Below are 48670 nucleotides of genomic sequence, written 5' to 3'. Positions count from 1 at the left end.
CCCCCCCCCCCCCCCCCCCCCCCCCCCCCCCCCCCCCCCCCCCCCCCCCCCCCCCCCCCCCCCCCCCCGGCCCCTCAGGGGCCGCGCTCGAGCGCGCCAGCGCTCCAAAAACACAGCCCAATACCCCCGTAGTGCACAAAACACCGCAGTGGTTCCGCACGGGCGAGAGTGCGGCAGGTACACCTACCAACACCGCCCGAAACAACGACCACTCCCCCAACCCAACCTCACGGCACCCAATCCAAAACCTTTCCCAGCGAACGAAACTGAGCACTGGCCGGAGTCATCCGCAAAGCCGCGTCACGAACCGCGACCAACGGCCGCGCGGACAATTGAGCGACAACCCCGATCGCTCCCGACCGCCGAGCGATCATCTGCGTACGAGGCCGACGCTCGAAGTCATAGCGACTCAACCCATCAGTCGTACCGGCCAACCGCGAAAGAACAACCGCATCCTCGAGCGCCTGACACCCACCCTGCCCGAGGTTCGGCGTCATAGCGTGAGCGGCATCGCCGAGCAGCGCGAGACGACCTGCGGTGAAGGTCGTCAGCGCAGGCAGTTCATAGATATCGTTGTGCAGCACCGTGCTCGGATCGGCAGCCGCGAGCAACGCCGGGATGGGATGATGCCAGCCGGCGAAGCGAGCACGTACCTCAGCGAAACTGCCGCCGACACCTTCCTCCGCGTCGTAGACCGCGAAGCAGTAGATGCGCCCATCGGGCAACGGCGCCATGCCGAAACGCGCACCCCGCCCCCACGTTTCGCCGAATTCGGTCAGTGGCTCGGCAATACCGACCACCGCACGCCACACCGTATACCCGGCATAACGCGGCGCGACCTCCCCGCAGACGGCCCGCCGCACGACGCTGCGAATACCGTCGGCGCCGACAACCAGATCTGCAGTGACCTCGCTCATGTCTCGCCCCGAGCCGGCCGAATGCACGACCGTCCCGTCCAGATCGGCCCGCTCCACCGAAATCCCCGTCTCCACAACCCCTTCCGGCAGAGCCGCCCGGAGAATATCCAGCAACGCAGCCCGATGGATCATCACCGGCGCCCCGAATCGACGCCGCATAGTCGCCACATCGGTCCGCGACAGCCATCTCCCACGCTCGTCCCGAATCCCCGCCGACACATCGTCCAACCCCTGCGCCCGCACCGCCTCGCCGACACCGAGCACGTCCAGCGCCCGCAGAGCATTGGGCCACAGCGAGATTCCCGCCCCGACCTCGGTGTACCGCGTTGCTCGTTCGAGCACCCGCACCGACCAGCCACGTTCGATCAACCCGAGGGCGACCGCCGTCCCCCCGATTCCGCCGCCGACAACAATCGCTGTAGCCATTCCGAACCCTTCGTATCGAGTGACGATCCCTGTCCGGGTACCACTTGCGGACCGGGAGGGGTTTCCACACGACGCCCTTCCCGGTGCGATGCCACCGTACTACAGCTGTAGTGCCTGACACTACGGGTGTAGTGTCCATCACTACGTCCGTAGTATCGAGGTGTGGCAACCAAACGCGAACAGATCCTCGACGCGGCCATCGAGGTATTGGGCACGCGCGGCTCACGTGGCCTTACCCATCGCGCCGTAGACCAAGCCGCCGACCTGCCCACCGGCTCCACGTCGAACTACTTCCGCACCAGGGAAGCGCTGCTGTGCGGAGTGGCCGAACGTCTCGAGCAGCGCGATCACGCCGATTGGAGCACCCTGCACCGCGTTCTCGGGCCGCCCACCGTCGACCACCTCGTCGACGCATTGGCCCGGTTCATCACCCACGCGACGACCGCCGACCGCATCCGCACCCAGGCCCGCCTCGCCCTCTTCGGCGAATCCCAAGCGATGCCGACCGTTGCCGAATCGCTGCGACGCGGGCACGGCCGACTACGCGAGCAGGCGGTCGAGCTCGCCGCTCAGGCGGGCATCGGCCCGGTCGATGCCGGAATCCTCGTCGACTACATGGACGGCGCGGTCATCCATCGCCTCACCGGCGCGGAGCACGGCAAAGACCCCCGCGAGGCGCTCGAACGGCTGACTCGAACCCTCTCGTCGCCTGCCCGAAAGGCGCGCTGACGCACCTCGCGGCCGACGCACCCGGCTACCCGAACAACGCGCCGATGCGTTTCGCCGCATCCTCGCGACTGAACCCGACGCACTCCGGACATTCATCGACGATCGGGTGTGTACAGCGCAGGACGTGGGCGAGGAATTCGATGGTGCGCGTGAGATCACGCACGCGCGCACCGAGTTCGGCCTGCTTGCCCGCGAAGAGTTCGACCCGCTCCGCACGCGACCGAGCCGCGAACAGGTCCTTGATCTCGGCCAGCGAAAGCCCGGCGCGCTGACAGAGCAGCACCAGACGAGCCCGCACCACCAGGTCATCGCTGTAGACCCGCTGACCACCCGGCGCCCGGGGCGGAACGAGCACCCCGACGTCCTCCCAATGACGGAGCACATGGGTGGCGACACCCAGTTCGACGGCGACATCACCGATTCGGCGCGGTCCGGCGGTATCGGTCACGTTCGCCTCTTTACTTCAGGTCCACCTGAAGTTTTAGCGTAGCTCCATGACAACCGAACACAGGGGCGAGCGAGTAGCGACGCCGGATATGTGGCAATGCTGCCGCGCCGCGACGACGGCGATCACCGGGGCTGTACTGCCGCGGCGACCCGATCGCCGATTCCTTTCCGCACTGCGCGACAACGGATTACCGCGTGGCTCGACAACGGTCGAACTGGTCGCCTTGGCGCAGAACGCCCGCAGCGTGCCGACCGCCGCCGTCGTCGAAGGTGTGTTCACTCCGCGCCGGATCGAATCCGCGATGACGGCCTTCGTTGTGCGGCACCCCCGGGCGACCTTCCTCGTCGACCCGGGCATCTGCGTCGACGTGCGGCGCCGGGCGATAGCCGAACTACCGCGGGTGCTGCGGCTCGCGGTGAACCCACCGAGCGATGTGCTCGACATCCGAGAGTCTTTGCAGCGCAACGGAATCGATGCCTACGACATCGACTTCGCGCTGCCCACCCACCTGCACTGGGACCATGTCGCCGGACTGCTCGATCTGCCGGACCTGCCGTTGCGGCTACATCGGCCCGAACACCGGTGGGCGATGACCGGCCCGGTCGCCCCCGTCGGCGGCGTGCGGCAAGCCGTCCGCGATCGCCCGCTCGATTGCTACGAACTCGACGGCCCGCCCGTCCTCACCTTCGCCGCGAGCCACGATCTGTTCGGCGACGGCGCGGTGGTGCTGGTCGATCTGGCCGGGCACACACCGGGCAGCATCGGAATTCTGCTCCGCACCGCACGCGGACCCGTCCTGCTGGCGGGCGACGCGGTCTGGCACAACCTCCAGACCACCGAGCTGCGGCAGAAGTCGGGCTACCCCGGTGCGCTGGCCGACGACGACCGCACCGGGGCCTGGCGAACGATCCATCGCCTGCACGCTGTTCGCGATGCGGTCCGCATCGTCCCCAGCCACGACCACCGGGCCGCCTGCGCATGGACCGAAGGCAGCGCGACCGGGCTGCCCACGCAGGACAGCCCGGTTTCGGCCGAACCGCTACACGATCGAGAACAGCAGCGCCGCGACCGCGAAACTCACCACTGACAACACGGTTTCGAGCACCGTCCACGTCTGCAGTGTCTGTTTCACCGTCATGTTGAAGTACTTCGCGATGATCCAGAAACCGCCGTCGTTCACGTGGCTGAGGATGATCGAGCCCGCGGCGATCGCCATGGCGATCAGGGCGATCGACATCTGCGAGTAGTTCTGCTCGGCGACCAGCGGGGCGACGATGCCGCCGGTGGTGACGATGGCGACCGTGGCCGAACCCTGGGCGATACGCAGGCCGCAGCTGATGAGGTAGGCGAGCACGATGACGGGCAGGCCGGCCGCCGACATCGTGTCGGCCAGGGCGGTGCCGATACCGGTGGCCGAGATGACCTTGCCGAAGAACGCGCCCGCACCGACGACCAGCAGCACCATGCCGACCGGTTTGAGCGATTCGGCCGTGATGACGCTGAGTTCCTGCACGGTGGAGCCACGCCGGATACCGAGCAGGTAGAACGCCACGAGCACGGTGATGAGCAGTGCCACGGCGGGCGTGCCGAAGAAGGTGAGCACCTGCAGCAGGGACGAATCCTTGTCCAGCAGTTGGTATCCGAAGGTGGCGCCGAGGATCAGTACCAGCGGGATGGCGATGATGGCGCCGATCAACGCCACCGAGGGTGGCGCCTTGGTGACCACGCCGGTGGCGACGATGCCGCCTTCCTCGTCGTCGGTGTCGGGTTCGAGCGGAACGAATTCCTCGGGAACCGGTACGAAGACGCGCTTGCCGATATAGGTGCCCCACAGGATGCCCGCCGCGATGAAACCCGGTATGCCGCAGACGAATCCCATCACGATCAACCAGCCGAGACTCACCCCGAGCAGCCCACCGAGCGCGACCGGGCCAGGATGCGGCGGCAGGAACGCGTGCGTCATGGACAGACCGGCCAGCATGGGCATGGCGTAGAGCACCAGCGATCGCCCACCGCGCTTGGCCGCGACGTAGATCAGGGGTGCCAGGACGAAGATACCGATGTCGAAGAACACCGGGATGCCGAAGATGAGACCGAGGATGCCCATCGCGACGGGCGCGCCCTTCTCACCGAACACCCGCAGCAGCTTGTCGGTGAGAACATCGGCACCACCGGATCTTTCGAGGATCGCACCGAGCACGGTGCCGAGCCCGATGATCACCGCGATGTGTCCGAGAATATTGCCGAAGCCGGTCTCGAGCAGCGACTCACCCGCCTTGAGCGGGGTGCCGACGATCTCGGAGACCGGTAGCCCGGCGGCCAGCGCCAATAACAGACCGGTGAGCAGCAGCGCGACGAACGGCTCCAGTTTGATCTTGATAATGGCGATGAGCAGTACGGCGATCGCGAGACCGCACAGCACCAGCAACCCGGGGGTGGTGGTGCGCAACCAGTCGACTGTGGCGCCCATGGACAAACCTCTCAATCCAGCGAATGAACGAAACGTGCGGCCCGCGAGCCGATCTCGGACCAGCGCGAGCTCGCGACGTCCAGGGGCGCGACCACCTCGGTGCCCGCGGTGACGGCGATGGCGCCCGCCTGCAGGTATTCCCGCGCGTTGTGCGCGTTGACGCCGCCGGAGGGAATCAGGAACACGTGCGGGAACGGGCCGAGCAGGTCTTTGAGGTAGGCGGGGCCGAGCGAGCGGGCGGGGAAGATCTTCACCGCTGCCGCACCCAGGTCGACCGCCGCCAGCACCTCCGTGGGTGTGAAAGCCCCCATGATGACCGGAATCTGGTTCGTCACAGCGACTTCGGCGACCTCCGGGCGCACCGCGGGGGTGACGAGGAACTGTGCGCCGACGTCGACGGCCGCCGCCGCCTGGTCGCGGGTGGTGACGGTACCCACGCCGATCACCGCGTCGGCGGCACTGCGCGCCTTCGCGATCGCGTCGAGCACACCGAGGGTGGTGAAGGTGAATTCGACCGCACGCAACCCCGCGCCGGCCAGTGCCTCGGCCAGTGCGACGGGATCGGGGACGGCGGGTGCGCGGACGACGGTGAGCGCCCGGTCGGCCCGGATCACCTCCATCGCCCGTGACGACGAGCTCAGCAGCGGATTCATCGGGTCTCCTCTCGCGTGGCGTCCATCCGCAGGGCACGACCGGCGCGGACCCCGGTCGCGGTGCCGTTCTCCACGGCGAATTCGCCGTTGACCAGCACATGCTGGATACCACGCGCCTGCTGACGTGGCTGCTCGAACGTGGCCGTGTCGTGGATCGTCGCCGGATCGAACACCACCAGGTCGGCGGCGAAACCGGGCCGGATCAGCCCGCGCTCGGCCAGCCGCAACCGGGCGGCGGGACGGCCGGTGAGGTGATGCACGCAGTCCTCGAGACCGAGGACGCCGAGCTCACGGACATAGCGCGACAGGTAGCGCGGGAAGGTGCCCCACGCGCGCGGGTGCGGGCGGGCGCCGACGAGCAAACCGTCGCTGCCGCCCATGTGCCCGGCGTCGACCATGATCGCGCGCACGTTCTCCTCGTGGCCCACGTGCTGCAGGATGGTGGTGGCCAGCTGGTCGCGGACCAGCAGCTCGAAGAACACCTCGACGGGCGCGGTGCCGCGCTCGGCGGCGATCTCGGCGACGGTGCGGCCGACGTGCTCGGCGAGTTCGTCGTTGCCGACACCGCTGATCTGGATGGTCTCCCACTCGACCGTGACACCGTGACACCCGTCGGACCCGTGCACGTCCACATCGGTGGCGATGCGGCTGCGCGCGGCCGGGTCGCCGAGCCGGTCCAGCGCGGCGTCGGGACCGCCCGACATCGCCCAGCTGGGCAGCAATGCCGACAGCGTCGTCGAGCCGGGCAGGTACGGATAGGTGTCGAGGGTGATGTCGCAGCCGTCGGCGCGGGCCTGGGCGATCGTGGCGAGCAATTCCGGTGCGCGACCGCGATTCACGCCGAAGTTCATGGTGGCGTGGGTCAGGTGCAGGGCGCAGCCGGTGGCCTTCGCCAGACCGATCATCTCGGCGTAGGCCTCCAGCGCGCCCGCGCCGTAGGAGCGGGTGTGCGGAGCGTAGAAGCCACCGTAGGAGGCGACGACGGCACACAGGGCGGCGAGTTCACCAGTGTCGGCATACATTCCGGGCGTATAGGTGAGCCCGCTCGACATGCCGACCGCGCCCTCGTCGAGCCCCTGTGCGAGCAGTGCGCACATCCGGTCGATTTCGGCGGTGGTGGCCGCACGCTGGTCGGCGCCCACGACGAGCAGGCGCAGCGTGCCCTGCGGCACCAGGTAGGCCGCGTTGGGCGTGATGCCCTGGTCGAGCCGGTCCAGGTACTGCCCGACGGTGCGCCAGGAGAAGTCGAAATCGGCGGGATTGCCGTTCCAGCCGGCGATCTGCTTGCGCACCAGCGCGAGTGCGGCGTCGTCGATCGGCGCGTAGGACAGCCCGTCCTGCCCGATCACCTCGGTGGTGACGCCCTGGGTGATCTTCGGGATGTGCTCGGGGTGGGTGAGCAGGTACAGATCCGAATGGGCGTGCATATCGATGAAGCCCGGCGCGAGGACCGAGCCCGGCCGCACACCGACCACGCGGGCGTCGGTGTGGATCGAGTCGGCGATCTCGGCGATGCGGCCGTCGTTGACGAGGACGTCACCGTGGGTACGTGGTCCGCCGGTGCCGTCGACGATATCGATGTCACGAAAGAGCAAGGAGGTCATGGTCGTCCGTCAGAAGTAGGTGCGGATGAGGTCGACCACGCGCGGGTGCGCCGTCTCGGCGGTGTCGATCACGGGAATGAGCCGCCATTTGTCGAAGGCGGTACAGGGATGCGAAAGACCCAACCGAACAACACTTCCCACGGGAAGATCCGCGAACGTGGCACCGGGCAGACGCAGGAAGGTGTGCTGGTCGTTGAGCGCGCTCACATGCGCGCCCGACGGGAGTGCCGACCCCCCGACCACGAGTTGCGGTGTCGGCAGGCCCTCGTCGAAGGGGAAATCGCGTTTGCCGCCGTCGAGCAGGGCGAGTTCCGGCTCCGGACGCGAGACGACCCGAGCCCAGCCGTGCATCGCCGAACGCAAGCCGGGGTCGGCGGCGGGGGCGCTCAGCGGGGAGATGCCCGCGTAGAAGCCGTCGTCGTGGACGAGGTACGCCCCGCTACGCAACACCACGGTGGTTGATCCCGGCGCGGTCGGCAGCTGATCCGATCCGAGGCTGGCCAGTTCCTCGACGACCAGTTCGGGATAGGCACTGCCACCCGCCGAGACGACAGCGGGCCCGGAATACAGCTCGCCGAGTTCGATGTGCAGGGAGGCGAGTTCGCGCAGATAGCCACGAACCGCGGTCAGCGCCGCGGGGGTGCGATCGTGGGCGAGCGCGCCTTCGTATCCACCCACGCCCGCCAGCACGAGACGTTCACTGCCCACCAGGGCGTGCGCGACCGCGAGCGCCTCGGCACGGGTCCGCGCACCGGTACGGCCATGCGCGCCACCCAGTTCGACGAGCACGCGGACCGGCGGACCGGGCGCGGTGTCGCGCAGGATCTTGTCCATCAGTTCGACGGTGGCGACGCTGTCGGCCCAGCAGTAGAACTCGAAATTCTCGTCGCGCGCCGACTCCTCGGCCACCCAGGCCAGCCCGATCGGGTCGACCAGCGCGTTGGCGAGCAGGATCCGGCCGACCCCGAAGGAGCGGGCGAGCTGTGCCTGCCAGGCGGTGGCCAGGGTGATCCCCCAGGCGCCTGCCCGCAGCTGTTCGCGCCACAGCTGCGGCGCCATGGTGGTCTTGCCGTGCGGGGCGAGCGCGACACCACCGGCACTGCTCCAGTCGGCCATCAGCGCCCGGTTGGCGTCGAGGGCGGCGCGGTCGAGGGTGAGCAGCGGCGTCTGCCAGTGCGTGAGTTGCGGTGTGCCCGTGAGGTATTCGCGGACCGTGTGTCCCCACGCTGCGGGTGGGCCGCTCTTGATGTGCGGACCGAGCAGCTCGGCGGCCAGCGCGTCGACGACATCGTTGTCGATGGTCACAGCATCCCTTTCCCGGCGGGTACACAGCCGGATCGGACATACCCGGCAGCTATTGCACTATGCGCAACGCAAGTTGCACTGAATGTTTCTGCTCGTTATTGTGCATGCAGACAGCAGTGACCGCAACCATGAAAGGTCCGACGAGGTGACCCACGCAACAAAGGCACAGCCCAGGGCGGTCACCGTCGGCGAGGGATTGGCGGTGCTCGTCGCCGAGCCCGGCCCGCTCGAACGCTCCGGGATGTTCGAACGTTGCGCCGGTGGCGCCGAGGCGAACGTGGCCTCGGTGCTGGCCCAGCTCGGGATATCGGCGGCGTGGCTGTCGCGGGTCGGTGACGACGGGTTCGGGCGCTACCTGACGGCCGAGCTGGCCAGTGCGGGGGTGGACGTGGCAGCGGTCGCGGTCGACCCGATGCGGCCGACCGGCATCTACATCAAGGAACGCGGCGGCGGCTCGCACGCGGCACACGACCTACCCCGGGGCGAGAGCCGTATGCACTACTACCGGTCGGGGTCGGCCGCCAGCGCGCTCTCGCCCGCCGACCTCGACGCACCGCCACTGGCACGAGCCGACCTCGTGCACTTCACCGGCATCACCCCCGCACTGTCCGAGTCGGCGTGCGCGCTCACCCGTGGCCTGCTCGACCGCCCACGACACGGTTCACTGGTCAGCTTCGACCTGAATTACCGTCCGGCCGTGTGGGGTTCACGAATCGGCGAAGCAGCCGACGAACTCGCCGCGCACGTGCGTGGCGCCGATGTCGTGTTCCTCGGCGCCGACGAGGCCACCGAGATCTTCGGTACCGGTGATCCGGCGGCCCTGCGTGGCCTGTTCCCCGAACCCGGGCAGCTGATCGTCAAGAACGACAAGCACACCGCGATCGGTTTCGACGGTGATCACGTGGTGGAAGTTCGCGCACTGAACCTCACCGTCACCGAACGTATCGGCGCCGGTGACGCTTTCGCCGGCGGCTACCTCGCGGCGCTGTTGCACGGCGCCGACCTGCGCACCCGCCTGCGCTACGGGCACCTGTGCGCGGCCGCGACCCTCACCGCCTCGGGCGATTCGGCGAAACTTCCACCGTCCCAGGAACTCCGGCGACTGGCCGCGCTTCCCGACGACGCCTGGACGGGGCTCACCTATCCACCGCGAGCAGATGGGACGATCGGGCCATGAGTCAAAGCGTGTCGCGAGCCCTGTCCATTCTGATCGCGCTCGGCGAGGACTCCCAGTCCCTCGACGAACTGGCGGGTCGGCTCGGGGTGCACAAGTCGACCGTGCTGCGGCTGCTGCAGACCATGCAGGCCGAACGATTCGTGGTCCGCGACGCAGTACACCGTTACTCACTGGGCAGCCGCATGTTCGAATTGGCAAGCCACGCACTGGAAAACCGGGATGTGCGCACGGTCGCCAGGCCGCATCTGAGCGCCCTCGGCACGACCACCGGCCAGACGGTGCACCTGGCCGCCTACGAGTCCGGCGACGCGGTCTACATCGACAAGGTCGATGCCGAACAGTCGGTGCGGATGTACTCGCGCATCGGCAGGCCCGCTCCCCTGCATTGCACGGCCGTCGGCAAGGTTCTCGTCGCCGCGCTGCCTCGACCCGAATGGGCCACGGTGGCAGCACGTTTGGACTACCACCCGTTCACCCCACGCACCCTGCGTACGCCGGAGCGATATCTCGCCGAGCTGGAAAGGGTTGCCGCCCAAGGCTTCGCCGAGGACCACGAGGAACACGAGAGTTTCGTCAACTGCATCGGGGTTCCTGTGCGCGACGGCATCGGCAATGTCGTCGCCGCCGTGTCGGTCTCGGTGCCCGATGTGCTGCTCGATCACGACCAGGTGCTCGCACTGCTGCCCCAGGTGCGTGCGTGCGCCGATGCCATCTCCACCGAACTCGGCTGGGATCCCCGCCGAGCCGTCCCCGCGAGGAAAGGCTGAACCAATGTCCGACAAGATCGCCGTCCGCACCTCCGACGCTCCCGCCCCCGCCCACACCTTCTCCCAGGGCGTGCGCAAGGGACCGTTCGTCCAGGTCTCCGGGCAGGGTCCGGTCGACCCGGAAACCAACGAGTACCTGCACCGGGGTGACGTGGCCGCCCAGACCACCCGCACCCTGATGAACGTGAAGGCCATCATCGACGCGTCCGGCGCCACCTTCGACGACGTGGTGATGTTGCGCGTGTACCTCACCAAGCGCGAGGACTTCGCGATCATGAACGAGGCGTACGGCGAGTTCGTCACCAAGCACACCACCGACGGAGTGCTGCCCTCGCGCACCACCGTGTTCACCGGTTTGCCGCGCGCCGAGATGCTCGTGGAGATCGATGCCGTGGCGATCGTGACCGATTGAGCGACTGCGTTTCCCGCGATGCGAAGGACACCGGAGCGGGGCTCGTGTTGAGATGGGGCGGGCCCCGCCTGGGGCCTGTTCGACCCGTCCTACCCGAGGATCAGCCTATGTTCGTCAAGACCGCCCGTCCGCTCGCCGTCGCCGCGCTCGCCCTGTTCGTCACCGCCACCGGTGCGGGCACCGCCTCGGCCGCCACCGCGACGCCCGTCGTCGGTTCGGTGTCGATCTGCACCGGCATCCCGGTCGGGCCGCTCACCGTCAGCGTCTGCCTGTGACCTAGGCCTGTCGAAGTAGTCGGTGGGGTGGTGCCGCACAGCGGTGCCACCCCACTTGCGTTCCGTCTCATCGTTCCGCGTCGCGAACCAACAGTGCGATCTGCACTCGATTGGCGAGGCCGAGTTTGGTGAACAGATTGCTGGTGTGCGCCTTGACGGTGGCGACGGTGACCTGTAACCGCGCGGCGATCTCCGGGTTGCCGAGCCCGTCCGCGATGGCTCGGGCGGTGTCGAGTTCGCGTTCCGACAGGGCGGCCAGCCGTTTCCGCGCGGCGTCGCGGGAGTCGCTGCGGGCCTCGGCGGAACCAGGCCCGGTCGCCGCGGCGATCACCCGCGCCGTGACCGTGGGAGACAGCACGGGGTTGCCGGCCGCGACGGTGCGCACCGCGTCGGCGATCCGGGCGGGCGGGGTGTCCTTGAGCACGAAGCCGAGTGCTCCGGCGCGGAGTGCACGGAGTACCAGTTCGTCGGAGTCGAAGGTGGTCAGCATGAGCACCGCGGGCGCGGCCGGCTCCGCGCGCAGGGACCGGGTGGTGTCGACGCCGTCGCGGCCGGGCATCCGCACATCCATCAGCACGACGTCGGGTCGATGTTCTCGCACCGCCTCGATCGCGGTGTCACCGTCGGCGGCCTCCGCGACGACGGTCAGATCCGGTTCGCCGTCGATGACGAGTCGTAGCGCCATCCGCACCAACTGGTCGTCGTCGACGATGACGACGCGCACCGGCTCCTGATCACTGTGCACTCATGCTCTTTTCTCGTGGTCGTGCTCCGGCCAGGGAAGTTGCGCGGTGAGAACGTACCCGTTGTCGGAGGTGTGGTGGTGGTCGAGTGTTCCGCCTGCGAGGGTGATGCGTTCGGCGAGGCCGAGGAGCCCGAAGCCCGAGGCCGGTGGCCGGGCGACGGCGGTGGCACCCGCCGAATTCCGGACGCTGACGTGCAGCTCGCCGCCGGGTGTCCCGTCAACCGTGATGCGGACCTCCGCGTCCGGGGCATGCTTGGCCGCATTCGTCAGCCCTTCCTGGATCACCCGGTAGCCCGTCCGCCCCACGGTCTCGGGTGGGGTGTCGGTCACCGTGCTGGCGAGCGTCACGTCCAAGCCCGACGACCGGGCGTCGGCCACGAGTTCCGGGATCCGGTCCAAGGTGGGTTGCGGTGGTTCGGGGCGGTCGGGGTCGGCACGGAGGACGCCGAGGACATCCCGAAGTTCTTCCAGCGCTTGACGGGAACCGTCGGCGATACCTCGGATCAGCATGCGCTTCTCCTCGGCCGAGAGGTCTTCACGGTGGTCGAGGACGCCGGCTTGCATGGCGACCAGCGAGATACGGTGGGCGAGCACATCGTGCATTTCGCGGGCGATCCGGTTGCGTTCGGTGGCCCGTGCCTGGGCCGCCCGGGCACCCTGTTCGCGTTCGGCGCTGTCGGCGCGTTCGCGCAGCGATCGCACTTCGACGCGGCGGGCCTCGATGGCCACGCCGGTGGCCACGGCGATCCCCGCGGTCGAGACCGTCAGTGCGAATTGCAGCCAGACCGGGGCGGGCGGGGTGTCGACCGGGTAGAGACCCTGAGCGAACTGCGCCGCCGTCACATACGCCGCAACGACCACAGCGATCTCGACCGGACGGCGACGGGTGGACAGCGAACACAGTGCAAGCAGCGCGGCACCGGTGGCGAGCGCCGACGCGGCCGAGGCGATCACGACCACCAGGGCGACGGTGAACGGGAACCGGCGCCGCCACGGCAGCACCGCCAGGCAGCCGAGTGCGATCAGCGGATCACCGGTCACCAGCCAGGAACATGTGTCGGCCGTACAACCTGCGGGCAGTACGGCGGCGACGGAGAACCAGAGGGCGGCGCCGATTGCCGCGGCCGCCGTCAGCCGCCAGGTCTGCTGCCATACCCCGAGTCGTGCCGGGCCGTCGGTGTCCACCCGGCCATTATCGCGACGACGACCAGCTTGGAGCACCCACCCAGCGGCTGAGATGTGCTCGACCCGGGGCGAATAGCCGACTCGACTTTCGTCGAACACGCTCGCCGCCGCCGGGGCGATGTGCCTGCGGCGCGGACTCGACAGACTCGGTCATGTACCAGCCGGACACGAGCCCCCGCTGACGGTCTGCTCGTGGTAGGCGCCATTTCGTCGGGGAGTAGCAACAGATGAATCGACACCGGACCCGGAGCTTGCTTGCCGTGCTCGGCCTCACCGGAGCACTGGTCGGGGCGCCCATCGTGGCCGCGCAGCCGACCGAAGACCTCTCAGCGCAGGTGCGCTGGGGCCCATGCCCGGAGGGGGTCGAAGATCCAGCGGCCGGGCCTGCCCAGTTGCAGTGCGCCACCGTGCCGGTGCCCTCGAACTACAGCGAGCCCGAGGGCGCGCACATCGAGATCACGATCTCGCGGCTGGCGAGTAAGAACCCGGACAAGCGACGCGGAGTGTTGTTGCTCAACCCCGGCGGTCCGGGTGGTGCGGGCTTGGACCAGCCCAAGTTCCTTGCTGCTCATGGACTGCCGGCCGATGTGCTGGACAGCTATGACGTGATCGGAATGGATACGCGCGGGGTAGGGCATTCGGCACCGGTGAGCTGCGGGTTCACCGATGATCAGACGTACTTCGGCAATATCCCGCCGTATGCGGTGAACGACGCGGCGGTCACCGAGCGGGCCGTAGTCGCCCAGGGTGTCGCCGAGCAGTGCGCGGCCAACGACACCGAGGGCCGGTTGCGCTACCTGTCGACGGCGAATATGGCCCGTGACCTGGACCGGATCCGGGCAGCACTGGGTGAGGACAAGGCCAGCTTCCTCGGCTACTCCTACGGCACCGCGCTGGGCGCCGCCTACGCCTCGATGTTCCCGCAGCGAGCCGACCGCATCGTGCTCGACAGCAATATCGGCGACACCCATCTCGACCACGACGGGATGCGCCTGTACGGCCGCGGCATGGAAGAGACCTTTCCCGACTTCGCGAAATGGGCCGCCGACCGCCACGACACGTACGGCCTCGGCCGCACACCGGAAGAGGTGCGGCGCACGTACTTCACCCTCGCCGAGCGACTCGACGCGAACCCGGTGGACGGGATGGACGGCAATCTCTTCCGGTTCGGCACCTTCTTCACGCTCTATGGCCCGGCGCTGTACGCGTCGGCGGCCGAGAGCTGGAAATCGCTGCTCGAAACCGGACGTCCAGGTCCGGCGGGCAGCCGCCCGCCGGGCACGGGCGCGCCTTCGCCGTACGACAACGCCTGGTCGGTCTTTCTGGCCGTGACGTGCAACGACGTCGAATGGCCCGAGGACATCGGGGCCTACCAGCGTGCCGTCGCCGAGGACCGGGAACGGCACCCGCTCTACGGCGCGGCCGCCGCGAACGTGATGCCCTGCGCCTACTGGAAGCTCGGGCCCTCCGAACCGCCGGTGCGGATCGACAGCACCGGCCCGGCCGATGTGTTGATCGTGCAGAACCAGCGCGACCCGGTCACCCCGCTACGCGGCGGCGAACTGCTCGACGAGAAGTTCGGTCAGCGGTCCCGGTTGGTCACCGTCGACGGGAGTGGGCACGGGGTCTACGTTCTCGGCGCCAACCCCTGCGCGACCGACGTCGTCACCGGCTACCTGGTGGACGGCACCATGCCCGAACACGACACGACCTGTCACGCGGGCTAGGGCCTAGCCCGAATTGCGCAGGGCGGTGGCGAGACCGTTCATGGTGAGCAGGATGCCCCGCTTCACCAGTTCGGAATCGTCACCCCCGCGCAGCCGACGCAGCAGATCGACCTGGAGCTGATTGAGCGGTTCCAGGTAGGGGAAACGATTGTGGATCGACTCCGCCAAAGACGGGTTGTCGCTGAGGAGTTCCTCGTGCCCGGTGACCGCCTTGTACATGCGGATGGTTCGCGCGTGTTCCTCGCGGATCATCCCGAAGATCGTGTCGCGCAGGTGCTCGTCGTCGACGAGGTCGGCGTAGCGGGCGGCGATGTCGAGGTCGCTCTTGGCCATCACCTGCGCCAGGTTCGACAGCACGGTGCGCAGGAATGGCCAGCGCTGGTACAGGTCGGTGAGCCCGGCCAGACGCGCCGGATCGTCACCCACCCAGTCCTCGAGCGCGGTGCCGGTGCCGTACCAGCCCGGCAGCATGACGCGGGCCTGGCTCCAGGCCATCACCCACGGGATCGCCCGCAGGTCCGACACCGAATTGGTGGGTTTGCGCGAGGCCGGGCGGCTGCCGATATTGAGGTCGCCGACCTCGGCGACCGGGGTGGACTGCCGGAAGTACTCCACGAAGCCGGGGGTGTCGTGCACGAGGTGCGCGTAGGCGGCGCGGGCCCGGGTCGCCAGGTCGTCGAGCAGTTCGTAGGCGGGTTCGGCGTCGTCGCCGAGGCCCTCCACGTCGAGCAGGGTGGATTCGAGGGTGCCCGCGATGAGTGATTCCAGATTGCGGTGTGCCGCACCGGATTCGGAGTACTTCGCGGCGATCACCTCGCCCTGTTCGGTGAGCCGCAACGACCCGCGCACGGCGCCGGCGGGCTGAGCGAGGATCGCGTCGTAGCTGCGACCACCACCACGTCCGACGGTTCCGCCGCGACCGTGGAAGAGCCGCAACCGGATTCCCGATTTGCGCGCCACCTCGACCAGGTCCAGTTCGGCGCGGTAGAGCGCCCAGTTCGCCGCCAGGTACCCGCCGTCCTTGTTGGAATCGGAGTACCCGAGCATCACTTCCTGTCGCATCCCGGCGGCGGCGACGAGGTCGCGGTACACCGGAACCTCCAGTGCGGCCGCGAGAGTCGCCGCGCCCGCACCCAGGTCCTCGATGGTCTCGAACAGCGGGACGATCCCGACCGGGCTCTGCGGTGAGCCGTCCGGCGTGCCGGGGTCGAGGATCCCCGCCTCCTTGAGTAGCAGGGCGGCCTCGAGCATGTCGCTCACCGAGGTGCACATGCTGATGATGTAGTTCGGGACGGCGGCGGCACCGAAGGTGTCGATCACGTCCTTGGCCGCGCGCAGCACACCGAGTTCCTTGGCCGCCAGCTCGCTCAGCCGCGCGTTCGGGCCGAGAAGTGGCCTGCGCGTGAGCAATTCGGACGCCAGCAGGTCTACCCGTTCGGCTTCACCCAGGCTTGCGTAGTCCGGGTGCACACCGGACCAGGCGAGCAGTTCGGCGACGACCTGTTCGTGCACCTCGGAGTTCTGGCGCATGTCGAGGCCCTGCAGGTGGAACCCGAAGGTCTCCACGGCGTGGCGCAGGGCGGCGAGGCGATCGTCGGCGAGCAGGGCGTCACCGCTGTCACGCAGGGAGGCATCGATCGCGTCCAGGTCGTCGAGCACGGCCTGCGGAGTGGGGTACGGCTCGGCGTCGATGGTGAGACCGTTGTCCGGGAGGCGGTCGAGCGCGCGTCGCGCGGTGGCACTGAGGCGTGCCCGGATCGCGTGCAGCGCACGGCGATACGGCTCGTCGGCGAACACGGCCGGGTCGTCGTAACCGGCCTCCGCGAGCGCGGTGACCGCCGGGCTCACCCGCACCAGCCGCGCCGACTGCGACAGCGACTTCTCCAGTTCCACCAGCTCGCCCAGATAGCGGCCGAAGGCGTACGCGGCGGCCTGCTCGGCGGCGGTGTGCACGACTTCGGCTGTCACATAGGGGTTTCCGTCACGGTCACCACCGATCCAGGACCCGGGGCGCAGGATCGGTCGCTCGAGCAGGTCGACATCGGGCCAGCGGGAACGCAGGGCCGCACGGACCTCGGCGTTGATCGCGGGGATCACGTCGTAGAGGGTCAGGTCGTAGTAGCGCAGACCCACCGAGATCTCGTCCTGAATCCGCAAGCGCGCCAAGCGGATCAGCGCGGTGCGCCACAGGGTGAGCACTTCACGGCGGATACGAAGTTCGGTGTCGTCCAAACCGGGATCGCCGGGCTCGAACCTGCGCCGCAACCGCATCAGGGCGGTGATCTTGGCCTGCACGTCGAAGACCGTGCGCCTGCGGGTCTCGGTGGGGTGCGCGGTGATCACCGGGGACACCAGGGCGTCGGTGAGCTGTTCGGCCACGCTCGCGCCGTCGAGGTCGGCGGCGTCGAGCTTGGCGTAGGTCGCGGCCAGCGAGGAGTCCTGCGGTGGTTCACCCGCCGCCACGTGCGCGGCGCGGCGGCGGTCACGCTGGATGTCCTCGGCCAGGTTGGCCAGCAGCACGAAGTAGCTGAACGCCCGGATCAGTGGCAGCGCCACCTCGGTGGGGGTGCCGTCGAGCATGTCGGCGACGGCACTGCGCTCCACTTCCTCGCGACGCACCCGGAACGCCTCGATGCGGACCCGCTCGATGAGGTCGAACACCTCGGGTCCTTCGTGGTCACGGATGGTTTCACCGAGGATGCCGCCGAGGAACCGGATGTCCTCGCGCAACGGCCGGGTGGCTTCCTGCTCCTGCACGACTCGCGATTGGCCCATGAACAGACAGTATTGCCGCCGACCCACCGAACGCGACCCGGCGACGCGCGGATCACACCTACAGCGCCCGGATCACCCTGGCCGGATTGCCCGCCGCGAACACGCGGTCGGGCAGGTCGCGGGTGACCACGCTGCCCGCACCGACGACCACGTCGTCGCCGATGGTGACCCCGGGACACACGATGACTCCGCCGCCGAACCACACGTTGTTCCCGATCCGGATGGGCGCCGCCGATTCCCAGCGCTGCCTGCGCTTTTCGTGATCCTGCATCGGATGAAGGGCGGTGAGCAGCTGACAGCGGGGCCCGATCGAACAGTCGTCCCCGATGATGATCGGCGCGCAATCGAGCAGGATCGCGTCGTAATTGAGGAAGCTGTTGGCGCCGATCTCGATCAGATAGCCGTAGTCGCACTGGAATCGCGGCATGATCCACGACCCCTCACCCAGTTTTCCGAGGAGATCACCAAGGAGCTCGGTCCGCCGGTCGGTTTCGTCGGGCCCGGTGCGATTGAACTCGTCACACAACCGTTGCGCCCGTTGCCGTTCGGCCACGAGTTCCGGATCGTTGTCCTTGTACAGGTCCCCCGCCAGCATGCGCTGCTTCTGTTCGCCCACCCCGCCGAGTGTAGGGGTGGGCGCACAGGAAGCTCCGCGCCTACTTCGCCGGGTCGACCCCGAAGGTCGCGGCGATGTCGTCGAGTACCGCGTGCGCGCCGGTGAGACCGACCGATGTCAGCCAGACCAGGTCGTCGACCGGGGTGATCTTGCCGCGCAGCTGGTTCCACAGCGGGTTGGCCTCGGCGGCCGCCTTACGCTGGGTGGCGGCGTCCTCGCCGCTGCTGGTGAGGAAGACGTAGTCGGCGTCGGCGTCGAGCAGACGCTCCGGGCTCAGCGTGATCGCGAAGTCGTTCTTCGGATCGGCGGACTTGTCGGGCTGGTTCAGGCCGGTGTCGGCGAAGATGTCGCCGATGAAGCTGACCCGCTGCATGAGCCGGTCCTCCTTGCCCATGAAGCGCAGCAGCGACACAGTGGGCGCGCTCCCCCCGTTCTTGGCCTTGATCGCCGCGCCGATCGCGGCCGCCCGGTCCTGGTAGGCCGTGAGTTTGGCCTTGGCGAGGTTCTCCTTGTCGACCGCCTTCGCGAGCAACAGCAGGTTCTCCTTCCAGGTGGCGCCGGTGGTCTGGCTGAACACCACCGGCACCGTGCCCGAACCGAGCTTGATGCCACGGAACTGCTCGTACTGCTTCTCGTGACGCACCTTGGCCGACACGATCAGGTCCGGGCGGGCGCCGGCCAGTTTCTCGATGTCGGGGGTCTGGACGCTGCCGATGTTGACCGCGCGGCTGCCGCAGGTCTGCGCCGACGTACCGAGGAACGCGGGCAGTTTGTCGCCCATCGACTGGTAGGTCGTGTACGCGACGAGTTCGGTGTTCAGCACCAGGGCCGCGTCGACGAACGTCTGATCGAGCGCGGCGACGCGAACCGGGCGGGTGGCGATGGTCGCCGGGTCGACGACGGTGCCGACATCCGCACCCGCCGCGTCCTTGACCGCGCCCTTCTCGATGGTGCGCGGGTAGGCGCCGCCGTCGAGATTGCTCGCGGTGTCGCAGTCGCTGCCCGCGGCGCCGGGGTTCGCGCGTTCCTGGCCGCACGCGGAAAGACTCAGTACAGCGGCGGCGACTGCCGCGGCGGCGGCGAGCCGACGGCTCAGTGGGGTATTCATCGACGTCTCCCGGGTGGTTCGGTTGTCCTCAGGGTTGCTAACGTAGCGAAGCCTTACCTAATTACCAACTACGAAGAGGAAAAGTGACCGCATCGCCGCCCGGAGCCGTGTTCGCCGACACGCGGTCTCGCCGGTTGCTACTCATCGCGGGTCTGCTGGTCGCGGTGCTCGCGGCCGTGCTGCTCAGCATGGCCGTCGGCTCGAAATTCATCGCTCCCCTCGAGGTTCTGCGAGCGCTCGGTGGCACCACCGACACCGAGACCGGTGCCATCGTCAACGGCCTTCGGCTGCCGCGCACCCTGCTGGGGATCCTGGCCGGGCTCGCGCTCGGCATCGCGGGCGCCGTGATCCAGGGCCACACCAGGAACCCGCTCGCGGATCCGGCGCTGCTCGGCATCACCCAGGGTGCGGCGCTCGGCATCGTCGCGGCGGTGATGGTCGGCGGCATCTCGAGCCTGTTCGGCTATGTGTGGTTCGGTTTCGCGGGTGCCTTGATCGCCACCGTCACGGTGTTCGTCATCGGGACGACGGGACGGGGCGGGCCGACCCCGGTGACGCTCGCGCTGGCCGGCGCCGCCGTCAGCTATCTGCTGCAGGGGCTGATCTCGGCGGTGGTGCTGTTCGACACCGACGTCACCGACATCTACCGCTTCTGGAAGGCCGGGTCGCTGGCCGGAACCAGTCTCGACTTGCTCGGTAAGGCAACACCTTTCGTCATAGCCGGGATCGTGCTCGCCCTGGCCAACACCTCCGCGCTCAACGCGCTCGGTCTGGGTGAGGACACCGCTCGCGCGCTAGGTCATCGCGTCACCCTGGCCCGCACCGTCGGCATCGGCTCGATCGTGCTGCTCACCGGCGCGGTGGTGGCGATCGCGGGGCCGCTCGGATTCGTCGGACTCGTCGTTCCGCACCTCGCGCGCGGCATCACCGGACCCGACTACCGCTGGCTGGTTCCGGTCGCCGGGCTGCTCGGTGTGATCCTGGTGCTGGTCGCCGACATCGCGGGACGAGTGGTGCTGGACAAGGGCGAACTGCCCGCGGGCATCATGCTCGCCTTCGTCGGCGTGCCGTTCTTCATCGTGCTGGTCCGTCGCCGGAAGCTGGTGACCGTATGAGTACCGTGCGGGCGGTCCGGCTGGGGCCGGTGTCCTGGCAGTTGCGGTTGCGCACCACGGCGGTCCTGGTGCTCGGCGTGGCGATGCTCGGTGTCACGAGTTGTGTCGCGCTCGCACTCGGCACCTACACGATGCCCGACGGCGGCCCGGTCACGCCGCTGGATGTGCTCGCGGTGCTCACCGGTGGCGGCGACGACGGGCTGGCATACGTGGTGTGGGATCTGCGGCTGCCGAGGATTCTCACCGGTGCGCTGGTCGGCGCGGCGCTCGCGTTGTCCGGTGCGATCACCCAGGGCATCGCGCGAAATCCGTTGTCCAGTCCCGATATTCTCGGTGTCACCGCGGGCGCGAGCGTCGCCGCGGTCGCGGTGATCGCGCTGTCGGGCAGCCGGGGGCAGGTCAGCGGGGCGGTGGCAGCGGTCGGGGTGCCGGTGGCATCCATGCTCGGCGGATTACTCGCGGCGCTGGGAGTTTTCGTGCTGGCCTGGCGCGGCGGGATCGAAGGGTATCGACTCGTGCTGGTCGGCCTCGGCGCCGGTTCGCTGCTGTCGAGTGTGACGTTCTGGCTGCTCAGTGTCGGGGAAGTCGATGTCGCGACGCGGGCGGTGACCTGGCTGACCGGCAGCCTCAACGGCAGCGGCTGGATCCAGGTGACACCGGTCGCCATCGCCCTGGCAGTGCTGGTGCCGGTGGTCCTCGCGGGCACCCACCTGCTCGGCGCCCTGCACTTCGGCGACGACACCGCCCGCTCGCTCGGCATCCGGCTCAATACCGCCCGCCTGACCCTGCTGGTGCTCGCGGTGCTGCTCGCCGGGGTCGCGACCGCCTCGGCGGGGGCCGTCATCTTCATCGCCCTCGCGGTGCCGCAGGTAGCGCTGCGGCTCACCGGCTCGGCCCAGCCACCGCTGCTCACCTCGGCGATACTCGGCGCGGCCTTCACCGTCGCCGCCGACCTGGTTGCCCGCACGCTGCTGCCCTCGGGTGAGCTGCCCGTCGGAGTGGTCACCGCCGTGCTCGGCGCCCCCTATCTGATCTATCTGTTGATGCGGCGCAATCGCGCCGGGAAAGCGGGCGTGTGATGACCGTTCGGCTCCAGGCCGACGCCTTGACCCTCGGCTACGGGACGACCACCGTCGTCGACGGGCTGGATCTCGAGGTCACCGGCGGCACGATCACCGCGGTGATCGGACCCAACGGGTGCGGAAAATCCACGCTCCTGCGCGCGATGGCCCGGCTCCTGCGGCCCACCGGTGGTCATGTGCACCTCGACGGCAAACGCATCGACCGGATGTCGACCAGGGACGTGGCACGCGTACTCGGCATCCTGCCCCAATCACCGCTGGCCCCGGACGGTCTCACCGTCGCCGACCTCGTCGCGCGGGGCAGGCACCCGCACCAGCGGTGGTACCGCCAGTGGTCCCAGGACGACGAATCCGCCGTCACCGAGGCGCTGACCTGGACCGACATGGTCGAGTTCGCCGACCGCGCGCTCGACGAACTGTCCGGCGGGCAACGCCAGCGCGCCTGGATCTCGATGGCGCTGGCCCAGAACACCGACCTGCTGCTGCTCGACGAACCGACCACCTTCCTCGACCTCGCCCACCAGATCGAGGTGCTCGACCTGGTCCGGCGGCTGCACGTCGAGGCGAACCGCACGGTGGTGATGGTGCTGCACGATCTCAATCTCGCCGCACGCTATGCCCATCGGCTGGTCGCGATGCGAGCCGGACGCGTGGTTGCCGCGGGCACGCCCGCCGAAGTGCTCACCGAGGACGTGGTGGCGCAGGTGTTCGGGCTACGCGCCAAGGTGATCGAGGACCCGGTCACCGGCACCCCGCTGGTGGTCCCGATCGGACCCGTCGAGGCCCCCACCTCGTAGGGTCGTGGGGTGACATCTGGGCGCACTCGGCACAATTACACCGGCACTTCGGTCGCCGAGCGGCAGGTCGAGCGCCGTGCGCTGTTCATCGAGGCCGGGCTGACCGTCTTCGCGGAGAAGTCGTACGCCAACAGTTCGCTCACCGATGTGTGCGCGGCGGCGGGGCTGTCGCGGCGGCAGTTCTACGAGCAGTTCGCCGGTCGCGAGGAACTGCTCGTCGCGGTGTACGACGTGGTGCAGGGCCGGGCGCGCGAGGCCGTGATCGCAGCGCTCGCGGCGGTCGGCACCGACGATCTGCGCACCCTCATCGAGGCCGCGCTGCGGGCCTACACGACCGCCATCACCGACGACATCCGGGCGGCCAAGGTGGCGTTCGTCGAGATCGTCGGTGTCAGCCCCTCGGTCGAGGAACACCGGGCGCGGGTCCGGGATCAGTGGGGCGAGGTGGTCGCCACCGTCGCAGCCGCCCGCGATGGTGTGCGCACGCCGCCAGGGGGTTGGCGGATGGCGATGGCGGCCTTCATCGGCGCTGTCAACGGCGCCGTGCACCAGTGGAGTCTCGACGATCCGCGCCCGCCCGTCGACGATCTGGTCGATGTCTTCACCACCCTGCTCAATGCCCTGACCTCGCCCGCGTAACCCGCAGCTGATTGCGATCCACACCACACTCGTGCCATAGTAGCCGCCATTGAGACGAAGGCGTCTCAATTCCTGTGAGGACTGTGCACGATGAGATCTCCCCTGATTCCGCGCTGGCTCGCCCTGGCCACCAGCGTGCTCGCGGCGGCAACGGTGGTGGCGGCCGGTCCGGTCGCGGCCGAGCCGACGGCGATCCCGCCCGCCCCGGTGATTCCGCTGCCGCCCGAGCTCGACCCGGGCTTCTACCTCCCGCCGAGCGACGTGGTCGCGGCGACCGCACCCGGTGAGATCATCGCGGTCAGGCAGGTCACCATCGCCGACTTCGGGGTGCTGCCGGTCGACGTCGACGCGTGGCAGGTGTCCTACCGCTCCAACAACAGCCGCGACGAAGCGATCCCGGCCGTGGCTACGCTGATCAAGCCACGCGGACAGGCGATCTCACCTCGCAAGCTGCTCTCGGTCCAGCTGGCCGAGGACTCGACCGCCGGCTATTGCGCGCCGTCCTATGCGCTGCAACATCTTTCGGTCGCCCCGGTTGCCGGACAGATCGTGGTGCCCGCCGAATTCCTGTTCGCGCAGGCGGCGCTGGCGCAGGGCTGGGCGGTCGTCGTGCCCGACCATCAGGGTCCGTACTCGGCCTACGCCGCCGGACCGCTGGCGGGCCGGATCACCCTCGACGGCATTCGCGCCGCGACCGGCTTCGCGCCGCTCGAGGTGGGGCCCGACGCACCGGTGGGCCTCTACGGGTACTCCGGCGGTTCGATCGCGACCGGGCACGCCGCCGAGCTGCACGCGAGTTACGCACCCGAACTGAACATCGTCGGCGCTGCCGAGGGTGGCGTCGGCGCCGATCTCGGTGCCGCACTGAGCATGGCGAACAACCAGCTCACCTCGGGTCTGGTCTTCGCCGCCGTCCTGGGCCTCACTCGCGAATACCCTGAATTCGCAACCTATCTCGATCAGCGCCTGAACCCGCTCGGCAGGGGGCTGGTGGCGGTCAAGTCGCCGCTGTGTGTGCAGTACCAGTCGGCGCTGCTGCCGTTCCTCGACCTCACCGGCATGATCGGTTCCGACGGCAATCCGCTCGACGACCCACCGGTGGCGGCCATGCTGGACGACACACGCATGGGCAAGTCCGTCCCCGATATGCCACTGTTCCTGTGGCACTCCGCGTGGGACGAGATCCTCCCCCTCGCCGCGACCGACACCCTGGTCGACACCTATTGCCGGGACCCGAAGACCTCCCTGACCTACACCCGCGACCACGCCAGCGAACACATCGTCGCCGAGGTCGTCGGCGGCCCCGCCGCCCTGCTCTGGCTGCGTGACCGGCTCGACGGCATCCCCGCCGCACAGGGCTGCACCACCTCCGACGCAGGCACTATGGCCGCCACGCCGGGTGCCCTCGCATTCCTCGGTGACTCACTGGCCGACAAGTTCGCGAGCTTCTTCGGGGCCCCACTGGGTAGCCGCTGAAGCATCGGGTGTCGTTGCGGCGCGTGCTATTCCGCGCAGCGATACGCCCTGCCCACCGATTCGCGGGCCCTGCTCAGCTGACTTCCCGGTGGCGAGGCAGGGCGCGGTGCAGGAGGACCTGCTCGAGGAGCGCCACGAGGATGTCACGCACGGAGTCGCGGTCGCGGGCGTCGCAGTCCAGGACGGGGATCCAGTCGTCGAGGCCGAGAGCTTCGCGGACTTCGGACAGGTCGAAGTGGGGTGTGTCCGGGAAGCGGTTGACCACGACGACGAAGGGAGTGTTGTGGTCTTCGAAGTAGTCGAGGACGGGATAGCAGTCTTCGACGCGGGCGGTGTCGACCACGATCACGGCACCGAGGGCGCCGTCGACGAGGTCGTCCCACAGGAAGACGAAGCGGTCCTGGCCGGGGGTGCCGAACAGGTACAGGATCAGGGAGTGGTCGAGGGTGATGCGGCCGAAGTCCAGTGCGACCGTGGTCGCGGTCTTCTCGGCGTGGCGGCCGGGGTTGTCGACGCCGATCGATACCTCGGTCATCGCGGCCTCGGTGACCAGTGGCTCGATCTCGGAGATGGCGCCGATGAAGGTGGTCTTGCCGACGCCGAAACCGCCGCTGACCACGATCTTCACCGATGACGGCGGCGACGCTGCGCCGCGGATTTCAGAGTGCGCGGACAAGGTCGGTGATCCTTTCGATGGCGGCGGTCGTCAGCTCGGGCGCGTCGCGCACGGTCACCTGACCGGCTGCGGCCAGATCGCTGACGATCACCTTGGCGATACCGGCTGGAACCCGCAGCGCGGCACCGATTTCGGCGATGGAGTGGGGCTGCTGACACAACCGGACCACGGTGTGTTCCTCGAACCGCAACGGCGCCGACAGCGCGGAAGGTGGGGCGAGAACCAGGGTTTCGAGCCGCAGGCCGTCGAGAACCGGGACAGTGCGGCCCGCGGTGACGACGAACGGGCGAACGAAACGATCGTCGTCGGCTTCGTCGGCCCGCCGGACGACCGGTTGCCCGGCGCTCCAGCTCGCCGGCCGACTCAGCGGGACCATCCGAGGATCTGGCAGGCGGTGGCGGTCGGAATCTCTCATCGGCGCAATGTCTCTCGCAGCTCACCGATCAGCATCGGGTCGAGCAGCGCGCCCGCGCGTTCGGCGAGCACGGCCATCTCGTAGCCGACCAGGCCCACATCGCAGCCACCGTCGGCGATCACGCCGAGGCAGCTCCCGTCACCCAGCGCCGAGACGAGCAGGAAGCCGCGTTTCATCTCGATCAGGATCAACTTCAGACCGTCGAATTCGTAACTGCGCGAGGCACTTCGGGCCAGGCTCGACAATCCCGACACCATGGCGGCGAGCCGGTCGGCACCGGTGCGGTCCAAGCCTTCGGACATGGCGATGAGCAGGCCGTCCGACGAAACAGCGACCGTGTCGCGCACCCCGTCGGTGTTGCGCACGAAATTGCCGAGCAGCCAGTTGAAGGTGTGCGGGTCGGCGGTCGGGAGATGGGTGGTCACCGTGGCTCCTTGCGGTCAGCGGATGGGGTCGGCTTCGCTTGTCCCGCTGCCGCTTTCGTGGCCGGTGCGGAATGCGGCGAGCATGCTGCGGGTCTGGTCGGGGGTACGTTCGGCGAGCGGCGGGCGGTCGTGACGCGCAGGTTCGCGGCGGGGCCGGTCCGGAGGTGTGGCGCGTTTGGCGCGCTTCACCAGGCCATTGCGGGTACGTTCGACCGGCGCTTGACCAGGAACGTCGAGGTCACCGCTCACCCCGTCACCCCGAGTGCCGCGCGGTTCCGGCGACAGGTCGAGTCCGCTCGGGACACGGGACGAGCCGTTGCGGGTGCGGTCGATGTCGATCGACGCTCGACCAATCGCGTCGAGTGTGCCCTCGACAGCGAAACCGGCGTCTCGGGCGAAGGGACCCGCCGATGCCGCCGCGGTGCCGACATTGCCGGTCCGAGCAGCCGGGCCACCAGCGGCACGAGTGGGCGTCGCGCTGTTCGGGCCGTCGGGGCCGGTCGTTTCATCGACATAAGACGCTGTGCCGGTGAGGAATTGAATGTAGGGCGAGGGGGCGGCAGGGGAACCCTGGTCGGCGCCGGGCGGACCGACGGGAGGAACGACGGGCTGCCGGGCCGGGTGGTGGCCGTTCAGCGGATCGACTCGTAGTTGTCGGCCATCATGCTGATCGAAGTTCGGCAGTGACGTGCCGTTCCGCGTCGGCGTCGGCGTCGGCGTCGGCGTCGGCGTCGAAATATGGGCACCCTGCTCGTCGGGGTCCGGCACGCGGGCACCGTTCCGGCCCGGGTCCGAGTGCCGGGCACCCTGCTCATCGAGATCCGGCACACCGGCACCGTTCCGGCCCGGCTCCGAGTGCCGGTCGTCGGGGCGACCGGCTTTCTGCCAGCTGGAGGCGTTATTGCCAGCGCCACCTCGAGCGGGTTTCGGTGCGCGGCCGGCTCCGCTCGCCGCCACCTCTCCCCGGCTGTGCCGCGCATCGTCGGGCGAGCCGTCGACGTCGTGGCTCCCCGTGGACGGTCGGCTCACTCGAGCACCACCGGATTCCGGTCGCCCGGAGGAACTTTCGTCGGCGATCAGGCTCGACGGCAAGAGGAGTCGGGCGACGATGCCGCTCACCGGTGAGGTGTTGAGTTCCACGTCGATGCCGAGGCGGGCGGCGAGGCGGCCGACCACGTAGTGGCCGAGGTAGCGGGTGGAGGCCACGATGAAGTCCTGCTCGCCGCGTAGGCGGGCATTGGCTTCGGCGAGCTGATCGGTGGACATGCCGACGCCGTGGTCGACGACCGCGAGCAGGTACCCACCGGCCACTTTGCGCCCGTAGATCTCCACCTCGAGGTCGGGTGGGGAGAACGCCAGACCGTTCTCGATGAGCTCGGCCAGGACGTGGGCCAGCTCGCTGACGACCGTGCCGGTGATCGCGACCTCGTCGACGCGGCGCAGCACCACCCGCCGGTAGTCGTCGACCTCCGAGAGCCCGGCGCGGATGACGTCGGTGAGCGCGATCGGTTCGGTCCAGCGGCGCGGGCTCGCCTCACCGACAAGCACGAGCAGGCTTTCGGCATTGCGCCTCATCCGGGTGGCGAGGTGGTCGAGCTCGAACAGGTTGGACAGCGTTTTCGGGTCGAGTTCCTCGCGTTCGAACTCGCTGATCAGGCCGAGTTGCCTGCGCACGAGATTCTGGTTGCGCCGGGCCAGGTTCGCCATCGACTCGGTGGTGTTGCGCCGCACCAGCGCCTGTTCGGAGGCGAGGTCGAAGGCGGTGCTCTGCACGCGGTCCAAAGCGCCTGCGACAGAACCGATCTCGGCACTCGCACCCGGTGGAGTGCGGACTGGCGCGGGCGGGTCGGGGCGGGCGTCGGCGGATCCGCGCCATGCGGCGATCACCTCGGGCAATCGGGTGGAAGCCACGTCGTCGGCCTCGGCGGCGAGCTCGGCCAGGGGTCGCACGATGGCCCGGACACTCGCGAACACCAGCGCGACCTCGGCGGCGATCGCCAGCAGCGCGGCAAGGGCGAAGGCGGCCAGCACGACGGCCGCGGTGCGGCGCAGGTCGGCGGCGCGGGCCCGCACATCGTCGCCGACGGCCTGCTGCACAGTACGCTGTGCGTCGATCACCTCGGTCATCTGCGACCACCACACCGCCGGGTCGACCGGAGTAGTCAACGGTCCGGCGGTGGACGCGATGGCGATGTTCTCCGATCCCGCTGCCCGCGTGGCGCTTTCACCGCCCATGACGGCGGCGAGGCGGTCGCGCTGTGTCGGGGTCGCCTCGCGGTCGAATTGGGTGAGCGCGGCGGTGCGGGCCGCGCGGATGTCGAGGAATTGCACGTACTCCCCCGCTACGAACTCCCCCGCCGCGAAAACACCGTTGAGGAAGCCACGTTCGCGCGCCGTGAACTCCTTCGCGTCACCCAGGGCGTAGAGGGCTTGCAGGCCGTGGCGCACGGCGGGGTCGCGAGCCTGATCCAGGCCGAGGGCGAGCCGGTTCAGCGCGTCGATGCCGTCGGAATAGAACTGGAAAGCGGCCTGTCGTGACACGGTTCTGGTGTCGATCTGCGACCGGACGCCGGGCAGCCCGCCGAGCTGACCGAGCGCCGAGCGCACCTCACCCACGCCGGGCACGTCGGCGGTCAGGGCGGCGCTCAGGGTGCGCAGCGCCGAGTCGGTGGCGGGGCGCTGGTCCCCGACCGCCTGCACCAGCCTCGTGTCACCGCCGAGCAGACCGTTGCTCAGTCCACGTTCACGCTGCACCTGGTGCACCAGATCCTGTGCGGCCAGCGCTACCGCGACCGCGTCCACCGTTTCCCCGCTGCGCCGGAACGCGGTGATCTGGGTCGACATCGTCACCCCGAGCAGCACGAGCACCAACACCAGCGACACCGCGAGAATCCGGGCGAGCTGCCCGGAAATGGTGCGCGGCCGGATCAGCCCGCCACCCGCGGCCTGCCGACGGGAATGTGAACGCACCACCTGCTCCTCTGAAACACCACACGCGGTATTTCGCGGCGGCCCACCGAAAGTCAGGTGTCAACTTGCACTGCCCCGGGTACGCGGTCAATCCGGGACGGCGTAAGAACCGAATTCGTGCATTGATCTCAACATGCCGGAAACCAACGGGGCTTTCTGTGTCGGAAAGCTCACCGCTCCCACCGTAATTCGGTGACAGATTCGTTCGCTGCCCGAATTATCGCGCACGGCCTCCAACGTGACGGCGCCCACATTTTCCGCGATAAGTTTCTCGGGAATAACGGCTGAGGAACCGGATACGAACGATAGCCGTCCAGCACGAGAATTCGGGCAATTCACCGAAACCGGCCAACTGCCTATTGCACGGCCACCAACGCCGCGGCTGTCACATCCTCGACAGCCATCTGCGCGAACCGTGGTGTGGCCCGGTGCCGATAGTGGTCTACCGAGATCAGGTCCGCACCGCGTTGGATCACCATCGACCCGGCAGCGGTGTCATCGCCCGAATCACCCGTCGCGAGGCACGCGTCGTCACCGAAACCCTCATGGGGCCGGAAGGAACCTGCCATCGCGGTGTTGCCGCAACCGAACTCGAGTGCTTCGGCCGCTCGTTCCGTGCCCGATGTCGAGCCGATATCCCCGTAACGGAGCACCCTGACCTGCAGATAGCCGTAAGCATCCGCGTGGCCGGGCTCGTCGCTGGGTGTCCGATAGGTGCACATCGCGTCCGACCCTGACGAATACGTCGAGCCGGGGTCCGGCACGCCCGCCGGAACCCACCGCTCGAATCGGGCGACACCGATCGCGGCACACAGATCGGCCGGGGCGGGCGCGGACGGGTGCGCCCTGGTCCACCGGTCGAGCGCAACGGGCAGCGCCGCCGACAAAGCGATGACCACGACGACCGCCGCCACCAGGAACAGACAGCCTCTCGGCACCTTCGACCTCGGCTCGAACTCGCTGCGCGGCGGATCGACGCTCACTCGCCGGCGAGAATGCCGAGGACCTGGTCGGAGAAGTAGAAGGGTTCGAGGCGTTCGCGCAGGAGCTCGGCGAGGACGCCGTTGCGCTTGGCCGCTTCGATGACCGCAGGCCCGTACCGCAGGATTTCGGTGCTGATGTCCTCGGCGTCGAGGCCGAGTTCGGGGAGCATCGCGGACAAGGTGTGGTCGGCATAGCGGGTGTAGAACACCTCGACGCATTCGCGGACCAGCAGGCCGAAGTATTCCTTCTCCCTGGTGGTGACCGCGATTTCGTAGCAGATCTGGACCAGTTCGTTGAGGTCCTTCTGAGTGAGGTATTCACGCAGGCCCGCCACCGGTTCGTCGGCGTGCAGGTCCCAGAATTCCATCGCCGCCGAGTGCACGGGGGCGTCGCGCAGCATGTCGCGGATGGCGTTGTTGGTGCGCTTGAGCGCGAACAGCGCACCCTTGCCCGCGAGGTCACCGACGAAGGTGCTGTCGGCGGCGACCTTCTTGGCGCGGTTGGCCGCGGACTGGCCGAGCGACATCAGCGAGGACACACCCGGAATCTTCTCGGCGCGTTCACGATTGGCCTGCATGAAATCGCCGATCAGCTTGTCGACGAACCGCGACGCGACGGTCGCCACGAGCGGGCTCTCGGTGAGCCGGTCCAGGATGCGTTCCTGGGCCTGGTGCATACCGAAGATCTTCTCCAGCAGCGCTTCCACCGGCTCACGGTCGACGACATCGCCGAGGGTGTAGTCGGTGTTGGTGGCGATGTGGTCGTAGATGGCGTCGGAGAAGACCCCGACCGTGTCGGCGATGATCGGCGAACCCCCGATGCGGTCGAAGACCCGCGCCACCGTCTCCTCGCCGTCGGCCAGGGAGACCACATCACCGAAGCGGATGGTGTCGCCGACGGCGAGTACGGCCGCCACGTCGCGGGCGATCACCTCGGCGAACCGTTCACCGGTCACCTCGCCGAGCAGGTAGTCGACCTGCGCGTCGAGCAGTCGTTCGGCGATCTGGCGCGCCTGCGTCATGTATGTCCACCCAATCACGGTTGTCGCTCGGTTGGGAGGGCACGAGGCTAGGCGCCGGAATCGTTGTCCCGCATCGCCTTCCGGATCTGATCCAGACGCTCGCGCGCGGCCTTGCCCCGCGCCTCCCATTGTTCGTCGGCGCTGCGGCCCGCCGGGGTCTGCCGGTCGAGTTCACCCATGCCCTTGGCGGTGCCGAAACGCTGCTCGACCTTATCGCGAACCGCGTCGAATGTCGGCACTCCTGAAGTGGAATATCCGCCGGTCACAGCGTTCGCGGCGGGTCCGGAACCGCCGAACGGTACCGGCGGTACCGCATGAACATCTCCGACCTGCTCCGATGCGACAGGTTCCGCGTCGACGATCTCAGCCTCGGTGTCGAGCATCACAGGCGGACCGACCTCGGCATGACCGCCCTCCACCTGAGCCAGCGCGGCGGCGACGGCGCCGAGCCCCGGCCTGCCCGCCACCGCCGCGCGCAACAGCGATACCAGCTCGGCGTCGGGCAGCGCGGCCAGCCGGCCGAGGATCTCGCTCGTTTCGCTCATACCGCCAGGCTACGCAGCCGTGCTCACCTGTCGAGGAACTCGCTCCACTGCGCGATGAGCTGTGGCCAGCGCGGTCCGAGCGTGTCGATGACATCGTTGTGCCCCGCCCCGGGAACCACGATCAGCTGCTTGGGCTCGTTCGCGGCGGCATACAGGCGTTCGGCGTGGCGCAGTGGCAGCAGTTCGTCGTGTTCGCCGTGCATCATCAGCACCGGCGCCCGCAGCGCGGCGATACGGCGCAGGTTCGGGTAGGCGTCGGGAACGAGCGGTGCGGGCAGGAACGGATAGACCGAGCGGGCGGCGTCACGCATACCGCTGAAGGTCGACATCAGGATTATGCCCGCGGGCGGGTACTCGCCCGCCAGCTCGAGCAGCACCCCACCACCGAGCGATTTGCCCAGGTAGACGACCCGTGCGGGGTCCACCTCCGGCTGTTCGAGCAGAGCGGTGCGCGCCGCACGCGCATCCAGGTAGGTGCCGTGCTCGCCGGGTGCGCCGGTGCTGTGCCCGAAACCGCGGTAGTCGAAGGCGAGCACGTCGAAACCGGCGGCGACCAGCAGCGCGATGATCGACACCCGGTCACCGATGGTGCCCGCGTTGCCGTGGGCGTAGAGGATGTGGGCGCGCGGGTCTTCGGCCCGTACGAACCAGCCGTGCAGGTCGATGCCGTCGGCGGTGCGCATGTGCAGGTCGCGGTAGTCCAGGCCGAGCGCGGCCGGGGTCTGCGCGAGGTGCCGCTCGGGGTGGTAGACCAGTGCGTTGAGCACCCTGGTCGCGGGGTGCCGCATCACTTTCCGCGCCCCGCTTGAAACCCGAAGTCCCAGTTGTAGAGTCGCGCGATCTCCATCACGCCGCCGCCCGGCTGCCCGGCGGGTGGTCGGACGAAGACGCCTTCGCGGCGAACCACGAGTTCACCGTTCACGTTCTCGAGCACCGCGAGCACGGCGTCGCGGGAGTTGTCGGTGCACCCGTCGAGCGTCATCTCGATCGGCGCCGAATTCACCGGGTGCAGGGTGACGGTGGCGTGGACATTGCGGAAATCGCTTGCCCCGTCGTAGATCGAGGCGAACACGAGGATGCGGCGGAAGAACCGGGTGTAGTCGAGATTGATCGACAGGTTCTCACCGGTGATGCTCGCGCCGGTGCGGTCGTCCTGGTCGAGGTGGATGAACGGCGGTTCGTAGAGCGCGCCGAAGCGCCGATCGAGCGCCCGGACGGACCCGATCGCGCCGTTGACCAATTCGAAGAAGCAGCACAGGTCGAGGTCGATGTTCTTGCCGCGCAGTTTGCCGAAGATGCGGCCGGTGGCGGCCATGGAGGTCCAGTTGAGATTCACCCGCATCACACCGCCGGTGGCGCCGTGCTCGGTGAGCGAGACGCTCGGGGATTCCTTGGTGAGGGAGACTTTCGTGAGGTTCACCGGCGGGCCGGATGATGTTGCGGGAGTCGGGAATTGAGCGCCCGGATGCGGTGCGGCGAACGGCTGGCCCGGCTGCGGTTGACCGGATGGCGCGGCGAACGGCTGGCCATGCGGAACCGGATTCTGCTGACCGGGCGGCGCGGCGAATGGTTGAACCGGCGACGGAACAGCGGGCTGCGCCGGCGGGACAGGTCGAGATGGGCTCTGTGGGGGAATGTGTGGCTGGGTCGGCACCACCGCTGACTGCGGATGGGCTGCGGGGCTCGGGGGCGGGGTGAAGGGCTGGTCGACCGGGGAATCATCGACTGTGATGCCGAAATCCGTTGCGAGCCCCGCTAGTCCGGTGTCGTACCCTTGGCCAACGGCGCGGAACTTCCACGCACCCTGGCGGCGGTACAACTCGCCGAGGACGAACGCGGTCTCGGTGGTGGCGCCGGTGCTGTCGAAGCGGGCGACCTCCCCACCGGTCGCCGCGTCGAGTACCCGGATGCAGAGTTCGCGGAACCGACCGAAGGTGCCGCCGTCGGCGGAGGCGGCCAGCACGATCTTCTCGATCTGCGGTTCCACCTGCGCCAACTGCACCGTCAGGGTGTCGACAACCGTCGGGCCTTGGCGTTTCCCGACGTGACGCACCGCCCCGGAGGGGTGCACGGCCTGGTTGTAGAACACGAAGTCGTCGTCGGAGCGCACCTTCGTCCCGGCGAGCAGCAGGGCGGACGCATCCGCGTCGGGCACCCCCGGCCCCGCCTGCCAACTCACTTCGACCCGGACCTCGGCGGCAGGCACCACGACATTGGCGCCTTTCATCATCGACACGCTGCCAACCTATCCCGCCCCGCCACCGGCTCACCACCGATCCGGTTACGGCTTGGCGAACTCGGTGATGAGCACCGGGTACTGCTCGGCGCCGTGACCGGCTGCGATCGCCCTTTCGGCCATCGCCTTCAATAGTCTCGGCAGCTCGGCGTTCACCCCCAGCGCTTCGCATTCCTCGACGAGGTGTGTCATCGACGCAGCGTCGGTCGACAAGGCCGCGACCTCGGCGGGATAGGCGCCGTTGTCGATCTGTTGGGCGTATCCGGGCAGCCAGGTGGCCACCCCGGTGGCGATCTGCGCGGCGAACGGCGCGAAGGTGCGTGCGTCGACACCAGCGGTCCGCAGCATCGCGGTGCCCTGCAACCAGGCGTTGAGCACGCTCCACATCATGGCCAGTCCGGCGCCGTCGTAGAGGGCGGCCAGACTGTGATCGGCGCCGAGATAGGTGACGGTGCCCAGTGCCGCGAGTACCGGTGCGGCAGTGTCGAAGTCGGCCTGGGCGCCGCTGTGCAGGAGGACGGCGTCGGCGGTCCCGATCGTCGGCGGAACGGCCATGATCGCGCCGTCGAGATACCGGCCGCCACGCTGCTCGGTCCAGCGGGCCGCCGCCCTGGCCTGGGCGGAGTCGCCGGAGGTGAGGTTGACGACGAGGGTTCCGGTCAGGTCGGCCTGCTCGAGCACCGTGTAGACCGCCTGGTAGTCGGTCAGGCAGACCACGATCACCGGGGCGGCGCGCACGGCGTCGGCGACGGTGTCGACGTGACGGGCGCCGCCTGCGACCAGCTCTTCGGCGGCGGAGGGCGTGCGGTTCCAGATGGTGGTCGGGTGCCCGGCGGTGAGGAAGGCGCGGGCCAGCGCCCGGCCCATCAGACCCAGGCCGAGCACGGTGACGGGAGTGGTTGTTTCGCTCATGGCACCATCGTCAACGTTGATACCGGTGTGAAGGTCAAGTGAGGATGTCGTGCGAATCGGCGAATTGAGCAGGCGAACCGGCGTGCACGCCCACCAACTGCGCTACTACGAAGCCCAGGGGCTGCTGGAGGCGAACCGCCGTTCGAACAGCTATCGCGACTACGACGAAAGCGCAGTGCTACGGGTGACCCAGATCAGGCACTTGCTCGCCGCGGGCCTCTCCTCGGCCGACATCGCCTACCTCCTGCCGTGCGCCCACGGAGAGGTTCCAGACCTGCCGGGCTGCCCGGAATTGATCGGGGCGATGCGGTCACGACTCGCACGCATCGAGGAACAGATGGCCGCGCTCACCCGCTCCCGCGACGCCCTCACCACCTATATCGGTGCGGCGGAGGAGATGGGCGGCGAACACTACCCACCGCTTACGGGAGCCGAGGCCCTACCGGCCTGAACGCGCCTGGACCACTCGCGTCCGGCTGGTGCCACCATTACTTCCCGCGGACGGCTGAGGCCGCCCGGGAGAACCGGGCGGCCTCAGTCTCGGCTTGGGAATCAGGCGCGCAGTTCGGCGCCGACCGCGGCGGTGGCCGACGCGACGGCGGCATCGCGGGCGGCGCTCGCCTCGTCCTCGGTGAGGGTGCGGTCGGGTGCGCGGAAGCGCAGCGCGTAGGTGAGGGACTTGCGACCCTCTCCCGCCTGGGTGCCCTCGTAGACGTCGAACAGGGCGATGTCTTCGAGCAGGTCACCACCGCCGGTGCGCAGGGCCGTCTCCACCTGGGCGGCGGGCACGGCTTTCTCCACGCTGATCGACACGTCCTGCAGCACGGCAGGGAACGCCGAAACCGTTGGGGCAGGGCGGGATTCGACCAGCGGGAGCGCGTCGAGGTCGAGTTCCAGCGCGCAGGTGCGCGGAGGAAGACCGGCGCGTTCCAGCACGGCGGGGTGCAGTTCGCCCGCGTGACCGACGACCACGCCGTCCACCAGCAGTTCGGCGCAGCGGCCGGGATGCCACGGCAGGTAGGCCGCGGCGCGGCGCTCGATCACCACACCTGCGGCGTCGGCCACCTCGTCGACCAGTGCGAACGCGTCGGCGGCCTCGGCCGGACGACCCGGACCCCACGGTCCGCGCGGATCGCGCTTACCGCTGAGCACAGCCGCGACGTGCACCGGCTGGGCGGGCAGCGAGGCGTTCAGCTCGGCGATCTGCTCATCGGTGGGCCGACGATCGACCGGCAGCGCCTCGACCGCACGGGTCTGCTCGCCCGGCTGGACCACCTGGGCGATGCCGTAGATCGTGAGGTCACGGGCGCCGCGAGAGATGTTGCGGGCGGCCACTTCCAGCAGACCGGGCAGCAGCGTGGTCGCCAGCTCCGGACGCTCGGCATCCAGGGGGTTCAGCACGCGCGTGGTGTTGCGGCGCGGATCGTCAGCATCGAGACCCCACACATCGAACACCCCACCGGGCAGGAACACCGGCGCGGGGACTTCGACGGCACCGGCGAACGCCATCGCCCGGCTCACCGCGCGACGACGCTTCTGCTGCGCGGTCAGACCACGACCGGCTGGCGCCGACGGCAGCACCGACGGGATCTGCTCCAGCCCCTCCAGCCGCAGCACCTCTTCGACCAGGTCGGCGGGCTGGGACAGATCGGGACGCCAGCTCGGCGGAGTCACCAGCAGCTGGGTCTTGCCCGCGTCGTTGACCTCGATATCGACGTGCGCGCCGATCTGGGCCAGCCTGCGCACGGCGGTGCCCGCCGGGTAGGTGACGCCCGCGACACGGTCGGGCAGGTCGATGTCCATCGCGATCGGCGCCGCCGCGTCGAGGGGCACCCGGATGTCGGTGAGCGTGGATTCGATGGTGCCACCGGTGATTTCGGCGAGCAGGGTGGCGGCGCGATCGAGGGCGACGATATTGATCTCGGGATCGACGACCCGCTCGTAGCGCTTGGCGGCTTCCGACGACAGCTTGTGTCTGCGCGCGGTCCGGTAGACGCGCAACGGGTTCCAGGTGGCGGCCTCGAGGATCACGTCGGTGGTGTCGGCGCCGACCTCGGTGCTCGCCCCACCCATCACACCGGCGAGCGAGATGACGCCGGAGTCGTCGGCGATCACCACGTCCTCGGCGTCGAGGGTGCGCTCGGTGTCGTCGAGGGTGCGCAGGGTCTCGCCCTTGTGCGCGGAGCGAACGACCAAGCCGCCGTTGAGTTTCGCGGCGTCGAAGGCGTGCAGCGGCTGCCCCAGTTCGAGCATCACGTAGTTGGTGACGTCGACGGCCGGGGAGATCGGGCGCATGCCGGCCAGCATCAGCCTGCGCTGCAACCACAGCGGGCTCACCGCGTTCGGGTTCACCCCGGTGACGCGCCGGGCGCCGAAGCGGGTGCATTCGGAGTCGGCTTCCAGCCGCACCGGCCACGCCTCGGACTCGCCGTCGGGCAGCGTCCGCACGGCGGGGTCGGCGTATTCGAGGTCGAAACCGCAGGCCAGCTCGCGGGCGAGACCGCGCACCGAGAAGCAGTAGCCCCGGTCCGGGGTGATGTTGAGCTCGATGATCGTGTCGTCGGTGCCGAGCAGCACGTTGGCGTCGTCACCGGGATGCGCGGAACCCGGCTCGAGCACCAGGATGCCGTCGTGATCCTTGCCGATGCCCAGCTCGGCGACCGAACAGATCATGCCGTTGGAGGTGTGGCCGTAGGTCTTGCGGGAGGAGATCTTGAAACCGCCGGGCAGCTCACCACCCGGCAGCACGACGACAACCAGGTCGCCGACCGCGAAATTGCGGGCGCCACAGACGATTTCCTGCAACTCCGGGTTGCCGACATCGACCTTGCAGAAGCGGATCGGCTTCTTGAACTCGGTGAGTTCGGTGATCTCGGCGACGCGGCCGACGACCAGCGGCTTGTCGATGTCACCGCCGATCGGGGTGAGCTTGTCGACCTCTTCGACCTCGAGGCCGACCCGGACGAAGCCCGCGTCGAGTTCCTCGGCCGACACCGACCACTCGGGGGTGGTGCGCTGCAGGATCTCGGTCAGCCAGGACTGTGCTACTCGCACGTTTTCGCTCTCTCTCTACGACCGGATACCGAAGGGCAGGGTGAACCGCACGTCACCCTCGACGATGTCGCGCATGTCGGGAATCCCGTTGCGGAACTGCAGGGTTCGCTCCATGCCCATGCCGAACGCGAATCCGGAATACACCTCGGGATCGATGCCGCTGGCGATGAGGACCTTCGGGTTGACCATGCCGCAGCCGCCCCACTCGACCCAGCCCGCGCCGCCCTTCTTGTCCGGGAACCACACGTCGACCTCGGCCGAGGGTTCGGTGAAGGGGAAGTAGTTGGGGCGCATGCGGGTTCGGGTGTCGGGGCCGAACAGGGCGCGCGCGAAGGCGTCGAGGGTGCCACGCAGGTGGGCCATGGTCAGGCCCTTGTCGATGGCCAGACCCTCCACCTGGGAGAACACCGGGGTGTGGGTGGCGTCGAGCTCGTCGGTACGGAAGGTCCGACCGGGGCACACGACGTAGATCGGCAGCTCACGTTCCAGCATCGAACGCACCTGCACCGGGGAGGTGTGGGTGCGCAGCACCTGGCGCGACCCCTCGGGGGCGATGTGGAAGGTGTCCTGCATGGTGCGCGCCGGGTGGTCGGGCAGGAAGTTCAGCGCGTCGAAGTTGAAGTGCTCGGTCTCGACCTCGGGCCCCTCGGCGACCTCCCAGCCCATGCCGACGAACACGTCGGCGATCTGCTCGGAGATGACCGTGATGGGATGCCGGGCACCGGCCGGGCGACGGCGAGCGGGCAGGGTGACGTCGATCTTCTCGGCCACCAGCACGGCCTGATCGCGCTCTTCCAGCAGCGCCGCGCGGCGCGCCTCGAAGGCATCGGAGACCCGCTTGCGCGCGATATTGACCCGCTTGCCCGCGTCGGCCTTCTCTTCCTTGGGCAGACGACCCAGCTCACGCTGCGCCAGCGCGATCGGCGACTTGCCGCCGATGTAGTCGGTTTTGGCGACCGCGAGCGCGTCCAGATCGGCCGCCGCGGCGAACGCCTTCTCGGCCTCCGCCGCCGCTGCCGCGAGTGCCTCCTCGGTCAGTTCGGCGCCCTTCGGGCCTTCGCCCTGCTCGACTCCGCTGTTGTCGTCGGCCACGATTGTTCGACTCTCCCCTGGGGATCGGTTCACGGGTGCGTCATTGCCTACCCGTATCGGTGCTGCATAAATCCTATGGGATGGGGTTCGCTCGGTTCATCCGGATTACCGGGGGGCACCGCGGGGGCCTGCGTGGGGTCGCAATCAGGACCGACAAGTCCAGGTCAGACCGGTTTTCGGAGGGTTCTCACCAAGATCGACACCGAACCGCGATCCGAGGGAACCGAATCGTCCCCGGTTCCGTCCAACCGTTCAAACACATCCGCCGTGTTCGACGCGAGACAGGACGAACCGATGCCTGAACAGACCCGCGATTCCACCCCACCCCAGGGTCGGCGCACGCGACGCACCGCACCCGGCAGCGGCCTGGCACTGTGCGGCCTCGGCATCCGCCCCATCCGCCCCCGCCCGTTCCCGCGTGCGGGCGGACTGTGCCCCGAAGTCCACCCACAAACCCCACCCGACCAGGATTAGGCACAGCCCATCGCTCCTTGCTGCGATCGATGGTGCACGCGTGGGGCTCTATCCGTAGAGCGGCAGGCAGGCGGTGTCGACGGCTGTCGACAGCGGCTCGGGGAGGACGAGGGGGTCACCGAATGTCCCCTCGACCGGAGCGGGGTACACACCGGCGTCGGGATCGCGGTAGAGCGCCCAACGGCCGAACCGCGGGTCGACGACCAGGAGAGTGCGTACCCCTGCCGCGCCGTACCAGCCGTTCTTGCCGGTGATCTGGTGCGCTTTCTCCGACTTCGAGATCACCTCGACGGCGAGTTCCACGTCGGCGGGATCGGCGAGCCATTCGTCATCGGTGTCCCAGGAATCGGGCAGAACGACGAGGTCCGGTGTGCAGTAGTCGTCCGTATCGCCGGGCATCGCGATCGATGTCACCTCGTAGGCAGCGAGCCCTTCGGGCATGACCGATTCGAGCTGGTGACGCAGTCGACGGATCGTGCCCGCGTGCTTTCCACGCGGGGTCGGTGACATCACGAGCGCCCCTCCCAGAATCTCGACCTGCAGGCCCGTTGCGCGCTCGATCTCCTCGGCGACTTCGCGCAGGTTGCCGGGTCGGGGATGCATCGCGGGGACGGTCATGCGGTCGCTCCATTCGTGCGGACTGCCGACTCAACCATAACCCCCACCAGCGCCAGGTCAGGCAGTAGTTCTGGTGTGCCGGGGCAGGAAGGTGGCGATGATCGCGGCGGCGGCGACCAGGGCGGCGCCTACCCAGACTGCGGGGATCAGGCCGTCGACGTAGGACTGGGGGTCGGTGTAGGAGCCTGCGGTGGCGAAGACCGAGGCGAGGACCGCGATGCCCATGGCGACGCCGACCTCGCGGACGGTGCTGTTGATGCCTGAGGCCATGCCCTGGTCGGCGGGGGACGCGCTGGCCATGACGATGGTGGACGACGGCGCGAAGGTGAGGCCCATGCCGATGCCGCCGAGGACGAAGGGTGCGACGAAGGAGATGTAGGGGACGTCCGTGCTCGTGATCAGCGCCATCCAGGCCAGGGACACGGCAAGGCACACCTGGCCGGTGGCGATGAGGACGCGCGGGCCGACCCGGTCGACGACGAGTCCGGCCAGCGGAGCGACGACCATCGGAACCATCGTCCACGGCATCGTGCGGATACCGGATTCCAGCGGCGAATACCCCTGCACCACCTGGAAGAACTGCGCGAGCAGGAAGATGGCACCGAACACACCGGCGGAGAATCCGAACGACACGAGGTAGCTCAGGCTCAGGCCCCGGTTGGCGAACATGCGCAGCGGCAGCATCGGTTCGGCGGTGCGCTTCTCCCAGGCGACGAACGCGACCAGCAGCGCGATACCACCGACCAGGGCGGCGAGCACCTGCGGAGCGGTCCAGCCGTCCTCGGCGCCGTGGATCACGCCCCACACCAGCGCGAGCACGCCGACGGCGGACAGGACGAGACCGAGCAGGTCGAGTTTGCGTGCGGCACCGCGCGATTCGCTCAGCATGCGAGCCGCGAAGGGCAGCGCGAGCAGGCCGACGGGCACGTTGAGCCAGAAGATCCACTGCCAGTTCAGCCCCTCGACGACGGCACCGCCGACCACCGGCCCGACCGCGACACCGAGCCCGGCCAGGCCACCCCAGATCCCGATCGCGGCGCTGCGCATCCGCTCGGGCACCGCCGCGACGAGCAGCGTCAGCGACAACGGCATCACGGCCGCACCCCCGGCACCCTGGATCGCTCTGGCGAGGATGAGCATCCACGGCTCGGTGGCCAGCGCGCACGCAGCCGACGCGACGACGAACACGGCGATGCCCGCAAGGAAGACCCGGCGGCGGCCGATGCGGTCGCCGAGCGCCGAGGCGGTGAGCAGCAGCGCCGCGAACGACAGCGTGTAGGCGTTGACGAACCATTGCAGGTCCGAAAGCGACGCTCCCAGTTCGGTTTTGATCACCGGCAGGGCGTTGGTCACCACGAGGTTGTCCAACGTGACCATGAACATCGGGATGCCGACGGCGGCGATGACCGCACCGAGCGGCTTGGCCTTCGTACCGCCGGGCGACGGCGCGTCGGCGAGGACGGCATCGCCGGGATCGAGTGTCTGAGTCATGATCCACCCTTGTTGTAATCCACTGATAACTTGAATCCAATGGTTATGCATCGACTGATAACATGTCAAGAGGAATCCGCGTACCGACCGGAGGCGAATGCATGAGCGAGACGACGAGAACCCGGATGACCGCGGCCGAGCGCAGCGCCCAGGTCCTCGCCGCCGCCGTCGACGCCTTCGCCGAATCCGGGTACGCCGCAACGAAAACCGATGAGGTGGCCCGCCGCGCGGGGGTCTCCCAGCCGTACGTGATCCGGCTCTTCGGCACCAAACAGCACCTGTTCGTGGCGGTACTTCAGCACGTGTGCGCACGCATCGAGGACGTGTTCCGCAGCGCCGAGATCGCGCCCGACGCCGACACCGCCGAGGCGCTGCGCAGCCTCGGCACGAACTACGACGTATTTCTCTCCGAACGCCAGCTACCGCTGGTGCTGCTGCACGGCGTCGCCGCCAGCGCCGACCCGGAGATCGGCGATCACGTGCGCGAACACTTCGGCCGCATCTACCAGCTGATCGTCGACCGCACCGGCGCCGACACCCTGCACGCCCGCCGCTTCCTCGCCACCGGCATGCTGCTCACCATCATGACCGCGATGCAGGTGGCAGGCCCCGACGCCATCGAACTCCCCTGGTCGAGGGCCGTCCTCGACGAACTGCAATGCGCCGTGGAACTCTGAGGCCTTACTTCGCGTGCTGGACGCGGGCGTTGGCGTAGAGGCAGATCGCCGCTGCCGCAGCCAGATTCAGGCTTTCGGCGCGGCCGTGGATGGGGATGCGGATGCGATGGTCGGCGCGGGCGGCGACGGCGGGGTCGAGTCCGTGGGCCTCGTTGCCGAAGAGCCAGGCGACCGGCCCGGTGAGGATGTCGTCGGCGTCGTCGAGGTCGACCTCACCGTGAGCGGTGGTGGCCAGCAGCGTGATTCCGGCCGAGGACAGCGCGTCGAGGGTGGCGTCGATACTGCGGCTGCGCGCGATCGGGACGTGGAACAGGCTGCCCGCGCTGGCACGGACGCATTTGCCGTTGTGCGGGTCGACCGCGTCACCGGCGAGCACGACACCATCGGCACCGACGGCGTCGGCAACCCGGATGAGGGTGCCCGCGTTGCCGGGTTCGGCGATCTCCACGGGCACCGCGAGCATGCGCGGTGCACCGTCGAGGATCTGGCCGAGCGGCACATCGAGCTGCTCGCAGACGGCGACAAGGCCCGGCGCGGTGACGGTTTCGCCGAGGTGCTCGGCGGCGCGATCGCTCACCAGCGTGGTGCGCACACCGTCGGCGTCGGCACCGGCGATCAGCGCGACATCGCGCTTGGCCGCGGCGAGCGAGTAGAACAACTCACGCACGCGGCCGGTCTCCAGCGCGGCGGTGACGGCATTGGCGCCTTCGGCCAGGAAAAGGCCGGTCTTGCGACGGTGCGCGGCGCGTTGGAGCTTGACAGCCGAAACGACCCGTGGGTTGCGCTCGGAGAGCGCGTCCACGGGTCGTTCCGACAGATCGTTGTGCGTCGTCAAGCTCAGGCAGCCGAGGCCGGGGCGTTGACGTCGGCGGGCAGCGCGGCCTTGGCGACAGCGACGAGACCGGCGAAGGCCTCGGCGTCGGAGACGGCGAGCTCGGCGAGGATCTTGCGGTCCACCTCGACACCAGCGGCCTTGAGGCCCTGGATGAAGCGGTTGTAGGTGATGTCGTTCAGACGCGCGGCGGCGTTGATACGAGCGATCCACAGCTTGCGGAAGTCACCCTTGCGCGCCTTGCGGTCGCGGTAGGCGTAGGTCAGCGAGTGGAGCTGCTGTTCCTTGGCCTTGCGGTACAGGCGCGAACGCTGGCCCCGATAGCCCTTGGAGGCCTCGAGGATGGAACGGCGCTTCTTCTGAGCGTTGACAGCCCTTTTGACGCGTGCCACTTTTCAGTCCTTGATCATCTGGGGGGCGCGGCGGCGCCCGAATTCGGTAGTTGTCGGCGTCCGGTCATCCCGGCCGCGCAGTCGTCGGGGTGCGACGGTCTGCCTGGATCAGGCGAGACCGAGCAGCCGCTTCACGCGGGGGGCGTCGACGTCGGCAACGGACTCCGTGCCTTCCAGACGACGAGTCCGGCGGGAGGACTTGTGCTCCAGGAGGTGGCGACGGTTCGCCTGCTCGCGAAGCAGCTTGCCCCGGCCGGTCACCTTGAATCGCTTCTTGGCGCCGCTGTGGGTCTTGTTCTTCGGCATGGATTCCTCTATCTAGTCGGTGAAATCGGTGTTACTGCGGGTCGGCCTGCGCCTGCTCCGCGGGCGCGGCCTGCTCGGCGGCGGCCGGAGCGGTCGGCTGTGCCGGTGCCGGTGCGGTCGGCTCGGCCGGACGCGGGGCGGAGTCCTGCTGTGCCTTCACCCGCGTCTTCGCGCCCTTGTGCGGGGCGAGGACCATGGTCATGTTGCGACCGTCCTGCTTGGCCGAGGTCTCGACGAAACCCAGGTCGGCGACATCGGCAGCCAGACGCTGCAACAACCGGTAGCCCAGTTCGGGACGTGACTGCTCACGACCGCGGAACATGATGGTGACCTTGACCTTCGACCCAGCCTCGAGGAACCGCATCACGTGGCCCCGCTTGGTTGCATAGTCGTGATCATCGATCTTCGGGCGGAGCTTCTGCTCCTTGATCACGGTCTGGACCTGGTTCTTGCGGGACTCGCGCGCCTTCTGCGCGGTCTCGTACTTGAACTTGCCGTAGTCCATGATCTTGCACACCGGCGGACGGGCATCGGGTGCCACCTCGACCAGGTCGAGATCGGCTTCGAGCGCGACGCGAAGTGCATCTTCAACACGCACGATCCCAACCTGCTCGCCGCCGGGTCCGATGAGTCGAACCTCGGGAACTCGGATGCGATCGTTGATGCGGGTCTCAGTGCTGATGGGGCCTCCTAGGTCAAGCGGTGTCGTCTTAACGACCGCACGCAATAACTGCAACCCCTGATTCAACGCGAAAGCCCCGTTGCGGTATTTCTCCGCGACGGGGCCCGAGTCGACCGATCATCGGACATCACGCCCGAGGGCACGATGTCGACCCCCGCGCGAACAACACGCGAGGAACCCGCCACTAGAAGCGGGTGACCGGGACCGTTTGTCCAGTACGATTGCTCGTCGGCAACGGTGGGAGTCGGGCTCCACTTATCTGCCCCAGGACGTGCATGACACGACCAGGGGCGGTCGTCAGCAAAAAGTCTAGCATCGCATTCCGCTATCGCCGAATCGGCCCGGCGGCGGTGGCCCGCACGGGACTGGCGATAGCCTGGTGCCCATGACTGACGAGCTCGATCCCCCCGTGCGCGACCTGGCCGACATTCCCGCGGTCGAGGTGATCAGCCGGGCCGCCGTGATGCTGATGAGTTCGGCGGCGGAGAAGCTCGGCCTTGCCGAGGAGAACCCGAACACCGGCGCCAATGTCGACCTCGACGAGGCGCGCCGGGTCATCACCGCGCTGGCCGGCCTGGTCACCTCGTCGGTGGAGTACCTCGGGCCGCACGCCGGGCCGATCCGCGAGGGCCTGCAGGCGTTGCAGCGCGCCTTCCGTGAGGCGTCGTCGGTGCCGGACGCGCCGGGTGCGGGCCCGGGTGAGAAGTACACCGGCCCGGTGCACTGAGCCGTGAACGCGAAGATCCGCCGGCACCTACCTGGGTGCCGGCGGATCTTTTTACGTCGTGAGCGCCGCTCAGACCGTAGGGGTCGGAGTCGGCGGCTGACCGGGGGTGACCGAGACGGCCGAGCCGGAGGAGATCATGTTGGCGAGGGCGGTGAAGATTGCCGCGCTTCCGGTATCCATTGCTGGTGGTCCTTTCGGGGCTGCCGGGTCAGGCAGTCGGCGTCGGCGTCGTGGGCTCGTAGGCCAGCGAGGACCCGCCACTGAGGAAATTCAGAATCTGGCCGATGAGCGCCATCGTGGCTTCATCCATTGGGACGTTCCTTTCGTACTGCACGACATCCGCGACCGCGCTGCCCACGCCGCGCGTGACACCACTGGATGTCGATCGACAAACCGCTACTGACCGGTCTTCCGGCGACGGCGAGGCGAATGTTACCTATGGCCGTTTCACTTCGTAGGGTTTTCGGGAAGTCCCGGGCGGAACGGTAACCCGTTCCGCCCCGACGCACCTGCCGGTCAGCGCAATGCGGCCGCTTTCCTGGCCAGCCGCTTGGCCGTCGCCGTCTCGGCGGGCGCCTTCTTCGCCGCCGGTGCGGCCTTCTTCTTCGCCGCGGGCTTCTTCGGCGCCGGTGCCGCGAGGACTTCCTTCAGGAACTGACCGGTGTAGCTGTCGGCGACCTGGGCCACTTCCTCGGGAGTGCCCGTGGCGACCACCGTGCCGCCGCCGGAACCGCCTTCGGGGCCCATGTCGATGACCCAGTCGGAGGTCTTGATGACATCGAGGTTGTGCTCGATGACGATCACCGTGTTGCCCTTGTCGACCAGGCCGTTGATGACCTTGAGCAGCTTACGGATGTCCTCGAAGTGCAGACCGGTCGTCGGCTCGTCGAGGATGTACACCGTGCGACCGGTCGAGCGTTTCTGCAGCTCGGCGGCCAGCTTCACGCGCTGCGCCTCACCGCCGGACAGGGTCGGGGCACTCTGGCCCAGACGCACGTACCCGAGACCGACCTCGACGAGGGTTTTGAGGTACCGGTGGATCGAAGTAACCGGTTCGAAGAACTCGGCGGCCTCGTCGATCGGCATGTCGAGGACCTCGGCGATGGTCTTGCCCTTGTAGTGCACCTCGAGCGTCTCGCGGTTGTAGCGGGCGCCGTGGCACACCTCGCACGGGACGTACACGTCCGGCAGGAAGTTCATCTCGATCTTGAGCGTGCCGTCACCCGAGCACGCCTCGCACCGGCCGCCCTTGACATTGAAGGAGAAGCGGCCCGGCTGGTAACCGCGCACCTTGGCCTCGGTGGTCGAGGCGAACAGGGTGCGGATCTTGTCGAAGACACCGGTGTAGGTGGCCGGGTTCGAGCGCGGGGTGCGCCCGATCGGTGACTGGTCGACCTGCACCAGCTTGTCGAGCTGGTCGACGCCGTTGATCCTGGTGTGCCTGCCGGGCACCTGCCGGGCGCCGTTGAGCTTGTTCGCGAGCGTGGTGGCCAGGATGTCGTTGACCAGCGTCGACTTGCCGGAACCGGAGACGCCGGTGACCGAGGTGAGCACACCGAGGGGGAACGCCACATCGATGCCCTGCAGATTGTGCTCGGTGGCACCGACGACGGTGAGTTTGCGCTTCTTGTCCACCGCGCGGCGCACCAGCGGCAGCTCGATCTGCTCGCGGCCGGAAAGGTAAGCGCCGGTAAGTGATTCGGGCTCGGTGAGCAATTCCTGGTAGGGGCCCGAATGCACCACGCGACCGCCGTGCTCACCGGCGAGCGGACCGATGTCGACCACCCAGTCCGAGGCACGGATGGTGTCCTCGTCGTGTTCGACCACGATCAGGGTGTTGCCCAGCTTCTTGAGCCGCAGCAGGGTTTCGATGAGCCTGCGGTTGTCGCGCTGATGCAGACCGATCGACGGCTCGTCGAGCACGTAGAGCACGCCGACCAGGCCGGAACCGATCTGGGTGGCCAGCCGGATGCGCTGGGCCTCACCGCCCGACAGCGTCGCCGCCGCGCGCGAGAGCGTGAGGTACTCCAAGCCCACGTCGAGCAGGAAGCCGAGCCGGGCCTGGATCTCCTTGAGCACCTGGCCGGCGATCGCGGCCTCGCGCTCCCCCAGCGTCAGCGAGTTGAGGAAGTGCGCGCACTCCCCGATCGACAGGTCGCTGACCTCGGCGATCGACCTGTTCTTGCCGTCGGCGGCCAGGGTGACGGCCAGGATCTCCGGGCGCAGCCGGGCACCGTTGCACACCGGGCACGGCACATCGCGCATGTACCCGTCGTAGTGCTCCTTCATCTGCTCGGACTCGGTGTTGTCCATGCGCCGCTGCAGGAACGGCATCACGCCTTCGAAATCGGCGTAGTAAGAGCGTTTGCGTCCGTAGCGGTTGGTGTAGGAGACATGCACCTGATCGGAGCTGCCCTCGAGGACCGCTTTGCGCGCCTTCGCCGGAAGCTCACGCCACGGCGTGTCCATCGAGAAACCGATGGCCTCGGCCAGCCCCGACAACAGACGATTGAAGTATTCGGCCGTCTGACCACGCGACCACGGCGCGATCGCGCCCTCGGCCAGACTCAGATCCGGATCGGGGACGACCAGTTCGGGGTCGACCTCCTTGCGGATGCCGAGACCGGTGCAGTCGGGGCAGGCGCCGTAGGGCGAGTTGAAGGAGAACGAGCGCGGCTCGAGATCCTCGATATCGAGCGGGTGGCCGTTCGGGCAGGCCAGGCGCTCGGAGAAACGGCGTTCCCGGTCGTGCGCGTGTTCGTCGCGGTCGACGAAATCGAGCACGACGATGCCGTCGGCCAGGCGCAACGCGGTCTCGATCGAGTCGGTGAGCCGCTGCTTGGACGCGGCCTTCACCGACAGGCGGTCGACGACCACCTCGACGTCGTGCTTCTCCTGCTTCTTGAGCTTGGGCGGATCGGTGAGCGGATACACCACGCCGTCCACCCGCACACGCGAGTAGCCCTGGGTCTTGAGCTGGTCGAACAGGTCGACGAACTCACCCTTGCGAGTCCGCACCACCGGCGCGAGGACCTGGAACTTCAGGCCCTCGTCCATGGCGAGCACCTGGTCGACGATCTGCTGCGGGCTCTGCTTGGCGATCAGCTCGCCACAGACCGGGCAGTGCGGCGTGCCCGCGCGGGCATACAGCAGGCGCAGGTAGTCGTAGACCTCGGTGATCGTGCCGACCGTCGAACGCGGGTTGCGGTTGGTCGACTTCTGGTCGATCGACACCGCAGGCGAGAGGCCCTCGATGAAGTCCACGTCCGGCTTGTCCATCTGCCCGAGGAACTGACGCGCGTACGCCGACAGCGACTCGACATACCGTCGCTGTCCCTCGGCGAAGATCGTGTCGAACGCCAGACTCGACTTACCCGAACCGGACAGACCGGTGAACACGATCAGGCTGTCGCGCGGCAGATCGAGGTCCACACCTTTCAGGTTGTGTTCCCGAGCTCCGCGCACAGTGAGGCGTTCCGCCACCTGGTGAATCCCTTCTCCATCGTCATCCGCTCGCCGGACATGAACCCCCAGGAATCAATGCTAGGTGGACCCACCGACAAGAACGGCTGAGCTGTGTTTGTTGGAGCGCTGGCGCGCTCGAGCGCGGCCCCTGAGGGGCGGGGGGGGGGGGGGGGGGGGGGGGGGGGGGGGGGGGGGGGGGGGGGGGGCGCGGGGGGCGGGGGGGGGGGG

General features: G+C 68.5%; 46 protein-coding genes. 16 read left to right on the top strand and 30 right to left on the bottom strand.

The window, feature by feature from the left end; genetic code table 11:
* Positions 1 to 227 precede the first annotated feature (227 nt).
* Entirely contained in the window at positions 228 to 1343 is a 1116-nt protein-coding gene (locus LDL21_RS28985; protein WP_225282566.1) for an FAD-dependent monooxygenase, read from the bottom strand.
* Positions 1344 to 1505: 162 nt separating this feature from the next.
* Here LDL21_RS28985 and LDL21_RS28980 point away from each other — a divergent pair, with 162 nt between their 5' ends.
* Entirely contained in the window at positions 1506 to 2072 is a 567-nt protein-coding gene (locus tag LDL21_RS28980; RefSeq protein ID WP_225282565.1) for a TetR/AcrR family transcriptional regulator, read from the top strand.
* 25 nt (positions 2073 to 2097) lie between these two features.
* Here the strand turns inward: LDL21_RS28980 and LDL21_RS28975 are convergent, their stop codons facing one another.
* Complete coding sequence (locus LDL21_RS28975; protein ID WP_225282564.1) at positions 2098 to 2520, bottom strand: MerR family transcriptional regulator; 423 nt, start codon at positions 2518 to 2520, stop codon at positions 2098 to 2100.
* Between the two features lie 46 nt (positions 2521 to 2566).
* On the opposite strand from LDL21_RS28975, the gene LDL21_RS28970 reads away from it, so the two are divergent.
* The gene (locus LDL21_RS28970; protein WP_225282563.1) at positions 2567 to 3607 is read left to right on the top strand and encodes an MBL fold metallo-hydrolase; all 1041 of its coding nucleotides are present in this window, start codon (positions 2567 to 2569) and stop codon (positions 3605 to 3607) included.
* On the opposite strand, the gene LDL21_RS28965 is transcribed toward LDL21_RS28970, so the two are convergent.
* Genes LDL21_RS28965 through LDL21_RS28950 form a run of 4 tightly spaced genes read right to left on the bottom strand, consistent with a single transcriptional unit; the run spans position 3560 to position 8552 of the window.
* Positions 3560 to 4990, bottom strand: coding sequence for a GntP family permease (locus LDL21_RS28965; RefSeq protein WP_181697737.1), 1431 nt, complete (start codon positions 4988 to 4990; stop codon positions 3560 to 3562). The genes LDL21_RS28970 and LDL21_RS28965 overlap by 48 nt on opposite strands.
* An 11-nt stretch (positions 4991 to 5001) precedes the next feature.
* A complete protein-coding gene (locus LDL21_RS28960; RefSeq protein WP_225282562.1) occupies positions 5002 to 5643 on the bottom strand; it encodes a bifunctional 4-hydroxy-2-oxoglutarate aldolase/2-dehydro-3-deoxy-phosphogluconate aldolase in 642 nt (213 codons plus the stop codon).
* Complete coding sequence (locus tag LDL21_RS28955; RefSeq protein WP_225282561.1) at positions 5640 to 7247, bottom strand: N-acyl-D-amino-acid deacylase family protein; 1608 nt, start codon at positions 7245 to 7247, stop codon at positions 5640 to 5642. Before LDL21_RS28955 ends, LDL21_RS28960 begins: the two co-directional genes overlap by 4 nt.
* A 9-nt stretch (positions 7248 to 7256) precedes the next feature.
* A complete protein-coding gene (locus LDL21_RS28950; protein ID WP_225282560.1) occupies positions 7257 to 8552 on the bottom strand; it encodes a type III PLP-dependent enzyme domain-containing protein in 1296 nt (431 codons plus the stop codon).
* A 145-nt stretch (positions 8553 to 8697) separates the two neighbouring features.
* Between LDL21_RS28950 and LDL21_RS28945 the strand changes: the two genes are divergently transcribed.
* From LDL21_RS28945 to LDL21_RS28930, 4 genes are all read left to right on the top strand, one after another.
* Positions 8698 to 9729, top strand: coding sequence for a sugar kinase (locus tag LDL21_RS28945; protein ID WP_225282559.1), 1032 nt, complete (start codon positions 8698 to 8700; stop codon positions 9727 to 9729).
* The gene (locus LDL21_RS28940; RefSeq protein ID WP_181697732.1) at positions 9726 to 10496 is read left to right on the top strand and encodes an IclR family transcriptional regulator; all 771 of its coding nucleotides are present in this window, start codon (positions 9726 to 9728) and stop codon (positions 10494 to 10496) included. The genes LDL21_RS28945 and LDL21_RS28940 overlap by 4 nt, the downstream gene beginning before the upstream one ends.
* 4 nt (positions 10497 to 10500) lie before the next feature.
* Positions 10501 to 10908: a RidA family protein gene (locus LDL21_RS28935; RefSeq protein ID WP_225282558.1), complete on the top strand. Its 408-nt coding sequence runs from the start codon at positions 10501 to 10503 to the stop codon at positions 10906 to 10908.
* Positions 10909 to 11015: 107 nt separating this feature from the next.
* A complete protein-coding gene (locus LDL21_RS28930) occupies positions 11016 to 11183 on the top strand; it encodes a hypothetical protein (protein ID WP_225282557.1) in 168 nt (55 codons plus the stop codon).
* 67 nt (positions 11184 to 11250) lie between these two features.
* Here LDL21_RS28930 and LDL21_RS28925 read toward each other — a convergent pair whose 3' ends face one another.
* Positions 11251 to 11928 (bottom strand): response regulator, encoded by a 678-nt coding sequence (locus LDL21_RS28925; protein WP_225282556.1) that lies wholly within the window; start codon positions 11926 to 11928, stop codon positions 11251 to 11253.
* Positions 11929 to 13113 carry a sensor histidine kinase gene (locus LDL21_RS28920; RefSeq protein WP_225282555.1) on the bottom strand — a complete coding sequence of 395 codons (1185 nt, stop codon included), beginning with the start codon at positions 13111 to 13113 and terminating at the stop codon, positions 11929 to 11931.
* A gap of 227 nt (positions 13114 to 13340) precedes the next feature.
* Here LDL21_RS28920 and LDL21_RS28915 point away from each other — a divergent pair, with 227 nt between their 5' ends.
* Complete coding sequence (locus LDL21_RS28915) at positions 13341 to 14840, top strand: alpha/beta hydrolase (protein ID WP_225282554.1); 1500 nt, start codon at positions 13341 to 13343, stop codon at positions 14838 to 14840.
* A gap of 3 nt (positions 14841 to 14843) precedes the next feature.
* Here the strand turns inward: LDL21_RS28915 and ppc are convergent, their stop codons facing one another.
* From ppc to LDL21_RS28900, 3 genes are all read right to left on the bottom strand, one after another.
* On the bottom strand, positions 14844 to 17615 hold the full coding sequence (gene ppc, locus LDL21_RS28910; RefSeq protein WP_225282553.1) for a phosphoenolpyruvate carboxylase: 2772 nt from the start codon (positions 17613 to 17615) through the stop codon (positions 14844 to 14846).
* 58 nt (positions 17616 to 17673) lie between these two features.
* Positions 17674 to 18210, bottom strand: coding sequence for a sugar O-acetyltransferase (locus LDL21_RS28905; protein ID WP_255675707.1), 537 nt, complete (start codon positions 18208 to 18210; stop codon positions 17674 to 17676).
* A gap of 61 nt (positions 18211 to 18271) precedes the next feature.
* Positions 18272 to 19339, bottom strand: a complete 1068-nt coding sequence (locus LDL21_RS28900) for an ABC transporter substrate-binding protein (protein ID WP_181697724.1) — start codon at positions 19337 to 19339, stop codon at positions 18272 to 18274.
* A gap of 83 nt (positions 19340 to 19422) precedes the next feature.
* Between LDL21_RS28900 and LDL21_RS28895 the strand changes: the two genes are divergently transcribed.
* From LDL21_RS28895 to LDL21_RS28875, 5 genes are all read left to right on the top strand, one after another.
* Positions 19423 to 20454, top strand: a complete 1032-nt coding sequence (locus LDL21_RS28895; RefSeq protein ID WP_220139266.1) for a FecCD family ABC transporter permease — start codon at positions 19423 to 19425, stop codon at positions 20452 to 20454.
* The gene (locus LDL21_RS28890) at positions 20451 to 21533 is read left to right on the top strand and encodes a FecCD family ABC transporter permease (RefSeq protein ID WP_225282551.1); all 1083 of its coding nucleotides are present in this window, start codon (positions 20451 to 20453) and stop codon (positions 21531 to 21533) included. Before LDL21_RS28895 ends, LDL21_RS28890 begins: the two co-directional genes overlap by 4 nt.
* Positions 21533 to 22333, top strand: a complete 801-nt coding sequence (locus tag LDL21_RS28885) for an ABC transporter ATP-binding protein (RefSeq protein ID WP_225282550.1) — start codon at positions 21533 to 21535, stop codon at positions 22331 to 22333. Before LDL21_RS28890 ends, LDL21_RS28885 begins: the two co-directional genes overlap by 1 nt.
* A gap of 9 nt (positions 22334 to 22342) precedes the next feature.
* On the top strand, positions 22343 to 22972 hold the full coding sequence (locus LDL21_RS28880) for a TetR/AcrR family transcriptional regulator (protein WP_225282549.1): 630 nt from the start codon (positions 22343 to 22345) through the stop codon (positions 22970 to 22972).
* A 90-nt stretch (positions 22973 to 23062) separates the two neighbouring features.
* Positions 23063 to 24448: a lipase family protein gene (locus tag LDL21_RS28875; protein WP_225282548.1), complete on the top strand. Its 1386-nt coding sequence runs from the start codon at positions 23063 to 23065 to the stop codon at positions 24446 to 24448.
* 73 nt (positions 24449 to 24521) lie between these two features.
* On the opposite strand, the gene LDL21_RS28870 is transcribed toward LDL21_RS28875, so the two are convergent.
* The 10 genes from LDL21_RS28870 to LDL21_RS28825 form a co-directional block, all read right to left on the bottom strand.
* A complete protein-coding gene (locus LDL21_RS28870; protein WP_225282547.1) occupies positions 24522 to 25124 on the bottom strand; it encodes a GTP-binding protein in 603 nt (200 codons plus the stop codon).
* A complete protein-coding gene (locus LDL21_RS28865) occupies positions 25108 to 25539 on the bottom strand; it encodes a DUF742 domain-containing protein (RefSeq protein ID WP_181697720.1) in 432 nt (143 codons plus the stop codon). Before LDL21_RS28865 ends, LDL21_RS28870 begins: the two co-directional genes overlap by 17 nt.
* A complete protein-coding gene (locus LDL21_RS28860) occupies positions 25536 to 25964 on the bottom strand; it encodes a roadblock/LC7 domain-containing protein (protein ID WP_225282546.1) in 429 nt (142 codons plus the stop codon). Before LDL21_RS28860 ends, LDL21_RS28865 begins: the two co-directional genes overlap by 4 nt.
* Positions 25965 to 25979: 15 nt before the next feature.
* Positions 25980 to 28934: a sensor histidine kinase gene (locus LDL21_RS28855; RefSeq protein ID WP_225282545.1), complete on the bottom strand. Its 2955-nt coding sequence runs from the start codon at positions 28932 to 28934 to the stop codon at positions 25980 to 25982.
* A 356-nt stretch (positions 28935 to 29290) separates the two neighbouring features.
* Complete coding sequence (locus LDL21_RS28850; RefSeq protein ID WP_225282544.1) at positions 29291 to 29917, bottom strand: hypothetical protein; 627 nt, start codon at positions 29915 to 29917, stop codon at positions 29291 to 29293.
* Entirely contained in the window at positions 29914 to 30939 is a 1026-nt protein-coding gene (locus LDL21_RS28845) for a hypothetical protein (protein WP_181697715.1), read from the bottom strand. The genes LDL21_RS28850 and LDL21_RS28845 overlap by 4 nt, the downstream gene beginning before the upstream one ends.
* Before the next feature lie 47 nt (positions 30940 to 30986).
* Positions 30987 to 31484, bottom strand: coding sequence for a hypothetical protein (locus tag LDL21_RS28840; protein ID WP_225282543.1), 498 nt, complete (start codon positions 31482 to 31484; stop codon positions 30987 to 30989).
* Positions 31485 to 31507: 23 nt separating this feature from the next.
* The gene (locus LDL21_RS28835) at positions 31508 to 32272 is read right to left on the bottom strand and encodes an alpha/beta hydrolase (RefSeq protein WP_225282542.1); all 765 of its coding nucleotides are present in this window, start codon (positions 32270 to 32272) and stop codon (positions 31508 to 31510) included.
* The gene (locus LDL21_RS28830; RefSeq protein ID WP_225282574.1) at positions 32272 to 33714 is read right to left on the bottom strand and encodes a TerD family protein; all 1443 of its coding nucleotides are present in this window, start codon (positions 33712 to 33714) and stop codon (positions 32272 to 32274) included. The genes LDL21_RS28835 and LDL21_RS28830 overlap by 1 nt, the downstream gene beginning before the upstream one ends.
* Positions 33715 to 33765: 51 nt before the next feature.
* Complete coding sequence (locus LDL21_RS28825) at positions 33766 to 34632, bottom strand: NAD(P)-dependent oxidoreductase (RefSeq protein ID WP_225282541.1); 867 nt, start codon at positions 34630 to 34632, stop codon at positions 33766 to 33768.
* A gap of 49 nt (positions 34633 to 34681) precedes the next feature.
* Here LDL21_RS28825 and LDL21_RS28820 point away from each other — a divergent pair, with 49 nt between their 5' ends.
* On the top strand, positions 34682 to 35083 hold the full coding sequence (locus LDL21_RS28820; RefSeq protein ID WP_225282540.1) for a MerR family transcriptional regulator: 402 nt from the start codon (positions 34682 to 34684) through the stop codon (positions 35081 to 35083).
* Between the two features lie 101 nt (positions 35084 to 35184).
* Here LDL21_RS28820 and pheT read toward each other — a convergent pair whose 3' ends face one another.
* The gene (gene pheT / locus LDL21_RS28815; RefSeq protein ID WP_225282539.1) at positions 35185 to 37686 is read right to left on the bottom strand and encodes a phenylalanine--tRNA ligase subunit beta; all 2502 of its coding nucleotides are present in this window, start codon (positions 37684 to 37686) and stop codon (positions 35185 to 35187) included.
* Between the two features lie 15 nt (positions 37687 to 37701).
* Entirely contained in the window at positions 37702 to 38778 is a 1077-nt protein-coding gene (gene pheS / locus LDL21_RS28810; RefSeq protein ID WP_181697710.1) for a phenylalanine--tRNA ligase subunit alpha, read from the bottom strand.
* 294 nt (positions 38779 to 39072) lie between these two features.
* On the opposite strand from pheS, the gene LDL21_RS28805 reads away from it, so the two are divergent.
* On the top strand, positions 39073 to 39252 hold the full coding sequence (locus LDL21_RS28805) for a hypothetical protein (protein WP_157105158.1): 180 nt from the start codon (positions 39073 to 39075) through the stop codon (positions 39250 to 39252).
* 48 nt (positions 39253 to 39300) lie between these two features.
* On the opposite strand, the gene LDL21_RS28800 is transcribed toward LDL21_RS28805, so the two are convergent.
* On the bottom strand, positions 39301 to 39870 hold the full coding sequence (locus LDL21_RS28800) for a Uma2 family endonuclease (RefSeq protein WP_225282538.1): 570 nt from the start codon (positions 39868 to 39870) through the stop codon (positions 39301 to 39303).
* Between the two features lie 57 nt (positions 39871 to 39927).
* Positions 39928 to 41361 (bottom strand): MFS transporter, encoded by a 1434-nt coding sequence (locus LDL21_RS28795; protein WP_225282537.1) that lies wholly within the window; start codon positions 41359 to 41361, stop codon positions 39928 to 39930.
* 101 nt (positions 41362 to 41462) lie between these two features.
* Between LDL21_RS28795 and LDL21_RS28790 the strand changes: the two genes are divergently transcribed.
* Positions 41463 to 42038 (top strand): TetR/AcrR family transcriptional regulator, encoded by a 576-nt coding sequence (locus LDL21_RS28790; RefSeq protein ID WP_181697707.1) that lies wholly within the window; start codon positions 41463 to 41465, stop codon positions 42036 to 42038.
* A 4-nt stretch (positions 42039 to 42042) separates the two neighbouring features.
* Here the strand turns inward: LDL21_RS28790 and LDL21_RS28785 are convergent, their stop codons facing one another.
* The 4 genes from LDL21_RS28785 to infC all read right to left on the bottom strand — a co-directional run bounded on the left by LDL21_RS28785 (position 42043) and on the right by infC (position 44304).
* A complete protein-coding gene (locus LDL21_RS28785; RefSeq protein ID WP_067644845.1) occupies positions 42043 to 42840 on the bottom strand; it encodes a TrmH family RNA methyltransferase in 798 nt (265 codons plus the stop codon).
* 35 nt (positions 42841 to 42875) lie between these two features.
* Complete coding sequence (gene rplT / locus LDL21_RS28780) at positions 42876 to 43262, bottom strand: 50S ribosomal protein L20 (protein ID WP_067498536.1); 387 nt, start codon at positions 43260 to 43262, stop codon at positions 42876 to 42878.
* Between the two features lie 108 nt (positions 43263 to 43370).
* Positions 43371 to 43568 carry a 50S ribosomal protein L35 gene (rpmI, locus tag LDL21_RS28775; protein WP_067498539.1) on the bottom strand — a complete coding sequence of 66 codons (198 nt, stop codon included), beginning with the start codon at positions 43566 to 43568 and terminating at the stop codon, positions 43371 to 43373.
* 31 nt (positions 43569 to 43599) lie between these two features.
* A complete protein-coding gene (infC, locus tag LDL21_RS28770) occupies positions 43600 to 44304 on the bottom strand; it encodes a translation initiation factor IF-3 (protein WP_181697787.1) in 705 nt (234 codons plus the stop codon).
* 331 nt (positions 44305 to 44635) lie between these two features.
* On the opposite strand from infC, the gene LDL21_RS28765 reads away from it, so the two are divergent.
* Complete coding sequence (locus LDL21_RS28765) at positions 44636 to 44977, top strand: DUF1844 domain-containing protein (RefSeq protein WP_067498543.1); 342 nt, start codon at positions 44636 to 44638, stop codon at positions 44975 to 44977.
* A gap of 516 nt (positions 44978 to 45493) precedes the next feature.
* Here the strand turns inward: LDL21_RS28765 and uvrA are convergent.
* Positions 45494 to 48460, bottom strand: a complete 2967-nt coding sequence (uvrA, locus tag LDL21_RS28760) for an excinuclease ABC subunit UvrA (RefSeq protein WP_225282536.1) — start codon at positions 48458 to 48460, stop codon at positions 45494 to 45496.
* Between the last annotated feature and the right edge of the window lie 210 nt (positions 48461 to 48670).

The sequence above is a fragment of the Nocardia rosealba genome, assembly GCF_020216065.1.
Taxonomy (GTDB): Bacteria; Actinomycetota; Actinomycetes; order Mycobacteriales; family Mycobacteriaceae; genus Nocardia; species Nocardia rosealba.
The sequence above is the reverse complement of the archived record's forward strand: the minus strand, read 5'-3'. Positions and strand labels throughout refer to the sequence as shown.

What these genes read in the sequence shown, in the direction of transcription:
- LDL21_RS28930 (WP_225282557.1), top strand. Translation starts at nt 11,016, where the DNA reads ATGTTCGTCAAGACCGCCCGTCCGCTCGCCGTCGCCGCGCTCGCCCTG.
- LDL21_RS28970 (WP_225282563.1), top strand. Translation starts at nt 2,567, where the DNA reads ATGACAACCGAACACAGGGGCGAGCGAGTAGCGACGCCGGATATGTGG.
- LDL21_RS28915 (WP_225282554.1), top strand. Translation starts at nt 13,341, where the DNA reads ATGAATCGACACCGGACCCGGAGCTTGCTTGCCGTGCTCGGCCTCACC.
- LDL21_RS28825 (WP_225282541.1), bottom strand. Translation starts at nt 34,632, where the DNA reads ATGAGCGAAACAACCACTCCCGTCACCGTGCTCGGCCTGGGTCTGATG.
- LDL21_RS28885 (WP_225282550.1), top strand. Translation starts at nt 21,533, where the DNA reads ATGACCGTTCGGCTCCAGGCCGACGCCTTGACCCTCGGCTACGGGACG.
- LDL21_RS28790 (WP_181697707.1), top strand. Translation starts at nt 41,463, where the DNA reads ATGAGCGAGACGACGAGAACCCGGATGACCGCGGCCGAGCGCAGCGCC.
- LDL21_RS28805 (WP_157105158.1), top strand. Translation starts at nt 39,073, where the DNA reads ATGCCTGAACAGACCCGCGATTCCACCCCACCCCAGGGTCGGCGCACG.
- LDL21_RS28900 (WP_181697724.1), bottom strand. Translation starts at nt 19,339, where the DNA reads ATGAATACCCCACTGAGCCGTCGGCTCGCCGCCGCCGCGGCAGTCGCC.
- LDL21_RS28890 (WP_225282551.1), top strand. Translation starts at nt 20,451, where the DNA reads ATGAGTACCGTGCGGGCGGTCCGGCTGGGGCCGGTGTCCTGGCAGTTG.
- LDL21_RS28935 (WP_225282558.1), top strand. Translation starts at nt 10,501, where the DNA reads ATGTCCGACAAGATCGCCGTCCGCACCTCCGACGCTCCCGCCCCCGCC.
- LDL21_RS28840 (WP_225282543.1), bottom strand. Translation starts at nt 31,484, where the DNA reads ATGAGCGAAACGAGCGAGATCCTCGGCCGGCTGGCCGCGCTGCCCGAC.
- LDL21_RS28940 (WP_181697732.1), top strand. Translation starts at nt 9,726, where the DNA reads ATGAGTCAAAGCGTGTCGCGAGCCCTGTCCATTCTGATCGCGCTCGGC.
- LDL21_RS28765 (WP_067498543.1), top strand. Translation starts at nt 44,636, where the DNA reads ATGACTGACGAGCTCGATCCCCCCGTGCGCGACCTGGCCGACATTCCC.
- LDL21_RS28795 (WP_225282537.1), bottom strand. Translation starts at nt 41,361, where the DNA reads ATGACTCAGACACTCGATCCCGGCGATGCCGTCCTCGCCGACGCGCCG.
- LDL21_RS28875 (WP_225282548.1), top strand. Translation starts at nt 23,063, where the DNA reads ATGAGATCTCCCCTGATTCCGCGCTGGCTCGCCCTGGCCACCAGCGTG.
- LDL21_RS28800 (WP_225282538.1), bottom strand. Translation starts at nt 39,870, where the DNA reads ATGACCGTCCCCGCGATGCATCCCCGACCCGGCAACCTGCGCGAAGTC.
- LDL21_RS28965 (WP_181697737.1), bottom strand. Translation starts at nt 4,990, where the DNA reads ATGGGCGCCACAGTCGACTGGTTGCGCACCACCACCCCCGGGTTGCTG.
- LDL21_RS28955 (WP_225282561.1), bottom strand. Translation starts at nt 7,247, where the DNA reads ATGACCTCCTTGCTCTTTCGTGACATCGATATCGTCGACGGCACCGGC.
- rpmI (WP_067498539.1), bottom strand. Translation starts at nt 43,568, where the DNA reads ATGCCGAAGAACAAGACCCACAGCGGCGCCAAGAAGCGATTCAAGGTG.
- LDL21_RS28830 (WP_225282574.1), bottom strand. Translation starts at nt 33,714, where the DNA reads ATGATGAAAGGCGCCAATGTCGTGGTGCCTGCCGCCGAGGTCCGGGTC.
- LDL21_RS28845 (WP_181697715.1), bottom strand. Translation starts at nt 30,939, where the DNA reads ATGACGCAGGCGCGCCAGATCGCCGAACGACTGCTCGACGCGCAGGTC.
- LDL21_RS28985 (WP_225282566.1), bottom strand. Translation starts at nt 1,343, where the DNA reads ATGGCTACAGCGATTGTTGTCGGCGGCGGAATCGGGGGGACGGCGGTC.
- LDL21_RS28865 (WP_181697720.1), bottom strand. Translation starts at nt 25,539, where the DNA reads ATGAGAGATTCCGACCGCCACCGCCTGCCAGATCCTCGGATGGTCCCG.
- LDL21_RS28835 (WP_225282542.1), bottom strand. Translation starts at nt 32,272, where the DNA reads ATGCGGCACCCCGCGACCAGGGTGCTCAACGCACTGGTCTACCACCCC.
- LDL21_RS28905 (WP_255675707.1), bottom strand. Translation starts at nt 18,210, where the DNA reads ATGCTGGCGGGGGACCTGTACAAGGACAACGATCCGGAACTCGTGGCC.
- ppc (WP_225282553.1), bottom strand. Translation starts at nt 17,615, where the DNA reads ATGGGCCAATCGCGAGTCGTGCAGGAGCAGGAAGCCACCCGGCCGTTG.
- LDL21_RS28960 (WP_225282562.1), bottom strand. Translation starts at nt 5,643, where the DNA reads ATGAATCCGCTGCTGAGCTCGTCGTCACGGGCGATGGAGGTGATCCGG.